43 protein-coding genes, 1 tRNA gene and 3 rRNA genes (2 of these 47 running past the window's edge) are annotated in these 57671 nt (G+C 48.4%); 25 read left to right on the forward strand and 22 right to left on the reverse strand.

The genetic code is table 11. The features are described from left to right. The 6 genes from GV64_RS05000 to GV64_RS05025 all read left to right on the forward strand — a co-directional run. Positions 1 to 1031, forward strand: a 23S ribosomal RNA gene (locus GV64_RS05000) (it extends 1859 nt beyond the left edge of the window). Between the two features lie 123 nt (positions 1032 to 1154). Then, positions 1155 to 1270: ribosomal RNA gene (rrf, locus tag GV64_RS05005) — 5S ribosomal RNA — on the forward strand. 48 nt (positions 1271 to 1318) lie between these two features. Next, a 5S ribosomal RNA gene (rrf, locus tag GV64_RS05010) occupies positions 1319 to 1434 on the forward strand. A 385-nt stretch (positions 1435 to 1819) separates the two neighbouring features. Further along, complete coding sequence (locus GV64_RS05015) at positions 1820 to 2980, forward strand: M20/M25/M40 family metallo-hydrolase (RefSeq protein WP_330218061.1); 1161 nt, start codon at positions 1820 to 1822, stop codon at positions 2978 to 2980. 502 nt (positions 2981 to 3482) lie between these two features. Further along, positions 3483 to 4886, forward strand: coding sequence for an SLC13 family permease (locus tag GV64_RS05020; protein WP_020581242.1), 1404 nt, complete (start codon positions 3483 to 3485; stop codon positions 4884 to 4886). A 15-nt stretch (positions 4887 to 4901) separates the two neighbouring features. After that, positions 4902 to 5210: an antibiotic biosynthesis monooxygenase family protein gene (locus GV64_RS05025; protein ID WP_020581241.1), complete on the forward strand. Its 309-nt coding sequence runs from the start codon at positions 4902 to 4904 to the stop codon at positions 5208 to 5210. Positions 5211 to 5241: 31 nt separating this feature from the next. On the opposite strand, the gene GV64_RS05030 is transcribed toward GV64_RS05025, so the two are convergent. The 3 genes from GV64_RS05030 to GV64_RS05040 form a co-directional block, all read right to left on the reverse strand. Next, the gene (locus GV64_RS05030; protein WP_034844049.1) at positions 5242 to 6648 is read right to left on the reverse strand and encodes an SLC13 family permease; all 1407 of its coding nucleotides are present in this window, start codon (positions 6646 to 6648) and stop codon (positions 5242 to 5244) included. A 160-nt stretch (positions 6649 to 6808) separates the two neighbouring features. Further along, positions 6809 to 8044 (reverse strand): GGDEF/EAL domain-containing response regulator, encoded by a 1236-nt coding sequence (locus GV64_RS05035; RefSeq protein ID WP_020581239.1) that lies wholly within the window; start codon positions 8042 to 8044, stop codon positions 6809 to 6811. Positions 8045 to 8193: 149 nt separating this feature from the next. Then, positions 8194 to 9300, reverse strand: a complete 1107-nt coding sequence (locus tag GV64_RS05040) for a polyamine ABC transporter substrate-binding protein (RefSeq protein ID WP_020581237.1) — start codon at positions 9298 to 9300, stop codon at positions 8194 to 8196. Between the two features lie 60 nt (positions 9301 to 9360). Here GV64_RS05040 and GV64_RS05045 point away from each other — a divergent pair, with 60 nt between their 5' ends. Further along, a complete protein-coding gene (locus tag GV64_RS05045) occupies positions 9361 to 10425 on the forward strand; it encodes a universal stress protein (protein WP_020581236.1) in 1065 nt (354 codons plus the stop codon). A gap of 29 nt (positions 10426 to 10454) precedes the next feature. On the opposite strand, the gene GV64_RS05050 is transcribed toward GV64_RS05045, so the two are convergent. Further along, positions 10455 to 10889, reverse strand: a complete 435-nt coding sequence (locus GV64_RS05050) for a c-type cytochrome (protein ID WP_020581235.1) — start codon at positions 10887 to 10889, stop codon at positions 10455 to 10457. A gap of 432 nt (positions 10890 to 11321) precedes the next feature. Here GV64_RS05050 and GV64_RS05055 point away from each other — a divergent pair. The 6 genes from GV64_RS05055 (at position 11322) to GV64_RS24145 (ending at position 20181) form a co-directional block, all read left to right on the forward strand. Next, a tRNA-Arg gene (locus GV64_RS05055) sits at positions 11322 to 11398 on the forward strand. Positions 11399 to 11760: 362 nt separating this feature from the next. Further along, positions 11761 to 14064 (forward strand): type I restriction-modification system subunit M, encoded by a 2304-nt coding sequence (locus tag GV64_RS05065; RefSeq protein WP_026258064.1) that lies wholly within the window; start codon positions 11761 to 11763, stop codon positions 14062 to 14064. After that, positions 14061 to 15119, forward strand: a complete 1059-nt coding sequence (locus GV64_RS05070; RefSeq protein ID WP_020581231.1) for a PDDEXK nuclease domain-containing protein — start codon at positions 14061 to 14063, stop codon at positions 15117 to 15119. Before GV64_RS05065 ends, GV64_RS05070 begins: the two co-directional genes overlap by 4 nt. A gap of 65 nt (positions 15120 to 15184) precedes the next feature. Next, complete coding sequence (locus GV64_RS05075; RefSeq protein WP_236632918.1) at positions 15185 to 16402, forward strand: restriction endonuclease subunit S; 1218 nt, start codon at positions 15185 to 15187, stop codon at positions 16400 to 16402. Further along, a complete protein-coding gene (locus GV64_RS05080) occupies positions 16402 to 19653 on the forward strand; it encodes a type I restriction endonuclease subunit R (RefSeq protein WP_020581229.1) in 3252 nt (1083 codons plus the stop codon). The genes GV64_RS05075 and GV64_RS05080 overlap by 1 nt, the downstream gene beginning before the upstream one ends. A gap of 51 nt (positions 19654 to 19704) precedes the next feature. Continuing rightward, positions 19705 to 20181 (forward strand): excalibur calcium-binding domain-containing protein, encoded by a 477-nt coding sequence (locus GV64_RS24145; protein ID WP_236632919.1) that lies wholly within the window; start codon positions 19705 to 19707, stop codon positions 20179 to 20181. A gap of 50 nt (positions 20182 to 20231) precedes the next feature. On the opposite strand, the gene GV64_RS05090 is transcribed toward GV64_RS24145, so the two are convergent. The 9 genes from GV64_RS05090 to GV64_RS05135 form a co-directional block, all read right to left on the reverse strand. Beyond that, entirely contained in the window at positions 20232 to 20948 is a 717-nt protein-coding gene (locus GV64_RS05090) for an HIRAN domain-containing protein (RefSeq protein WP_020581227.1), read from the reverse strand. After that, positions 20935 to 21942, reverse strand: a complete 1008-nt coding sequence (locus GV64_RS05095) for a HipA domain-containing protein (protein WP_020581226.1) — start codon at positions 21940 to 21942, stop codon at positions 20935 to 20937. Before GV64_RS05095 ends, GV64_RS05090 begins: the two co-directional genes overlap by 14 nt. Before the next feature lie 92 nt (positions 21943 to 22034). Then, positions 22035 to 22340, reverse strand: coding sequence for a hypothetical protein (locus GV64_RS05100; protein ID WP_020581225.1), 306 nt, complete (start codon positions 22338 to 22340; stop codon positions 22035 to 22037). A 108-nt stretch (positions 22341 to 22448) separates the two neighbouring features. Beyond that, positions 22449 to 22865, reverse strand: coding sequence for a hypothetical protein (locus GV64_RS05105; protein WP_020581224.1), 417 nt, complete (start codon positions 22863 to 22865; stop codon positions 22449 to 22451). A gap of 36 nt (positions 22866 to 22901) precedes the next feature. Continuing rightward, entirely contained in the window at positions 22902 to 23405 is a 504-nt protein-coding gene (locus GV64_RS05110; protein ID WP_020581223.1) for a hypothetical protein, read from the reverse strand. Beyond that, on the reverse strand, positions 23405 to 25156 hold the full coding sequence (locus GV64_RS05115) for a DUF927 domain-containing protein (RefSeq protein WP_020581222.1): 1752 nt from the start codon (positions 25154 to 25156) through the stop codon (positions 23405 to 23407). Before GV64_RS05115 ends, GV64_RS05110 begins: the two co-directional genes overlap by 1 nt. Beyond that, entirely contained in the window at positions 25147 to 26106 is a 960-nt protein-coding gene (locus GV64_RS23600) for a toprim domain-containing protein (RefSeq protein ID WP_020581221.1), read from the reverse strand. Before GV64_RS23600 ends, GV64_RS05115 begins: the two co-directional genes overlap by 10 nt. A 355-nt stretch (positions 26107 to 26461) precedes the next feature. Continuing rightward, complete coding sequence (locus GV64_RS26225; RefSeq protein WP_020581219.1) at positions 26462 to 26752, reverse strand: helix-turn-helix domain-containing protein; 291 nt, start codon at positions 26750 to 26752, stop codon at positions 26462 to 26464. Positions 26753 to 26874: 122 nt separating this feature from the next. After that, positions 26875 to 28179, reverse strand: a complete 1305-nt coding sequence (locus GV64_RS05135; protein WP_081622033.1) for a site-specific integrase — start codon at positions 28177 to 28179, stop codon at positions 26875 to 26877. Positions 28180 to 28545: 366 nt separating this feature from the next. Here GV64_RS05135 and GV64_RS05140 point away from each other — a divergent pair, with 366 nt between their 5' ends. Then, on the forward strand, positions 28546 to 29133 hold the full coding sequence (locus GV64_RS05140) for a class I SAM-dependent DNA methyltransferase (RefSeq protein WP_020581216.1): 588 nt from the start codon (positions 28546 to 28548) through the stop codon (positions 29131 to 29133). Here GV64_RS05140 and GV64_RS05145 read toward each other — a convergent pair. After that, on the reverse strand, positions 29130 to 29738 hold the full coding sequence (locus GV64_RS05145) for an HNH endonuclease domain-containing protein (protein WP_020581215.1): 609 nt from the start codon (positions 29736 to 29738) through the stop codon (positions 29130 to 29132). The two genes, GV64_RS05140 and GV64_RS05145, sit on opposite strands and share 4 nt — an antisense overlap. A 373-nt stretch (positions 29739 to 30111) precedes the next feature. Between GV64_RS05145 and GV64_RS25795 the strand changes: the two genes are divergently transcribed. Next, on the forward strand, positions 30112 to 31161 hold the full coding sequence (locus GV64_RS25795) for a DUF1186 domain-containing protein (RefSeq protein WP_020581214.1): 1050 nt from the start codon (positions 30112 to 30114) through the stop codon (positions 31159 to 31161). 229 nt (positions 31162 to 31390) lie between these two features. Further along, the gene (locus tag GV64_RS05155; RefSeq protein WP_020581213.1) at positions 31391 to 32041 is read left to right on the forward strand and encodes a 3'-5' exonuclease; all 651 of its coding nucleotides are present in this window, start codon (positions 31391 to 31393) and stop codon (positions 32039 to 32041) included. 208 nt (positions 32042 to 32249) lie between these two features. On the opposite strand, the gene hutI is transcribed toward GV64_RS05155, so the two are convergent. Beyond that, on the reverse strand, positions 32250 to 34496 hold the full coding sequence (gene hutI / locus GV64_RS25525) for an imidazolonepropionase (RefSeq protein WP_020581212.1): 2247 nt from the start codon (positions 34494 to 34496) through the stop codon (positions 32250 to 32252). 253 nt (positions 34497 to 34749) lie between these two features. On the opposite strand from hutI, the gene hutC reads away from it, so the two are divergent. Genes hutC through hutH form a run of 3 tightly spaced genes read left to right on the forward strand, consistent with a single transcriptional unit; the run spans position 34750 to position 38773 of the window. Then, positions 34750 to 35469 (forward strand): histidine utilization repressor, encoded by a 720-nt coding sequence (gene hutC, locus GV64_RS05165; protein ID WP_020581211.1) that lies wholly within the window; start codon positions 34750 to 34752, stop codon positions 35467 to 35469. Positions 35470 to 35507: 38 nt separating this feature from the next. Further along, positions 35508 to 37241 carry a urocanate hydratase gene (hutU, locus tag GV64_RS05170; RefSeq protein WP_020581210.1) on the forward strand — a complete coding sequence of 578 codons (1734 nt, stop codon included), beginning with the start codon at positions 35508 to 35510 and terminating at the stop codon, positions 37239 to 37241. Next, complete coding sequence (gene hutH, locus GV64_RS05175) at positions 37241 to 38773, forward strand: histidine ammonia-lyase (RefSeq protein ID WP_026258061.1); 1533 nt, start codon at positions 37241 to 37243, stop codon at positions 38771 to 38773. The genes hutU and hutH overlap by 1 nt, the downstream gene beginning before the upstream one ends. A 62-nt stretch (positions 38774 to 38835) precedes the next feature. On the opposite strand, the gene GV64_RS05180 is transcribed toward hutH, so the two are convergent. Continuing rightward, on the reverse strand, positions 38836 to 39876 hold the full coding sequence (locus GV64_RS05180) for an AraC family transcriptional regulator (protein WP_020581208.1): 1041 nt from the start codon (positions 39874 to 39876) through the stop codon (positions 38836 to 38838). A gap of 105 nt (positions 39877 to 39981) precedes the next feature. Here GV64_RS05180 and GV64_RS05185 point away from each other — a divergent pair, with 105 nt between their 5' ends. The 5 genes from GV64_RS05185 to GV64_RS05205 all read left to right on the forward strand — a co-directional run bounded on the left by GV64_RS05185 (position 39982) and on the right by GV64_RS05205 (position 48681). Next, positions 39982 to 41730 carry an alkyl sulfatase dimerization domain-containing protein gene (locus GV64_RS05185; protein WP_020581207.1) on the forward strand — a complete coding sequence of 583 codons (1749 nt, stop codon included), beginning with the start codon at positions 39982 to 39984 and terminating at the stop codon, positions 41728 to 41730. Between the two features lie 97 nt (positions 41731 to 41827). Further along, a complete protein-coding gene (locus GV64_RS05190) occupies positions 41828 to 43645 on the forward strand; it encodes a DUF1302 domain-containing protein (RefSeq protein WP_020581206.1) in 1818 nt (605 codons plus the stop codon). Positions 43646 to 43677: 32 nt separating this feature from the next. Beyond that, on the forward strand, positions 43678 to 45051 hold the full coding sequence (locus GV64_RS05195; protein ID WP_020581205.1) for a DUF1329 domain-containing protein: 1374 nt from the start codon (positions 43678 to 43680) through the stop codon (positions 45049 to 45051). 127 nt (positions 45052 to 45178) lie between these two features. After that, complete coding sequence (locus tag GV64_RS05200; protein WP_020581204.1) at positions 45179 to 47107, forward strand: hypothetical protein; 1929 nt, start codon at positions 45179 to 45181, stop codon at positions 47105 to 47107. Positions 47108 to 47250: 143 nt separating this feature from the next. Continuing rightward, positions 47251 to 48681 carry a carbon starvation CstA family protein gene (locus GV64_RS05205; protein ID WP_020581203.1) on the forward strand — a complete coding sequence of 477 codons (1431 nt, stop codon included), beginning with the start codon at positions 47251 to 47253 and terminating at the stop codon, positions 48679 to 48681. A 43-nt stretch (positions 48682 to 48724) separates the two neighbouring features. Here GV64_RS05205 and GV64_RS05210 read toward each other — a convergent pair whose 3' ends face one another. The 6 genes from GV64_RS05210 to GV64_RS05235 all read right to left on the reverse strand — a co-directional run bounded on the left by GV64_RS05210 (position 48725) and on the right by GV64_RS05235 (position 55654). Beyond that, entirely contained in the window at positions 48725 to 49819 is a 1095-nt protein-coding gene (locus tag GV64_RS05210) for a DUF1513 domain-containing protein (RefSeq protein ID WP_152553928.1), read from the reverse strand. Positions 49820 to 49980: 161 nt separating this feature from the next. Beyond that, entirely contained in the window at positions 49981 to 51018 is a 1038-nt protein-coding gene (locus tag GV64_RS05215) for an imelysin family protein (protein WP_020581201.1), read from the reverse strand. Beyond that, complete coding sequence (locus GV64_RS05220; protein WP_020581200.1) at positions 51015 to 52442, reverse strand: di-heme oxidoreductase family protein; 1428 nt, start codon at positions 52440 to 52442, stop codon at positions 51015 to 51017. The genes GV64_RS05215 and GV64_RS05220 overlap by 4 nt, the downstream gene beginning before the upstream one ends. Before the next feature lie 78 nt (positions 52443 to 52520). Next, positions 52521 to 53843, reverse strand: a complete 1323-nt coding sequence (locus GV64_RS05225; RefSeq protein WP_020581199.1) for an imelysin family protein — start codon at positions 53841 to 53843, stop codon at positions 52521 to 52523. 290 nt (positions 53844 to 54133) lie between these two features. Then, positions 54134 to 55171 (reverse strand): CNNM domain-containing protein, encoded by a 1038-nt coding sequence (locus GV64_RS05230; protein ID WP_020581198.1) that lies wholly within the window; start codon positions 55169 to 55171, stop codon positions 54134 to 54136. Positions 55172 to 55267: 96 nt separating this feature from the next. Continuing rightward, on the reverse strand, positions 55268 to 55654 hold the full coding sequence (locus GV64_RS05235; protein ID WP_034844054.1) for an SET domain-containing protein: 387 nt from the start codon (positions 55652 to 55654) through the stop codon (positions 55268 to 55270). A 78-nt stretch (positions 55655 to 55732) separates the two neighbouring features. On the opposite strand from GV64_RS05235, the gene GV64_RS05240 reads away from it, so the two are divergent. Further along, positions 55733 to 57671 carry the 5' portion of a multiheme c-type cytochrome gene (locus GV64_RS05240; protein ID WP_020581196.1) on the forward strand. Its footprint extends 218 nt past the window's final position, so only the first 1939 of its 2157 coding nucleotides appear in the window; it begins with the start codon at positions 55733 to 55735; the stop codon falls past the right edge of the window.

Below are 57671 nucleotides of genomic sequence, written 5' to 3' on the forward strand. Positions count from 1 at the left end.
AGAAGCTCTTGATCGAAGCCCCGGTAAACGGCGGCCGTAACTATAACGGTCCTAAGGTAGCGAAATTCCTTGTCGGGTAAGTTCCGACCTGCACGAATGGCGTAACGATGGCCACGCTGTCTCCACCCGAGACTCAGTGAAATTGAAATCGCTGTTAAGATGCAGCGTATCCGCGGCTAGACGGAAAGACCCCGTGAACCTTTACTACAGCTTCACAGTGGATCTTGATGTTGCTTGTGTAGGATAGGTGGGAGGCTTTGAAGCGTGAACGCCAGTTTGCGTGGAGCCATCCTTGAAATACCACCCTGGCAATATTGAGGTTCTAACCCAGGTCCTGAAACGGGATCGGGGACATTGTGTGGTGGGTAGTTTGACTGGGGCGGTCTCCTCCCAAAGAGTAACGGAGGAGCACGAAGGTTGGCTAAGTACGGTCGGACATCGTACGGTTAGTGTAATGGCACAAGCCAGCTTGACTGCGAGAGGTACATCTCGAGCAGGTACGAAAGTAGGTCATAGTGATCCGGTGGTTCTGAATGGAAGGGCCATCGCTCAACGGATAAAAGGTACTCCGGGGATAACAGGCTGATACCGCCCAAGAGTTCACATCGACGGCGGTGTTTGGCACCTCGATGTCGGCTCATCACATCCTGGGGCTGAAGCCGGTCCCAAGGGTATGGCTGTTCGCCATTTAAAGTGGTACGCGAGCTGGGTTTAGAACGTCGTGAGACAGTTCGGTCCCTATCTGCCGTGGACGTTGGAAGTTTGAGAAGAGCTGCTCCTAGTACGAGAGGACCGGAGTGGACGGACCACTGGTGTTCGGGTTGTGTCGCCAGACGCATTGCCCGGTAGCTATGTTCGGACGGGATAACCGCTGAAAGCATCTAAGCGGGAAGCCCCCTTCAAGATGAGACTTCCCTGGGCACCAGATGCCCCTGAAGAGCCGTTAAAGACTATGACGTTGATAGGTTGGGTGTGTAAGTGCTGTGAGGCATTGAGCTAACCAATACTAATGACTCGTGCGGCTTGACCATATAACGCCAAAGCGATTTAGAGTGTAGAGATACACAGCCATACGCAAGAGTGTGAAGCAAGAAGCAGCTTAAGACAGGATTCCGGAACTGAGAGCCGATAGGCTTTGAGTTCAACCAGTTAAGCCTGGCGACCATAGAAGGTTAGAACCACCTGATCCCATCCCGAACTCAGCAGTGAAATGACCGATCGCCGATGGTAGTGTGGGGCTTCCCCATGTGAGAGTAGGTCATCGCCAGGCACCAAATTCTATAATCTCTGAGCGTAAAGCTCGAAGATACCAGTTTAGTCTGAAGACCATAGAGCATTAGAACCACCTGATCCCATCCCGAACTCAGTAGTGAAATGATGCATCGCCGATGGTAGTGTGGGGCTTCCCCATGTGAGAGTAGGTCATCTTCAGGCACAAAATACGAACCCCCGATAGCAATGCTGTCGGGGGTTTTTTGTTTTTTAATCATTCTTTAATGGAGAGAAAGGCACTGCTCTGATCCCAATGCATTGAGCTCTGAATTCCACTGGCATATTATTCGTCGCACGATACTTAAATAAAAAAAGGAATGCTCGATGTATTGTCGTCGCATCTTATCCAGCCTGCTGCTCATTTCACTGCAGGCCAGCTGTAGATAATCTCTCCAAGGCCATTCGTTATCAGACCATCAGCCACCAGAACCTCAATGCCATTGATTATGGTGTCTTTCTCAACTTTCATCAGTTTCTGGAAACCACCTACCCACGAGTTCTCAGTCAGCTAAAGAAAAAAATAATAGCTGACTATAGTCTTGTATACATCAGGCAGGGCAATAATTCAGGTCTTTCACCGGTTCTGTTTGATTCCCATTACGATGTTGTACCAATTGAACCAGGAACTGAGGATGACTGGCAGTATGCACCGTTTGCTGGAAGTGTAGCCGATGGATATTTGTGGGGTCGTGGTGCACTAGATGATAAGGCTTCAGTGATCTCAACACTTGAGGCGGTAGAGCCTCTGTTAGCCGAAGGTTATGCTCCTGAGCGCACCATGGTATTTTCCTTTGGTCACGATGAAGAGATTGGCGGTCGTGACGGGGCGGCTAATATTGCTGCTTATCTCAAAGATCAGGGTTTCAATTTTGAATATGTTGTTGGTGAAGGCGGGCTGGTTGTAAATGGTCATCCAATGCTGCCAGACAGCTCTCTTGCCATGATTGCACTGGCTGAAAAAAATTATGTCATATTAACCTTTAAAGCGACTGGGAATGGTGGACACTCTTCCATGCCCGTAAATAACAATGCCATTGTCAATTTAAGCAAGGCCCTGACAACGCTTCATGAAAACCCATTCAAAGCAGAGCTGGTTAAGCCTGTGGCGGATATGTTGAAAGTAATGGGTGAGCATATTGGTGGTATTCAAGGTTTTATGATGAGAAACCAGTGGCTTAGTCAGGCCATTCTTTTGTCAGTGATGTCCGGAGATAAAACAAGCCAGTCGATGGTTCGAACTACGACAGCGGTTACCATGATTAATGCAGGCATCAAAGAGAATGTGATTTCGCAAAAAGCAGAGGCAAAGGTCAACTTTCGTCTATTACCTGGTACACCGGTTGAACAGCTGATCAACGATGTAGAAACTATGATTGATGATTCATCCATTGATATTTCTGCTGAGGACTGGAAAACCAGTCCTCCCATTGCGGATATGAATGCTCCTGGCTATAGGCAGGTCAAATCGGCCATCAATGCAGTTCTGCCGGAAACGGTCGTCGTACCTGGCATGCTCACAGCAACCACCGACAGCCCTCACTACGCACCTGTTTCAGAGAATATTTACCGGTTTCACCCATTCAGTGTGGACATGGAACTCACGGGCTCCATTCATGGCACAAACGAGCGTATTTCCATAGAGAGTATCAATACAGCATTAGAACTCTCCAAGTCTTTAATCAAGGCATCCGGCAGTCCTGAGAGTTGAGTATAATAGACTGTGCTTGTCATCAGCTTCTGCTGACTGAAGCTGATGACAAAAATTCTTCATTTAAGTAAACAACGTAATCATTGAATCATGGATGATTGGGTAAGTTTGTTTATAAATTTGTATTTGTAAAAATGGATACCGTATTTATTTAAAAGATAACACTGCTTTTCAAAATAACTAATTAACGGTCATGAAGATTGAGTTGATTAATGAATTCAATTGGGTTGTAAAGCGTTATTTTTAATGACTAAGAGAAAAGTAAACTGCTTTATGACTTGGCTCAGGGCAACGAGCAACGACATTGTGCAAGATTATTCAGTAACAAAGGTGTGTTCTGGCTACGGCGATGAAAAAACTGCATTTTGCACTGAATAAATCAACTGCCTTCTAAAGCCAATTATTAAAAGAACGACAAAATCAGTTTATATCTGATGTGTAACAGCGTTCCATATATTTGAACACGCCGCTCTATTTTCTTAGCTCATGACGGTATGTTTAAATGACTTCGCAAAAAAAGATTATCCCCATAGCGTTGGTATTTCTGGGGCTATTCTGCTTTCCTGAACTGGTCTTTCCTGAAGGTGTATTCTCAGTCCTTCAGCAACGGGTAATGGCCATTTTTATTTTGGCTACTTTGTTGTGGGTCAGTGATGCAGTACCAGCTTTTGCCACTTCCCTGCTTATCATCATGCTACTGGTGCTGACAGCGTCAAACAGTGCTCCTTTTCCTCTCAGGGATGGCCTGGGAGAGGATATGCTGGCCTATACGACCATATTTAATAGTTTAGCGTCACCGGTGATTGTGCTTTTCCTGGGGGGATTCTTTATTGCCCTGGCTTGTGCCAAGTACAAAGTGGACATTAACCTTGCCCGCGTTTTGTTAAAACCATTTGGTCAAAAGTATGAAATAGTGATGCTTGGTGTGATGATCATCACAGCCATCTTCTCCATGTTTATGAGCAATACTGCAACCAGTGTCATGATGTTAACCATTATGACGCCACTGGTTGCCAGAATGGATAGTCAGGATCCCGGCTGTCGCGCTATGGTTCTGAGTATTCCCATCGCAGCTAACCTTGGGGGGATGGGGACTCCTATTGGTACGCCGCCCAATGCTATCGCTTTCCGTTACTTTGTCGGTGAACATGCATTGTCGTTTGGTGGCTGGATGCTGTTTGCAGTACCGATTACCGTCATTATGATTGCATTCAGTTGGTGGTTACTGCAGAAAATGTATCCATCCAGCGGTGGTGATCTGGATGTTCAGATTGATGGTCGTTTTGAGAAGGGCTTAAAGCCTTATATTGTCTATATCACCATGGCGTTGACTATCCTGTTATGGATGTTCTCCAGTGTTCATGGCATTAACGCTTATGCAGTTGCCATTATTCCGGTAGCCGTATTCAGCCTCTGCGGTATTGTGGATAAGCACGATCTGAAACATATCAGCTGGGACGTTCTCTGGTTACTGGCCGGTGGTATCGCGATTGGTACTGCACTTGCTTCTTCCGGTTTGGCAGAGCTTATTGTCAGTATGGTGCCTTTTGAGGAGTTTGGAGCCGTCAGCATTATCCTGGGCATCAGTATACTGTGTATGGTCATGGCGACCTTTATGTCCCATACGGCAACAGCCAACCTGTTGATGCCTATTGCTATCTCCATGTCTACATCTGTGGCCAGTATTGAGGAAATGGGTGGACTTGTGGTTATTGGAACCGCAGTTGCCCTGGCATCTTCACTGGGTATGGGATTGCCAATCAGCACCCCTCCAAATGCTCTGGCCCATGCGACAGGTTTAGTTGATACCAAAGACTTTATCAAAACAGCTCAGATTCTGAGCCCATTGGGGGTTCTATTGATCTTTGCGGTACTGATGCTGATGACCTGGATGGGCTTCTTTTAAGGGGGAGTATCATTCATGTATGCGGTGATCTTTGAAGTGGAAATAAAACCCGGTTGCCAGGATAGTTACTTGGCGCTGGGTGCAAAGATGCGGGAAAAACTTGCCAACTATTCGGGTTTTATATCAGCAGAGCGTTTTGGCAGCCTGACTAATGAAGGAAAAGTTTGCAGTCTTTCCTTCTGGGAGAGTAAAGAAGCGATATATCAATGGAAACAGGATATGAGCCACATGCTTTGTCAGCAAGATGGCAGAGACCACTTATTCAGTGATTACCGGATTCGTATTGCTAAAGTGGAAAAGGACTATAGGATGACAGCCCCATGATAGGGGCTGTCAAAAATAGCCAGACTTTTGATTAGAAGTAACCCGCTACACCCAGTAGGGTAATGACTGAAAAGATCAGTACTACGCCAAGGGTACTGATGAACTTACCGGTTTTGATAAAGTCTCTGCTGGCAACCATCCCAGTAGCATGTGCCAAAGCATTGGGCGGTGTACTGATTGGTAGTGACATACCCATTGAAGCGGAAAGTGCGACACAGATCACCATGAGGCTGATACCTCCGTAGTTTTCCAACCCGCTCAGAACCGTCGCGACAGAAACCGCAATGGGCATCAGCAGGTTGGCTGTAGCGGTATTTGACATAAACGTCGCCATCACCATTGATACAACGGCCATGAGGAATAAAACAACAAAAGTGCCCATGGTATCAAAGGGAATGGTCTGAACAATGGCTCGAGCCAGGCCGCTTTTCTCAAGGGCATAACCTAGGGCAATACCACCGGCAATCAGCCAGAGCACATCCCAGTTGATCTTTTTGATGTCGTTTGTATCAATGATGCCAGACAGTGAGAAAACAATAACGGGGAGTAAGGCGACCGTATAAGAGTTTACGCCGTGAATGCTGGAGGTTGTCCAGAGAAGTACAGTCGCCGCTGTCGTTGCATAAACGAGCCAGGCTTTTGGCGACCTTTCAAAAGTACATTCGATTTTAACGGCAAGCTCTTTGATATTGCCTGGGTATAGTTTGCGGAGTAGCACCCAGGCAATCATGATCAAAGCAATCGCCATCGGAATGGCAAACAGCATCCATTCGCCAAAAGTAATGGCATGCTCTCCGGTTAAATAACGAAAAGCAATGGCGTTTGGTGGGGTGCCAATTGGCGTTCCAATACCGCCAATATTTGCCGCGATAGGCACGGCAAGAATGATGCCTTTCACACCATTATCTGTGGTGTCTACGTTGGCCAGCAGTGGGGTCAGCAATGTGAGCATCATGGCTGTAGTAGCTGTATTGCTCATAAACATGGAAAAGAAAGCGGTAATCCCCATAAGGCCAAGCATTACTTTCTTGTAATCACTGCCAATGGGCTTTAGCAGCACTCTGGCCAAGTTAATATCCAACTTGTACTTGGTTGCAGCAATCGCAATAAAGAATCCGCCAAGGAATAAGACAACCACTGGCGCCGCCAGACTGCTGAGAATCTCTTTGTAATTCAGCATATCCTCCGGGCTTAATGCTTCTCTGAGGAAGTAGGGGCTGGTATTGGAAACGGTAATGGAGAGTAACCCCAGAATAAGCAAAGATGTTGCGTACGCGGGGACAGCTTCAGACACCCATAACAGGGTAGCCATCAGGAAAATAGCTAAAACCCGCTGCTGCTCAATAGTGATATTGGCAATGGGGATAAAGTCAGCGGGAAGAAAGAACAGGCAGAAAAATGAGGCTGCAATCAGCAACAGCTTGATGGTGCGAGACATAGACGTCATTGACCTTTGATCAGTTTAAAATTCTTAGTGCTGCTTATGATGCATTAATGACGTACCGAACATACTGAAGCAGGTCAATGAAAAATGATTTTCAAAATGTGGCTGCTATTTGAGCAGGTGTCTGGGATGAATCATGGCAGGGATGCAGTGATCAAAGGTTGGGTTTAGGCGGGGAGATGGGTTGCCTCGTTAACCATTCCTGCTCCCACTGAGAGAGCGCTTCTGCAGGCATGGGTTTCGCTATGAAGTAACCCTGTGCAAGGTCACAGTTAAGTTCGTGAAGTAACTGCCAGTCTTCGACTGTTTCAACACCTTCTGCAACAGTTTGCATATTCAGATTGTGAGCAAGACTGATATTGGCTTCAACAATGGCCTTATGGGTTTTGTCATGGCAGGCATTGGAAACAAAAGAGCGATCAATTTTCAATTCACTGAAGGGGATTCGGTTTAACTGCTGCATACTGGAATAGCCGGTACCAAAATCATCAATGGAGAGTGAAAAGCCGTGTAGTTTGAACCGGGCCAGAGTTTCCAGAGAGAGCGCTGCATTTTGAATCAGGCTGCTTTCAGTAATTTCCAGGGTTAACAGTTCTGGGGGGATGTTCAGATCCCGTGTCTTTTGAATCAGCATATCTGGCAGATCGGTATTGCTCAGGATGGCTGCGGAGAGATTAACACCTACTGCAATATTTCTTCCCTGCTCACACCAGAGGCGAACCTGGTCAAGTGCCAGATCAATCATTTTTATGGTCATTGGTGCAATCAGGCCAGAACTTTCCATCATGGGGATAAAGTGCACCGGATTAACTACACCGATCTCTGGGTGGTGCCAGCGGGCCAGTGCTTCGACGGAGACCATCCGCCCACTTTTCAGTAGCACTTTTGGCTGATAGTAGAGGACAAACTGGTCGTCATTAATGGCTTTGTCCAGCTCATCTTCATCAAACGTTAGCTCTTTGGGTATTGCTGGTTGAGCGATGTTGGCGGTCTGTTCGACAAAGTAGAGCTCAAGCAGCTCTCTGAGGCGGTTGCGTGACATTGGTTTTGACATATGACCAAGCACCACAAGACCATGTGCCATTGCCATATCTTCGACGGTACGGATCAGTGCTGCATCCATGGCACTGAGCACTATGACCCCTTGAGCGAGGTTTTGCTCAGCCAGGTGACGGATGAACTGGATGCCATCCATGCCTGGCATATCAAGGTCGCAGATAACAATATCCACGGCGCCTCTATCTTTCAGGAACTTCAATGCCTGCTCACTGCCCTCTGCAGTAAGTAACCTTCCTACGTTAAGGCCAGACACTGTCTGCTCTGCCACCATACGCTGGAAAGGGTGATCTTCTAAAATGAGGATACTAAGGGAGCTTATTCTGCTGTCCATGTCCAAGCCGATATTGAAAGTAGTTCCTATCCTATTAAAGTATGGCGTATTGGACAGTATGAGGAAGGGTTTTTTAGTAATATTTGACCAACGGAACGTTGAGAGCAGTATCAGAAGGGAAGTCCCTTCTGATAACTCGTTGAAAAATATCAGGTTCCAGACTTGATTCTAGACCACTCACGGGTGATATAGCGCTTCAGTTTGCCTGGCAGCTCTTTGAAAACAAAAAGCTTTTCCATGGTTTCCTCTGATGGGAAAACGCCTGGGTCATTGGCAATACCGGGCTCTACGAATGCCTTTGATGCCGGGTTAGGATTACCATAAGTGACGTAGTTGGTTACATCTGCAATAACCTCAGGCTCCATCAGGTAGTTCAGCATCTTATGTGCGGCGTCTTTATGCTTTGAATCCTTGGGAATGGCCAGCATATCAAACCACATGGGAGCCCCTTCTTTGGGCACAACATAGCGGATGTCGAGACCATTATTCGCTTCTTTTGCCCGGTCACGAGCCATCATCATGTCGCCAGACCAGCCCAGGGCAACACAGATATCACCGTTGGCCAGATCTGAAAGAGAACGGACTGAATTGTAATAGGTAATGTAAGGCGCTACGGCTTTCATCCGCTCGACGGCTTTTTTATAATCCCCCATCTTCAGGCTGTCACCGGGAATACCCAGATAGGTCATGACAGAAGGAAGAACTTCGCTGGGGGCATCCAGAAATGCAACGCCACACTTTTGCAGCTTCTTCATATTTTCAGGTTCGAGAATCAGAGCCCAGCTGTCAACCGGCGCGTCTTTGCCAAGAACCTTTTCTACCGCTGCCTTATTGTAACCAATACCTGTGGTGCCCCAGAGATAAGGGATGCCGTAGGTATTGCCCTCATCAAAGTTATCCGAGATCGCCTTCATAATGACGGGATCCAGATTTTTCAGGTTGGGGAGCTTGGACTTATCCAGTGGTTCGTAAACGCCAGCCCGAATCTGCGTTTTATAAAAGTCATGGGAAGGAGAGACCAGATCGAAACCGCTTCGTCCTGAGAGTAATTTGCCTTCAAGAACTTCGTTGCTGTCATAAACGTCATAAACAACGTTGATGCCCGTTTTCTGTGAAAAATTCTTGATCGTGTCTTCAGCAATATAATCGCTCCAGTTATAGAAATAGAGCTTCTCAGCTTTTTTGTCTGAAGTGTTATCTGAGGCCTGGAGCTGGGCTGCACAGAGCAGTGCGGCGACGATGAACAACTTTTTCATAAGCGTGCCGTAAACCTTTGACAAGGGGATAATTGGGAGCGCGATTATATAGCAGCAACCATGTTCTACAAGAGTTCCACGGCCCTTATTCGCAGAATCTCGGGCAGAGAAACTAATTCCTGCGATACTGAACAAGGTTGTTATCGGTTTGAGACTAAGTTGATGCATGCTTTTCGTTCAATCCTTCTGGCAGTTACCCGGCAACACACCTCGGATATGGAGCTCCAACAGGCTTTCCGTCTGGCTTTGGATAATCGGGCCACATTGTTGATTGCCCTGTTTGACCATAGCCTGGAAACCCTGCATCACCTGCAATTCATCCCACTGGAAAAAAGGCTGGAAGATCATCTTCGTCAGCAGTTGGAAGATGAACTTGAGCGGCTAAAGGCCATGGCCTGGGAGCAGGGGATTGAAGCGGAGACTCTGATTGTTCCCGGTCGTCCAAGGCTGGCGATTCATAAAATGATCAAAGAGTATCATATTGATCTGGTGATCAAACTGGCGGATGCCAGCGGGGCCCTGACCCGTAAGCAGCTAACCGGCAATGACCTGGCCTTGCTCAGAAAATGCCCGGTTCCCATTTTGATGATGTCAGATCGGGATCAGCTGGCAGACTTCAATGGCAAAGTCATGGTTGCCATGGATGCAGGTGATCCGGACTCAGATGCCCACGACTTGAACAGAACGCTCCTGCAATACGGTGTATACCTGGCTAGCCAGGAGAACGCAGCATTGCACCTGGTCAGCGTCTGGAATGTGCCTTTAGGGAAACGCTCATTGAAAACACTTTCCGATGAAGAGCTTTACGAACTTCAGGAAATAACCCAGAGGCGTTACCACAACAAACTTCAGGAAATCATGCAGGAAGTGGGGGTTACTGAGAATGACGAACAGCAACCGGTATCGATCCACCTGTTAAGGGGAAATCCTGCAACTGAGATTCAACAGCTGGCCAATGAACTGAATGTGGATGTGATTGTAATGGGCACTCTAGGACGCCATAAGGAAGGCATTCTGGTCGGAAACACGGCTGAAAACATTATGAACAGTATTTACTGCTCGATTCTGGCGGTAAAACCAGAAGGGTTTATCAGCCCGCTGGCAGCAGAGGCCGCCAGCAGCTAACTATCTTGAAGAAGTCCGGCCCTGAGAGGTCAGGGCTTGAGGCCACTCATATACTCAATAGAGGCGCTGATCTCTTCGTCCGAACAATCCATGCAGGTACCTTTTGCAGGCATGCTGCGAATACCATTAATAGCATTGGACAGTAGGCTGCTGAAGCCTCCTGCTTTCTTCTCGGCAGCCTGCCAGGCAGCAGTGTCATCCTTCTTTGGCGCACCCAGCAGCCCTGAAGAGTGACAGGCCACACAGAACTTGCCATAAATGGCGTCACCACTTCTTGGACCACTGCTGGTGCTTGCTGCAATGCCGGCAGCACTGGCGCATTCTTCTCCAGCAAGGCACACGGAGCCTACCGGTGCAATACGCTCGCTTATCTCACCACGAGTAGTTGGATCAAGGTCTGCAGCCGGCTTGGCAAAGACCAGCGACGCGAATAGTCCCCCGACTAACAGAATCAAAGCACGCATATGAGTTCCCCGTGACACTCGCTTGTCCTCTTCTAAGGCTATCAATGGCTATCTTGTTTCAGGCGCTGCATGAGCTGATACTGCATGAGCTGAGAGAGTAGCTTAAGACTCGCTTATAAGCTTTCGCCTGTGTAGCCGAATTATTTTAGGCAATGGGATTATAGATCAATTGGTATTTCTAAAACAGGGTTTATACGGTGCTCGCTTCGGTAATTCTTTTGGCTTTGCTATTGCATTACTGTACAGACTATTTGATTTATCAGTGATCACCGCCATTTCATTTGCTGAAGCTGGGACAAACTTTCCTGTAGCAAATGTATAAAGTCAGTGTTTTGCAATTGAAGCACCAGTAAGGTAAAAAATCATGGACAGTATAAGGGCGGAACAGTATTATTACCCACCGCTGGAGTCGCTGTCTGCTGCTCTGGATGTGCACCCGTAGCTCAGCTGGATAGAGCGCTGCCCTCCGGAGGCAGAGGTCAGAGGTTCGAATCCTCTCGGGTGCGCCAGTAAAATCAACGAGTTACGTCATTTTCCTTCCTCTCAAAACCTTCTCTAAAATCTCGTTCTAACACGGTTCTAACACTTTTTCCCAATCATTCTGTTCTAACAAATTGATGTCTTCATTTTTGATAACGCTGATTCCGCTAAATGGATTAATGTCCGGCATTTGAGCTGTAGCCATCAAGGTGTGCTTTAGTCTCAGCTTATCCATCGACCCGACTACATCCAACTCCCGATTAGCGGTAAACTTCCCCGGTTTATAAATTCCGGTAGCCGGGTTAGAGGCTCTGCCAACCATTTATAATGGCACTAAGCCTGTCCTGTCGTTTTGTCCCGGCCTTACACGTTCTGATTCCAAGTGCTGACCATGCCCAATACCCAGTCTCATAACAACCTTGCTGCCTTCATCTGGTCCGTCGCCGACTTGCTGCGTGGAGACTTTAAACAGTCCCAGTACGGACGCATCATCTTGCCCTTTACTCTGCTCCGTCGTCTGGAATGTGTGCTGGAATCCAGTAAGAACGATGTGCTGGCGCAGTATGAAAAAGTGAAAGTGATGAACCTGCCGGAAGACGGTATGGAGAAAATGCTGTTGCGGGCAACCGGTGGGTTATCGTTCTACAACACCTCCCCCATGAACCTGTCGAAGCTGGGTCAGGGTGATATCAAGTCCAACCTGGAAACCTACATCCAGTGTTTCTCAAAAGATGCGCGGGAGATCTTTGAGCATTTCCGGTTTGATGAATTCATCGGCACCCTGAACGAAGCTAACCTGCTGTACAAAGTGGTGGGCAAGTTCGCCAATACCGATCTCAGCCCGGCCAAAATCTCCAACCACGATATGGGGCTGGTGTTTGAAGAACTGATCCGCCGGTTTGCGGAAGGCTCCAACGAGACCGCCGGTGAGCACTTTACCCCACGGGACATCGTGCGCCTCACCACCTCGCTGGTGTTTATGGAAGACGACGATGCCCTGACCAAAGAAGGCATTATCCGCACCATCTATGACCCGACAGCGGGTACCGGCGGCTTCCTGTCCTCCGGTATGGAGTATGTACACAGCCTGAACCCGAAAGCGGTGATGCGAGCCTTTGGCCAGGAGCTGAACCCAGAGTCCTACGCCATCTGTAAAGCGGATATGCTGATCAAGGGTCAGGATGTCAGCCGTATTAAACTGGGCAACACTCTGTCTAACGATCAACTGGTGGCCGACCAGTTCGACTACATGCTCTCCAATCCGCCATTCGGTGTGGACTGGAAGAAGATCGAAGGTGAGATCAAAGACGAACACACCTTCAAAGGCTTCGACGGTCGTTTCGGCCCTGGCCTGCCTCGGGTGTCTGACGGGTCCCTGCTGTTCTTGATGCACCTGATCAGCAAGCTCAGGGACAATACAGAGAACGGTGGAAGAATCGGCATCATCCTCAACGGCTCACCCCTGTTTACCGGCGGTGCAGGCAGCGGTGAAAGCGAAATTCGCCGTTACATCCTTGAGGCCGACCTGCTCGAAGCCATTGTCGCCCTGCCTACCGATATGTTCTACAACACCGGCATTGCCACCTATGTTTGGGTGCTGTCTAACAAGAAGGATTCAACCCGTAAAGGCAAGGTGCAACTCATCAACGGCGTGAACCTGTGCGGCAAAATGCGTAAGTCCCTGGGTTCCAAGCGCAACCTGATGAGCGACAACGACATTAAAACCATCACCCGCAGCTTTGGAGCCTTTGAGGTCATTGAACCGCAGGTACTGAGCAAACCGGCTGAACAGAAAAGTAACCGGGGCAGGCAGTCGGCCAACGCCAAGGTTGAAGCACCCAAAACCTTTGCCAGCAAAATCTTTGAGAGTCACGAATTCGGTTACCGGCGTATTACCATTGAGCGCCCGCTGCGACTGTCAGCCCAGATCACCGATGAAGCGATCGAAGGTCTCCGTTTTGCACCCAAGCCATTTAATGCCGTAATGCGCTGGATTCACGAAGAATTCGGTGACGATTGCCACCAGCACCTGTCAGAGAACGAAACGGTTATTCGCACCAAGATCAAAGCCGATTTCAAAGAGCTGAAAGAAAAGCAGATCAAAGAACTGCTCGATAGCAAGCTCTGGCAGTTCCAGATCACGTTGATGAACAAAGCCAAAACCTTGCAGGATGCAATCAGCAGCGAACAGAGCAATGACTTCAACACCTTTGAGGTAAGCCTGAAAGCAGCACTGAAGCAAACCGGTACGACACTGGATGCCAAAGAGAAAAAGCAGTTCCTCGATGCCATTACCCGCAAAAATCCAGAGGCCGAACCCGTTGTTAAAAAGGTACTAAAGGAAGAAGCACAACCACTGTACGGCGCATTCATGTACAAGGGCAAAGTGGTCGAATTCCAGTCCGATGGCGACCTGCGGGATAACGAAAACGTCCCTCTCAACCCATCGGTCAGCACCACCACACTGATCGAAACCTACTTCAACCGCGAAGTAGCGCCCCATGTATCCGATGCCTGGATCAACGCCGACAAGTGCGACGACAAAGACGGCGAGATCGGTATTGTCGGTTATGAAATCCCCTTTAACCGGCACTTCTACCAGTACCAGCCGCCACGCTCGCTGGAAGCCATTGATGCCGATCTGGATGCGGTCAGTAAGCGGATTATGGGCCTGCTGGCGGAGGTGCATTCATGAGCAAAGCGAATAACAGCACCAGCCTCGGCCTAAATCACAACAGTGACTACAAGCGGTGGTTAAAAGACCTCAAACAAAAGGTGCAGCAAACCCAAATCAAGGCCGCCGTTCAAGTAAACACCACCCTGTTGACGTTCTACTGGGAACTGGGGGCCGATATTGTTCAGCGGCAGTCTACGGCTAACTGGGGCGATGGTTTTTTAAAACAGCTCAGCAAAGACCTGATGAAAGCATTCCCCGACATCAAAGGCTTTTCTGAACGCAACCTTAAATACATTCGGCAGTGGTTCCTGTTTTACTCACGGGATCAGGCAATTGGGCAACAGGCTGTTGCCCAATTAGCTCAAGTGCCCTGGGGACACAATTTACAGATCATCAGCAAATGCCAATCGGTGGATGAGGCGCAGTATTACATTCGCAGCACCATCGAGCATGGCTGGAGCCGTAATGTACTGATTCACCAGATCGACAGTGGCCTGTGGCAGCGGGAAGGAACCGCGCTCAGTAATTTTAGTGCCACTCTGCCAGCGGTACAGTCCGACCTGGCGCAGCAAACCCTGAAAGACCCTTACGTGTTTGACTTCCTCACCCTCACCAAAAGCTACAACGAGAAAGAGCTGGAACAGGGGCTGATAAAGCATATTACCCAGTTTCTGCTGGAGCTGGGTGCCGGTTTTGCGTACATGGGCAAGCAGGTCAAACTGCAAGTGGGTACACGGGATTTTTACATTGATCTGCTGTTCTACCATGCCCGTCTGCACTGTTATGTGGTGATTGAACTGAAGGCGGGAGAGTTTGAACCCGAACATGCGGGCAAACTGAATTTTTATATCAAGGCGGTGGATGAGCAACTGCGTAAAGAAGGTGATGCGCCCACCATTGGTATTTTGCTGTGCAAAAACAAAGATAAGCTGGTGGCGGAGTACGCCCTTAGCGACATCCAGAAGCCGATTGGTGTGTCGGAATATCAACTGACGCAATCGTTGCCGGAAAACCTGCAATCGCAACTGCCCAGTGTGGAAGAAATTGAGCAGGAACTGGGAGGTGAGTTGTGAACCAGGTAGTTAGTGGTAGCAAGTACAGGGCGTATCCGGAGTATAAGGGTTCTGGGGTTGAGTGGTTGGGAGATATTCCAACACATTGGAAGGTTGCCAGGCTGAAGCACCTAGCTCAGATTAAAAATGGGCAAGATTATAAAACAGTAGAAGCTACTAGCGGATATCCTGTTATGGGTTCTGGTGGTAAGTTCACCTATGCCACGAAGTTTATGTATGACAAAGAGTCCGTACTGCTTGGTCGCAAAGGGACTATTGATAAGCCTCTATACATTAATGAGCCGTTTTGGACTGTTGATACGATGTACTACACCGAGATCAACAAGGATGTTCCTGCTAAATATCTTCATTATCTCGCACTGACAATCCAGTTTGACCGTTATTCAACGAATACAGCCTTGCCCAGCATGACTCAGGAGCATCTGGGGAACTATTCCTTTGGAGTGCCGGAACGAGAGATGGAGCGTAGACAAATCGCCAACTTCCTCGACCATGAAACCGCCAAAATCGACACCCTGATCGAAGAGCAGCAATCCCTTATCCGGCTGTTGAAAGAAAAACGACAGGCGGTGATCAGTCATGCCGTCACCAAAGGTTTGAACCCCGGTGCACCGATGAAGGATTCCGGTGTGGAGTGGCTGGGGGAAGTACCGGCGCATTGGGAAGTAATAAAAACAAAGCGATTCTTCAGCCTAGAGTGCCATCCTGCACCTGTTAATAATGATATGGAGTTACTATCCGTTTATACGGATATCGGCGTTCGTCCAAGAAAGTCACTAGAACAAAAAGGCAACAAAGCATCAACCACCGATGGTTATTGGATAGTGAAGCAAGGTGATTTGGTTGTGAACAAGCTGCTGGCTTGGATGGGCGCTGTGGGATATTCAGACTTTGATGGGGTAACAAGCCCCGCGTACGATATTTTACGTAAACGACGAGACTTAAACCCAAAGTTTTTCCATTATTTGTTCAGAACAAAACAAACGCAAAGCGAGTTCAAACGTTGGTCACGAGGCATTATGGAAATGAGGCTTAGGCTTTACTTTGAAGAGCTTGGACAGATCTTAATGCCTTTTCCTCCTCCGTCAGAGCAGAATGATATTGTTTCCAATATTGAGACGCTGGAGTTCCAATATGACGGGATTATCACAGAAGCGGAATTACAAATTGGATACCTCCAAGAACGCCGCACAGCCCTGATTTCTGCAGCCGTTACCGGCAAGATTGATGTCCGTAATTGGGTCGCACCAAAACAAAAAGAACAAGCAGTAGAGGTCATCTAATGAGCACGGATGCTAGCGTAGAATCCATCTTCCAGAACGATATCATCACCCAAATGCAGGCCAATGGCTGGCAACTAGGTTCGGGATATCAGTACGACCGGGAAACCGCCCTATACACCAGCGATGTGCTGGGCTTTGTGCAGGAGACCCAGCCGAAGGAATGGGCCAAGTTCTGCAAGGTGTTCCCCACCGATTCAGAGCAGCATTTTATCAGCCACTTGGTGACCCAGTTAAAAAAGGCTGATCCCAACGCCATTGATAAAGACCTTCGCAGTTACGGTACGCTGGGCGTGTTGCGACACGGGCTGAAGATTCGCAATGCCCGTTTCTCGCTGTGTCAGTTTATGCCGGAGCATTCGCTGAACCCGGAGACACTGGCTCGATATCAACAGAACCGTTGTCGACTTGTGCCGGAGCTGGTCTACAGCCCTTATGCCACGGCAGAGCATCTTGCTGCTACCGGTAAGAAGGCGAAAGCCTGGCGTATTGACCTGGTGCTGTTTGTGAATGGTCTGCCGGTGTCTACGCTGGAGCTGAAGTCTGAGTTTAAACAGTCCGTCGATAACGCCATTCGCCAGTACAAAACCACTCGACTGCCGAAAGACCCGGCAACCAAAAAGCCGGAACCGCTGCTTACTTTCAAGCGGGGTGCGCTGGTGCATTTTGCAGTCAGCCAGTATGAAGTCTATATGGCGACCAAGCTGGCGGGCAGTGATACCTACTTTCTGCCGTTTAACAAAGGAACGGCGGAAGGTGGTGCCGGTAACGATGTGCCGGAAGATGCCAACCGTTATGCTACAGACTACTTGTGGAACGAGGTGCTGACACCCGATAACCTGCTGAACATTATCGGGCGGTTTGTGCATTTACAGATTGAAGAAAAAGAAGACTGGGAAGGTCGTAAGTCGAAAAAGGAAACCCTGATCTTCCCCCGTTATCATCAGTGGGATGTGGTCAACCGGCTGGTGGATGCTGCCAAACGTGAAGGCACCAGCAACAAGTATCTGGTGCAGCACAGTGCCGGTTCCGGCAAGTCCAACTCCATCGCCTGGACCGCGCACCAGCTTTCCACCCTGTACGATAACGATGGCAACAAGACGTTCCATTCCATTATCGTGGTGACCGACCGCACGGTGCTGGACGACCAGTTGCAGGACACCATCTACCAGTTTGAGCACGCCGATGGTGTGGTGGGCCGGATCAATAATAAGGAAGGCGACGGTTCCAAATCTGAGAAGCTGGCAGCTGCACTGGAAAACGCCCAGCCGATTATCATTGTTACCATTCAGACCTTCCCCCATGTGCTGGCCGCCATTGAGAACAGCACCAGTCTGAAGGAACGCTGTTACGGCGTGATTGCCGATGAGGCGCATTCTTCTCAGACTGGTTCTACCGCACGACAGTTGAAAGAAGTGTTGATGCTGGATGCTTCAGAAGCGGCTGATGAAGATAAGCCAGTGTCCTCGGAAGATATCCTTGATGCCACGATAGCCGCTCGCAAAGGCAGCAGCAACCTGAATTACTACGCCTTCACCGCAACCCCCAAGGCGAAGACGCTGGAACTGTTTGGTCGACTACCTGACCCGAAACAACCAGCTTCAGAAAAGAATCTGCCCGAAGCCTTTCATGTGTACTCCATGCGCCAGGCCATTGAAGAAGGCTTTATTCTCGATGTGCTGAAGAACTACACCAACTACCAGGTGGCGTATCAGCTGGCCCAGAAGATTGAAGCCGTCGATGAAGAGGTGGACAGCAAAAAGGCCAAGGTGAAACTGGGCCAGTGGGTGCGGCTCCATGAGTACAACATTGCCCAGAAAGTGAAGGTGATTGTCGAACACTTCAAAGACAATGTGATGGGGCTGCTGGGTGGTCAGGCGAAGGCGATGGTGGTCACAAGCTCCCGTAAAGAAGCGGTGCGTTACAAGCTGGCGTTTGATAAATACCTGACGGAACAGAAGAGCAGCATAGCAGTAATGATTGCCTTCTCCGGTGAGGTGGAGTTCAACAAGAACGATCCGGACAGTCTTGCGCTGCTGGACCAGAAATTCACCGAAAAGAACATGAACCCGGCATTGAAAGGCCGGGATATGCGCAAAGCCTTCGACACCGATGATTACCAGATTATGCTAGTGGCCAATAAATTCCAGACCGGTTTCGACCAGCCCAAGCTCTGCGCCATGTATGTGGACAAACCGTTAGGCGGGGTGGAATGTGTACAAACCCTGTCGCGCCTGAACCGCACCTATCCCGGTAAGGAAGTGACCGGCACCTTTGTACTGGACTTTGTGAACGAGCCGGAAGCCATTCTTGAGGCATTCCAGCCTTACTACCAGACCGCTGAGCTGGCAGATGTCTCCAACCCTGAAAAGATCTTTGAGCTGTATGAGAAACTCCGTGCCAGTGGCATTTTTACCTGGAACGAAGTGGAACAGTTCTGCGATGCCTTTCTGATGAAAAGTAAAAGTAATGCGGCCATCAGTAACATTTGCAAGCCTGCGGTAGAGCGTTGGCAGAAGCGGTACAGTTCAGCCATTGACGCTTATCTTCTGGCAAAAGATATGTTCGAACGCACCAAAAAAACCAAAGATGCGGTGCTGATGGCAAACGCTGAGAACAGCTTCAAGGACTGCAAGAAAGAAAAGGATGCACTGGAAATCTTCAAGAAGGACCTGGGCAGCTTTACCCGCTTCTACGAGTTTATGTCCCAGATTGTGGACTACGACGACAAGGAGCTGGAAAAGCTCAGCCTCTACGCCCGTTACCTGCGACCACTGTTAAGAGAGAAGCGGGATGAAGAAGACGACATTGATCTGGATAACGTGGTAATGAGCCACTATCGTCTGTCCAAAATCCGCCAGCAGGACATCAAACTGCAGGAAGACAGTCCGGAGTATAAGTTGGAGCCGGGCAGCGATGTGGGCTCCGCCAAAGCGAAGGATAAAAAAGAAGAGTTCATGTCACAGATTGTGGCGCGGCTGAATGAGCTGTTTATTACCGACAACCTGACTGATGGGGACATGATTAATTTTCTTCACACAACGACAAGTAAGGTCGCTGAGAATACGGAGGTAATGACGCAGGTAAGAAATAATACGGCAGAGCAGGCGCTGTTGGGCGACTTTCCAAAGGCGTTTGATGATGCGGTTATGGATTGTGATGAGGCTCATCAGGAAATGATGATGCAGTACCTTTCAAATCCTGCACTGGCTGAAAGCCTGAAAAGGTTAGCCTTTGAGTTGCTGAAGAGGTGAGGCTACCTCTTCAATGTTTATCGAAAAATTGGGGGAAGTGGTTAGCAGGCCATGAAGAAACTTGTCGCTATGATCGTTCTTGCTGTCTTGGGATGGTCCGGGTATCAGCATTACCAGCAAGATGGTTTACCTTTTCTGGAAAGTGCATCAGTCAGTGGCTCTGCCAACAGCTCCACTGGTGGCATGACCAAATGTATTACCAAAGAAGGTGAGGTCATTTACGGTACGGTGCCCGCAGGCACTGTATGTGAAACGGTTGAGCCTGTTAAGGGCTCTCTGACCATTGTTTCCAGTGATTATTTTGGCTCGACATCCGAACCCGAACCTGACCAGGGTTTGAGCCTGACAGAGACCACCAGAAGTGCAATCAGCACCTTGTCATCCGGTTATAGCTGCAGTGGGAAGCAATACTGTTCTCAAATGCGGTCATGTGAAGAAGCCCTTTTTTACCTGAACAACTGCCCAAATACCAAAATGGACAGTGACGGCGATGGGGTTCCTTGTGAACGGCAGTTTTGTGGTGGGTAATCATTTAATAAGTGCCTGAGCATGTATTTTTCGTGCTCAGGCATGTGTATTTAATGAGTGGCAGGAGTAACCTTTGTATAAATATAAATTAGTGGTCGTTCTGGTGTGCCATTCTTACGCGCAATCTCTCCTTTGACGGAGTGACCAGCTTTCAAGTGGCGATGAAATAAATCAAGGCGACCACGATCAACATACCCAAGCTTTGTGCCATTTAATTCGATCCGAATAGCATTAGGATCAAAACTATTATCTGGCTCGGGGTTAAACTCAACGCTGGAATTTAGCGCTATATCCTCAACACTAACTTTCGACTCATGGCGAAAGCCTGCAATTTCAGTAATGAACTCAAATGGCCCCTTTGCAGTATCAAATGGGTGAACCAATTCAAAACCATCATCTGGCAAACGAGCACCAACATACCCTAATAGTGCAAAATCACTGATCTCGTGATCAGGATTTAGCCCTCTAAGCTCCATGTAACGGTAGAAGTCACTACGACTACGAGGAGGAATTCTTCTGGTAAATGCTTCCAACACTTGGTCATCATAAATATCAACATTTTCACGAATTTGAAATGCTGGATGACCAGAGAATCCATGCTGGCGAGCGTCTGCGAAATCCTTAGAATCCTTGAAGTAGTTGAGGGTAATATTGCCATTTTTACGCACCAGCTCGCCTACCACATAGCGAGAGCGGTTTTTACTTTCCTGTGCTTGCCAAGATAAAAGTAAGCGATCTGGCTCAATTAAGTGCTCAATATACCTCATTTGCGACTTTCTCCAATTTTTCGAGCAGAGCAAGCTTTCTATATGTTGTCAGCTTGTAAATAAAATCTGCTCTTTCTACAGTCAGCGGCGATTGTATCTCAAAGGCAGTCAATTCGCTAAGTATCTTATTTAGAGCTTCCTCTTCCCAGCTAAGCCTGTCAATCAGTAGTTGGGTAATTGCTGGGTATTTTACACAAAAGCTGCCGACTCCATCTATTAGGGGTAATCGGCCATCAGAGTCAATTCCCCATTTCATATGATGACACCCCTTCGCAATATAAGATCTCAAGCTATTATCATCTGACATATGCTGATTGATTCTTTTCGAAAATAGCTCATGTCCAAGGCTTGTCCCATTGTCAAAAAATGGAGTCAATCGAACCGAGTTATCTTTATCGTTCCAAATTACCCCCCAGTTTTCCTGGTGCCTGTCTGTATTTCCGATTAATGCATCGAAGCAAAGGCATAATCCCCAGTATTCCTGCCAGCTATGATTGAGTAGCTTTTTCTGAGAGAGAGCTCTTGAAAACTTAATGATCGTTTCTAGGTTATGTAGTCGGCCTTTTTCCCGGTCATAGCCTTCAATTAATGACTGCATATGGTCCCCTCCTGGAGTAAACCGCTCTTCTGGTTCGGCCTCATACCCCATAAACCACTCTATAATAGAACCCGGCTCTCCTGTCTCTGAGTTAATAGCAACAAAAGCGGGAGGGATAGGTAGTTTCATTAGCCGACCAATTTTAAAAGCGATAATTTCTGCCCAGTACTGATCGGGGTGTCGAGCCAACCTGGGGTCTTTGGCACTTTTGATAGCCTCTTTGAAAAGGTATCTGTGATTTGGTAAACAGAACCCATAGGGCGACTCAGGAGGACAAACTCTCAAGCTCTTATCTCTAGCGCCAACAGGAAATACTTCATAATCTTCATGGACTGGCCATTGTGCTATATCAACCACTTGGTCGGTAGGCTGGAAAATATTTTCTCTGTCTATCACTGCTGAATCCGCTGTCTGAGTAGGCTTCGTAAGTTTACTGACTAGCAGCCAAAAAATCTTGCTTGTCCTATAAGAGTCCTTTCAGTTAGCTGCTAGCGTTTGATGTATGATGCGGGGCTGTTCTCAGGACCAAATTCTCTAGCCGACACAAGGTCCATCATGTCACTTACATTTGGTCCCCAAAGTCTTGATGGCATGCGCAGGCCCACTTCTTGCCACTCCTCCCAGAACTCGTAGAAAGAGGCTTCAGCTTCTTTGAAACTCACAGACCTGAATTCTTCAATGTCCGGGTCTGCATTTTCAAGCCACTCCAGTGCCTGTCTATGTAGCTCAATCATCTCGTCAAGGCTGCCATGGTCTTTGGAAAGTTTTTGTAGTCGAGCATTCAGTGATTTCATTTAGCGTCCTCTGCTTAATGATCAAAGGGGGCGTATTTTTTTCTGAGCATTTTCTTTCGAAAATACAGGCTGTAATCAGCCCCTCTTCAAATTCTGTAATATGGTCATTTAGCTGGTCTTACTGGCAGTCATATTGGCCAATTTCTCCAGCTCTGTGAGCCGATTGTCCATCTCATCAAACTCAATAATTCTGGCAAGTGTGGTGATGCCTGATAGTAATTGATTGGCATCTGCGGTGGACAGGTCGCCAGCCATCGCCGTCACCAGAATTGCATTTGCTTTTTGAGTCAGGCTGTCGTTATCGTTTACAGCAACCTGAACAGGTGGGTCAACAGGCTTCATTGATGGCAGGATTTTATCAATGCACAGCTTTAATGCCTGCAGGTCGCCCTCTTTAGCCATCATGATGAGCTTTAACAGCATGGGCTCGGCATGAGATAACAGCAACTCTCTCAATTCAGTATGCTTATTATTAACACTGCCCTTTGGACGACCTGCTCCTGGTCTCGCTCCGCCTCTAGCCATGACGAATCCTCCGGCTTGAATAACTTTGATTGTTTATCAATCATCAGTTGTGAAAGGAAAACAGCCATCTGAGCGGATCAGCTCCGCCAGACTATCGAGCTGATTGTCGTACATCCCGTGACTGATATCGTTGATATCATCCTCTGTAAAGTACTTCTCAGTGAGTATGTCATTGGTTATATTCAGTTGCAGGCTGAGATATGCCAGAGCATTTTCCAGTCTTGCTAATGTATTATGGCCACCCCCTTTTAAACGGTGTTGTTGGTGTTCTGCGTGTTCACCTATGCCTGAAGCCTCAGGCACCAGCGTTTTAGAGGAATCACCGTTGACACCCTGGATACTTGAAAAAGTGTTCCGAGGTGTGTCTGTGGCCGTTTGGGGTGTTGTAGTTACACTGAAACACACTTCTGGCTGAGGGTCGGTGTTCGCTGATTTGGCTGTCGTTTCTGGATGATGGCACTCCGCAGGGCCAGTTTGAACACTAATTACACCTTGAACACTGTCGAGCAGAGTATGTCGATATTTTTTTAGATTAAACATTACTCGCTCCCCAGAACTGTCGAGGTGAATATATAAACACGGGTTCTTTTTTTAATACCGGGCAAGCTCATGGGGGTGCTGCTCTTACCATCGCTACTGGGTAGAAGGTAGTCGGCATTGATGCATGTTTTTGCGACGTTTTTTGGGGTGTATCCCTTAGCTATTTCAGACTTGAACACCTCAGAAAAAACAAGATAAACCGTTTCACCGTTTTGTTTTTTTCGAAACCCGGCCCGGTTGACAGGAATGGTGTATGCATCATCCCCGGAGCTACTGATTTCACTAAAACGACTATCGCCGTGAGACTGAAAGAAGTGGCGTACTTGCTCAAGGATTACACGCTCCTCTTGAGACCCGATCCCTCCACGCTGCTCAAGCCACGCTTTAAAACAGGCAGTGACACCATGCATGGCCTCACCTTCATTCCAGCCAGTGATACCAGCATTGCTTGCAAGTTCGCCTGCCGCTGCTATCAGCCCAAAGCGTGCAGCGACACGCCGGACTTGTCCGTCAGCATTTTTGGGAACTACCTGCTGAATAAAAGCACTGACAGTGTCTCTTATAGTATCCAGTAGTCCCATTTTGTCTTTAGCAATATGTTCAGTCAGGTGAGTCAGAAACTGTACAATAGCTGAACCGTAAGCGCCGGAGGTCTTGTCACGAATCATCTCTGCGAACTGTGCGGGAGTATCTACGCCATGAAGCTCCTCAAACATGCCCATACCAGAGCCGCTTTCTGCAGGAATATCGACCATTCTTACTTCTTGACCGGCTCTGGCCTTTTTGCCTCCTTCTTCCATGTGCTGTGCCAGAGATATCTCTCCGGCGCTTAGGAATATCAGGCTCCAGCGTGTAACTGGGCGGCTCCCGCCAGTTATGGATGCTCTGGCCTTGCCAGAACCATTGGCCAGCATGTAGGCAATTTCACCGGCTTCTCTTGGTGATACCTGGGCAAGCTCATCAAGGATCAAAAGGGCATTATTGTGAGCTGCAGCCATGGCCTCCAGTCCATTTCCTGTGGCCCTCCAGCGATTAACATAGGCAGGCTCACCACAAACACTGGCGGCAATGTATAGGCTGGTGGTTTTACCGGTACTGCTGCCACCAACGAAATTGAACCCCCCACTTTCTGCCCCAGTTAGTTCAACCAGAGGGGCTGCAAAGGCTGTAGAGGCTGCCATTAACAAACGGCTGTTTCCGGAGCATAAGGCAGATAATTGCTGCCACTCTTTAAGATTACCTTTTTCTTTAACAGAGCTACTGACACCGAGAATACTTGGCTGATATACGATACGTTCCTTGCCAGATGAACCAATGGTTTTCCCTGGCAGAATATAAGTACCGAAATTACTGTACCAACCCAGCTTATCTACACAGAGGGCCGTATTATCGGGGTTGCTCATGACAATGTACTGGTTAAGTTTGTCCCTGGCTGCTTTGTAAGGCATGATCTCCAGCCCTAGGTCAGCCAGATATTGCCGCACTTCTGCACCATCGGTTTGAAGCGATGCGCAGGCTACTGGTACAGTCTTTTCTACATGGTCAGCATCGTGAAATCTGAGTAGCCGACCATGCTGTCGGCCATCCAGATCTCGGGTACGTGCAATGACTTCTATCTCTGATGAAATTTTAATAGGGGCAGGCTCATCATCCGATTTGCCTTTCGGCTCAGGCTGGTAATACAAATAACCAGCCTCAATGTAGTAGCCATGGCCAAGGTGTTTGATTTTTGGGGAGTCTTTTAAGCCCATGCTTTCTCCCCTTGAAACCGGTTGTTAATCCAGTCGTTGTAATCAGTACCAGGTTCGCCTTCCTTGAATTTGGGGCATCTAACTTCGCCATCAACAGCATCAGCAGCTTCACGAGCTTTGGTAAGCCCGGGATTACCGGGAGTGAACCGGTCATTGTCAGCTAGAAAGATAAGGTTGGTGGTGGGATATTTTTTTCGCAGTTCAATAGCAACCGGTTTCAGGTTTCCAGCGGTAAAGGCTACAGCAACAGCTACAGTTTCTCGGTCAAACTGGTAGGCACTGACAGCGGTGGCGTAGCCTTCGACAATATAGATTGTATTGCCGACATCACCAATCAGGTGAAAGCAACCTTTTATGGTTCCGCCTTTATGGAAGTACTTTTTACCATTGGGGTAGATGTATTGAAGGCTCGTGATATTACCGCTGATATCCCTCAGGGGGACTAGAATGAAGTTGTTCTGCTGCCGGACTCCATACACCCCAACCTGCTTATTAACAAAGTATGGGAATGCAGGGTCGGCATCTGTTGCAGATAAAAAGATCTCCCGAGCTTCTTGAGCAGCCACTTTCGGGTCTTTTGGTGCAGGGACAACTCTCTCACCACCTGCTTGGGGCGCATTAATTTTTCCATTACAACCCTTCAAGTGTTGAGGGTTATAGTCCTCTTGCTCATGAATTCCAAGAAAATGAGCTATCAGGTTCAATGCCTCTGGGAAGCTACAACTATGAATCTTCCTGATCATGTTAATTCCATCACCAGCACCACAGCCGCGACACATGTGATAGCCGTCAGTAGCACTCTTAAACTCGTAGCGGTCATGGCCGCCACAGTTTGGACAGGGCATTCCAATCCTGGTTGGCGTAGTGTCTTGTTTTGAGAAACCGCAGACTTCCTGAAGGATTAGGTCCCACTTGCCATATGCGGCCTGCTTTACTCTGTTAACCTTCATTTGGCACCCCCTCTTCGGTTGAGGATGCGAAAGTTTAGGGACTGCTTTGGCCCAGGCAGAGGCGTGAGCCTCGGAAATTCCTGTTTCTGTGTAGTAATGTCAGTAGTTAGCAGCATTACAATCTCCAACAGTTCAGAAGCAAATAGTGCTTCTCGTCCATGTAATGTCCTGACGAGCCATAGACAGGCGTAACAGGACAAACCATCCTCTGGCATCATTTGCCGAGGTCGAGTTCCTTTACATTTTTATTTGTTGTTGAGTTGAGTTGTGTTGCTTGCTTTTGTTGTTTATTTTTTGGCGGGACGTTAAAGCGGTATTTAGTTAGGCTGGCTTTTAGACTTTATGCCCGTGTAAACTAGCTAACTTGAGTCAAAGTTCTCCTGTTCAGGAAATCAAGTAGATCACCATAACGATAGCGGACCCATCTGCCGACTTTGACGTATTTCAATTCATACCGGCCAGTTGATCTCCAAACGGCCAGGGTACCTTCTGTTACCATTAACATCTTGGAGGCTTGCTCTGGTGTGAGCAGATCATCCAAGTGGTGCGATCTGTTTGATGGACTGTCCATGTCAGCCATGCTTTCCTCTTGAGTGGATGGTTTGGTCAAAGTACTTATGCTGGAGCTAAAGGCTTCAGGCAGCATAGGGGGCGATGATAGGTTTTTCACATTGGCACTCCATGTCCAATTGTTTTTTGTGATACTTCTGCTTTTTAAAATAATGCGGATTGTTTGGTTTGTATAGGGCCATGTGAAAATATACGAAATTAATTTTCATCCAAAAGAGCCACAATGTTTGCTTTATGCTGTGGAGCAAGGTGTGCGTATACCTGAGTAGTATCTATAGTGTCGTGACCCAGTAGCTCTTTGATGTCGTACAAGGAAGCACCCCTCATGACCAGCTTAGAGGCAAAAGCATGGCGAAGATCGTGAAAGGTAAAGTACTCTGGATGTTCTTTTGGAAAGCATAAGTCAGCGACCTTAAGGACCTCTCTCCAGGCTGACTTGATGCTTCTTAGTCGGCTTCCGGTTTCAGAGTGAGGGAATACGAAAGACAGGCTGTTGGTTTGTCGCCTCCAAACAGAAAGGGTTTCATAAGCTGTTTGGTTTAGTGGAACATGCCTTGTGTGGCCGGTTTTGGAACCGGTTCCTTCAACAGAAAGGTATTTTTGGTCAAAATTGACATCATGCCATGTCAGATTGAAAATTTCGCCACGTCGCAGGCCGCTATTTATTGCCAGCAGGACAATCGGTTTGATGTAGTCGGTAAATTCGATGTTCAGCTCTGGTAGTGTAGGGTGGCGACGTTCTTTGAGCCACTGGTTGTATCTTGTTCTTTTGGCTTGCTGACATGCCTGTCGTTTATCCAGTGCAGCCAGTAACCTGCTTTCTTCATCTGTGGTCAGAAAACGTGGTTTGGGGTTGCGATCCACTTTGAGCTGTTTGACTTTATTGAGGGGGTGTGTGTCGATAATGCCGGTATCAAGGGCTCTGCTTAATAGTCCTCTTAATGCGGTGAGATCGCGGTTAATACCTGAAGGTTTGCGTCCCATATTGAGCTGCTCTTGCCGCCAGCCCTCAACTAAAGCAGAGGTTAACTCATGCAGAGGTTTATCGAACCACTTGCCAAAGTGGAACGTGATCCTTTTCAGGATGCCTTCACTGTCTTTATGGTTCACACTCGACCATTGTTCATAATGGTTTTTCATGAAGGCACTCAGAGTGGCGTCTTTTTTACTTTGTTCTTCTCTACGTTGCTGTTTCTTCTTTTCATTCACATTGTTGCCTGCTGCCAGCTCAGCGTAGAGCACCCTTGCTCGTTGTTGAGCCTGTTCAGGATGCATTAGCATGCTTCCCTCTTTGCCACAGAATTTGCCAACAGTAACGAATGATACTTTAGTGCCAATTCTTTTCATGACTTGGAAGCTTTTAACCCCAGTCGGGGCAATTCTTAGCCGGAGTCCATTTCCGTTCTCGTCATAAACAAAGTAAGGCTTTTCCCGCATAGGCAATGCCTGAAGATGGCTTTTTCGAAATTTACTGATGATCTTTTTCTTATTCGATGAACTCATCCCGTTCTAACACCGTTCTAACAGATTTGGTGAATTTTAGTGTACACGAAAAATAGATAGGTTAAAGGCGATTGGCCTGTATGCCTTGATAATGTTGGGTTTGAGAGAGGTTGGTATGATTTTGTTAAATTGGGTTAAACTATAAATTTATGCCCTCCGGAGGCAGAGGTCAGAGGTTCGAATCCTCTCGGGTGCGCCATAAGTCCTTACAAAAGATGTTCTCTCCTTCTTGAATTATCATTCACTGCTTTTCTGAAACCTCTTAATTGTACGTAATTGGCCTAATTGCCAAGGCTAACAGAATATATATTCTTTTGATAAGTTGGCATCATATGAAAGTTATTCCGCCTCAAATTTATTTAAATAATGACCAGCACCTCTGACTTCTATTTGCAGAATGCCCAGCAATTTTATGACTTAACCGTTAGTGTTGAGGCAAGTGAGCTTTATGAGCGCTTTTTGCCACTGATACCTGCTGGTGGTCGTATTCTGGATGCTGGTTGTGGCTCTGGGCGTGATGCCCGCGCTTTTTTCAACAGGGGCTACGAAGTAACTGGCTTTGACGCCTGCGCCCCTCTGGCCGAAATGGCCTCCAAGCTGCTTGAGCAGCCTGTTATGGCCTGTCAGTTTAACGAGTTCACATCTGAATTACCGTTTGATGGTATCTGGGCTTGTGCCTCTCTACTGCATATCACCTATGCTGAGCTGGCAGAAACCATGAATTATCTGGCAAGTTTCCTGCTTCCTTCAGGTTACTTCTATTGCTCGTTCAAGTATGGAGAAGGTGAAGGAAATGTTGGTGGGCGACACTTTACGTATTTGAATGAGAATGGAATACAAAGCCTTTCTGAGCTGGCTGGCCTATCTGTGTATCAAAGCTGGGTTACCCATGACTTAAGGCCGGAAAGAGCGAGTGAGAAGTGGCTGAATGTTATTCTGAAGCATGCATCCTAAAAGGTTGCAGTGCCTCGAGGTTCCGGTTTTTTCCAGATATGCAGAATTTTTGATCTGGCAAGGTTATAGCTGTCTTGTAGAAATGCCCTGCGTTTAGCTTCAGATGCACCGGTTTGATGGATGAGAGTTTCTCTGATTGGCAGATGGCTGTTAATAAAATATTCATTTCTGGCATGTAATCGGTACAGGAAATCCAGATGAGGCAGTTGGGCAGATTTCTGCCAGCGGTTACAGTCCTGACATGCCAGCACAAGATTCCAGATACCATTTATAGAGGGAACGGTATCTTTAACAGACCATGGAATAAAGTGGTCAACATCTGCAAGTTCAGCATCGCCTGGCTTGATGGATATACGATCAAAGCAGTAAAAACACCTTCCTTTCTGGTAGCCATTCAGGCTATCTCTTGAGCTGGTGATGTTCACCCGCCGGTCAGAAATACGAGTAAATAATCCTTTGGTTTCACTGTCATGTTCTACACGCAAGAGGTTTCTTGAAATACCCATCTGCCAGGCACTTTCTACCAGCTTCCAGCGTGCGTCGGTTTCCGGTTTAAAGCTGGAAAAGGAGTCGGACTCTGTAAGGTGCAAAAAGTCACTGGTCAATCGGATACCTTTATCGTGACATCCGTACCTGCAAATCGTCCATGAATGAATGCTTTATCTAATACTTTTAAGAATTTTATTTTAATCTGTAATTTTATTTAGATATATGCGATTTCACGAAGAGAGTTCTAACTGTCATCCACATGCTGTACAGCAGAAGCACCGCAAATGATTGTCCCTGCCAGTTCTGATATAGAGGATTCAGATTCGCTGAGTTGTGGCAGTACAATACGGGAAAATCTGGAGGGGGGAACTGTGGCTCTCCGATCTATCGGATTATAAGCTGGAGGCATTAGTATTTCTGTAGCTCATGATCACTGTTTAAGCGCTATGCTTATGAAAAAAATAGCGACAATAGACAGGATGAGTACCCGTGACCATTGACGATATTATTAATAGGCTTTCTAACCATGTAGCTGGTGAATTGCCTGCAGAAGAGCTGATAGCAGCCAGTGAGCAGAGGGCAGAGCTGACGCCGCGTTTGCTGGATTATCTGGACGATATTGCCGGTCAGGGGGATGAGATCCCTGAAGGGCAGCGCGTGGATCTGGTCTTCTTTGCTTTTTACCTGCTGGCTCAGTTCCGGGAACCACGAGCATATCCCCTGATGCTACGGATTGTTTCTGCCAACCCCCAGACGGTTAATCGCCTTCTTGGCTATGTGGTCAGTGAGAGTCTGGCGAGAATACTGGCGTCGGTCATGGTTGGCGAGTGTGATGAAAAGCAAAACAGTGGCTGTGATATCGAGCCGTTGAAGCAGCTGATTGAGAATGAAGGGATACACTCATATGCGCGCCATTCAGCACTGACCTGCCTGACGATTCTGGTCTTCCATGGTTTTTTGCCCCGTGAGCAATTGGTGAGCTATTTTCAGCAGTTGTTTGATGGCGTATTGGAACGCCAGCGCAGCCCAGTTTGGGATGGTCTGGTATCCAACTGCATAATCGCTGGGGTTACTGAGCTGGAAGCGCAGATGGTGCGCGCCTTTGATGATAAATTACTAACGGATTCCTTTATGGGTAAGGAGCGGCTCAGTAAGGTGTTGCAGGACCACTCTGGTGAAATTTGCGTCCCCCCCTATGAAAATTTTGCTCTGATTAATGATTGCGTTGCGGAACTGAAAGGGTGGGCCAGTTTTAACAGCAGTGAGCCTGAGAAAGCGCAGGTTGAGCCCGCGCCTATTGGGAACAGTGCTGTGCAGGATAATATTCAACGCGTGACGAGGCCTTGGCCGGCCAGAAAGCCGAAGCCCCAGACTCGAAAGTCTACTGCATCACCCAGACCATTAGGGCAGCAGATGTTGCGTGCGTCATCACCACCAGGAAAGTCTAAGCAGCCAGTGGTTCGGCAAAGCGCTAAAGTGGGACGTAATGATCCCTGCCCCTGTGGTAGCGGCCGGAAATTTAAGAAGTGCTGTGGTTAATAAGCCACAGCGTTACCAGCTTCTTTCTCTTCATCGAAGATTTTTAACCTGATGCTCTTTCATGGCCCTCTCTGCGGCTGTCTGTCATCCCCGTATTAGCGGTACACTACTCCCATTTATGAATACTTGTCGTCAGGCCGGAAGAAACACCGGAGAGCTGCTGCAAGTTGACTCCCGACTATGCGTTGATGGATAGCAAGACAAGGTGGGATATGTTGAAGGGGCGAGTATGGCTTCAAAAATGCTAGATAAGCGTAATGCCAATACCGTGGTCGTATTGGACTTTGAAACCACCGGACTGTCTCCGAATATGGGTGATCGCGCCATCGAAATTGGCGCAGTGCTGCTCGAGAATGGTCGGATAACGGATCGGTTTCAGCAGCTGATGAATCCTGGGTTTCGTATCAGCTCCTTTATTGAAAATTATACCGGTATCACCAATACGATGGTGAGGGGAGCCGACGCCTGTTCGTTGGTAATAAAGGAGTTCGCCAGTTTTATTAGCGGACATAATCTGGTTGCGCATAATGCCTCCTTTGACAAAAAGTTTCTGGATGCCGAAATGTCGGTAGCAACAACGGGCTATGATGGAACCTTTGCCTGCTCGATGCTAATCGCAAGGCGGCTCTATCAGAATGCGCCCAATCACCAACTCGGTACTTTGGTGAAATACAATAAACTGCCGACTGATGGCGTCTTTCACCGTGCGCTGGCGGATGCGGAGATGACCGCGCATCTCTGGTTAAGAATGCTGGAGGACCTTGAGCGCCGACATCAAGTGTCGAATGTGTCCTTTGCATTGATGAAGACATTATCAAAGACATCGAAAACGGGTGTGGCAGCTTTGTTAGAAAAACAGAGAACAAATGTTGTTGTTTAGGGACTGCTCTCAAGGTAGACATTAAGGACTTCCCTTAATCCCCCTGAGGGAAAATGCCAGTAAAGTGACTGTTTGTCTCTGACTTACTGGTTCTCCCTGGAAGCCTTAGTTTTCTGTGCGGGCTCTTTTTTGAACAACAGAGATCACAAAGAAAAGCACTTCTTCGTGCTCTTTGTGATCTCAGTGGTTCAATCTTTAAATTTTACGGCTATTGCCCTGCCAACTGATGAATCAATCGCGCCGCCAGTCGTGCAGTGTGAGCATCAATATCATACTTTGGACAGGTTTCTGCAATATCAAAGAGCCTGATTTTTCCGCTCTGTTTGATGCTGTCCAGCAGTGGTTCTACGACTTCCAGGGGAATGCCGCGCGGAGCAGGTGCGCTAACGCCTGGAGCCAGGGCGGCTGAAAAAGCATCAATATCGATGGTCAGGTAAATATGATCCACCTGATCGATAAACTGCTGGAGTTGCTGGTGGAGAGCAGGCAGGTTTAGTAATGTCATCTCTTTATCCAGTCGATAAGTTACGCCCAACTCATCAGCTCTATTAAACAGAGCCTGGGTGTTACTGCTTTGGCTGACCCCAAGGCAGAGGTAGTTAAAGGGAAGGTTCTGTTCACGGGCGTGTTCCGCTGCCTGCCAGAAGGGGGTTCCAGAACTGGGGCCAATTTCTGGCAGGCGAAGATCAAAGTGCGCATCGAAATTAATAATGCCTACTTTCAGAGGGGCCTTACTTTTACTGTGTCGTTTTCCGAGGTGTTTCATTAATCCCTGGTAAGAGCCCCAGGCTATTTCATGGCCACCGCCCAGTCCAACAACTATTTGTCCATCGTTTAATAGTTCACTCATGCGTTCAGCATAGTCGTTCTGTGCCTGTTCAAGGTTATTTCCAGTACAGGTGATATTTCCTGCATCCCATGCGGGAGCAGTGCGATTCCAGGGGAGATTGGTCATGGCTCGTCGAATATGGTCTGGTCCTTTGGCTGCTCCGGTGCGACCCTGATTTCTACGAACACCCTCATCAGACTCAAAGCCCAATAGGGCGATACCTGCTTCACAGCCTGCAGAGTAGGGTTCTACTTTCTGGTGCCAGCGTAGGGCCGCGTGGGTAGCGATTTCCTGGTCAACCCGACCAGACCAGGAAAATGAAGGCTCGGTTGGAAAGGTTGATTTCACAATATGACCTTTTTTTATGATCAGAGAAGGGGATATTCCGGTAAGTCCGGCAGCCAGGGCCGCAGGGTTATTGATCGGCCACAGTAACAGGTCAGCATCGAGGCCTGCCTTGATCATGCCGGTGCTGTTCTGAAACCCAAGTGCCTGCGCTGCGTTTCGAGTACAGCCGGCAAGCGCCTCGGAAGGTGTCATACGGAACAGAGTGCAGGCCATATTCATCATCAGTCGTATAGAGGCAAGAGGCGATGTTCCAGGGTTTAAATCGGTGGCAATGGCGATTGGAATGTCCGCTTCTCTCAATTCATCAATAGGCGGCAGTTTGGTTTCCCGCAGATAGTAAAAGGCGCCTGGCAGTAGTGTTGCTACTGTGTTGCTGCTCTTTAATGCATCAATGCCCGACTGGCTCAGATATTCCAGATGATCAACCGAAAGCGCCTGGTATTGTACGGCCAGCTGAGTGCCACCGCTGTCGGACAGTTGTTCGCCATGGAGTTTTACTGTTAAACCGTGGGCTTTTGCAGCCTGAAATACTTTCTCAGTCTGCTCAGGTGAAAAGGCAATATTTTCGCAGAAAACATCCACAGCATCGGCTAGTTGTTCTTTGGCAACCGTTGGAATCATGTCCTCGCAGACATGTTCTATGTAGGCATCCGGGTTGTTCTTATACTCTGGGGGGAGGGCGTGGGCGCCAAGGAACGTGCGAGCAATAGTGACTGGGTATTCTTCTGCCAGTTGACCTGCAGCCTTGAGCATTTTTATTTCGGTTTCTGTATCGAGACCATAGCCAGACTTGATTTCTACGGTCGTCACCCCTTCTGCCAGCAGTGCTTCCAGACGAGGCCGAGAGGATTCAACGAGTTCTTCAACGGTTGCTGCCCTTGTTGCTGTTACCGTTGAGAGAATACCTCCCCCCTGCTTGGCGATGGTTTCATAACTGACACCTTCCAGCCGCTGTTCAAACTCTCGGGAGCGATCGCCGGCATAGACCAGGTGGGTATGGCAGTCGATCAACCCGGGCGTCAGCCACTGCCCCTGCCCATCAATGGTTTCTTTTGCCTTAGTCCCTTCCGGTAATTCAGCCTCTGCTCCAACCCACACAATATAGCCATTGCGCACCAAAATGGCGCCATGGTTGATGCTGTTGTATGGACAGCCCGCACTCTCGTGGTGCGTTTTTGGCTTGGATAAGGTGAGCGCCGGATCCATGGTGGCCAGGTGGATGTTTCGAATCAGCAAATCACAGAGGATGGATGAGCTGCCAGCATTACTTTTTTTCATGGGATCCGGCCATCGGTTGTCTGATCTGAAGGTTTTTAAACGTGCAATGTATTTCTCAAAATCGTACAAATTGCATTATTATTTAATTGTATATACAACTATATACAATAAGATTGTTTGAGCAACCTGCAGTTTCAGCAGGCCTTTAATAAGAAGGTCTTATGCTGTCTGTGATGTAAAGGGTTTGCTCTCGGGAAAGCCGAATCATGGAAGTGGTAAAGACTTAATAACGGCATTTTTATAGTAAAAAAATATGAATCAGAATCAGAGCTTGTTGCCTCGCTATCAGCAGATAAAGCATTTTATCCTGGACAAAATCGAGCGAGGTGAGTGGTCAGAGGCCAGAAAGGTGCCCTCAGAAAATCAGCTTTGTGAGCAGTTCTCGGTCAGTAGGATGACGGCCAGAAAGGCTTTACAGGAGTTGACGGCGTCTGGTGTGCTAATGCGTCAGCAGGGGCTGGGCACTTTCGTTGCGCCACTGAAGCCGCAGTCTTCCATGTTGGCTGTGCGTAATATTGCGGATGAAATACGAGAGCGTGGCCATGGCTACAGCAACCGGGTTTTGCTTCTGGAAGCTGAAAAAGCTACAGAGGCCATCGCGGTATCTCTGGAGCTACCTGAGTCTGCCACCGTTTTTCATTCCATTATTGTTCATTATGAAAATGGCGAACCCCTGCAGTGGGAAGAGCGTCATATTAACCCCCGTTTTGCCTCCGACTATCTTAATCAGGATTTCTCTCAGGAAACCCCTAACGTATACCTCAACCGGGTAGCCGCCCTGACGGAAGCGACTCATGTGGTAGAGGCCGTGTTGCCGTCTGAATCCGTTGCCGGGTTACTGAGTATGGAGCCAGGTGCTCCTTGCCTGAGAATTTTACGAAGAAGCTGGTGTCGAAGAGGCGTTGTCAGTCTGGCTAAGTTGATGCACCCCGGTGACCGATACCGCTTGGGAGACCATTTACAGTTTACCTGATTGTTTATTCGAAAATGTAACGTAGAGGATGTGTGAATATGGCAAAGCAACAAGCTTCAATGTCTACATCTGATAAAGGATATCTTCGATTTGACCCTGATCGGTCCATTCGTGCCCCGAGAGGTTCTGAGCTGAATACCTGCAGCTGGCAGGTGGAAGCGCCTCTGCGTATGTTGATGAATAATCTGGATTCGGAGGTGGCAGAACATCCGGAAGCATTAGTGGTGTATGGTGGCATTGGCAGAGCAGCCAGAGACTGGGAATGCTACGACCAGATAGTTGCCACACTTAAGCGGCTGCAGATTGATGAGACTTTGCTCGTTCAGTCCGGTAAGCCGGTTGGTGTATTCAAGACTCATACCGGCGCACCTCGTGTACTGATTGCCAACTCAAATATTGTACCTTACTGGGCTGATTGGGAGCACTTCCATGAGTTGGATAAACAGGGGCTGATGATGTATGGCCAGATGACCGCAGGCTCCTGGATTTATATTGGTTCTCAGGGCATTGTCCAGGGAACCTATGAAACATTTGTGGCCATGGCCAAAACCCACTTCAATGGCGATGCTTCAGGTAAGTGGATTCTGACTGGAGGCCTTGGCGGTATGGGTGGTGCCCAGCCGCTGGCCGCAACCATGGCTGGTTTTTCCATGCTGGCCTGTGAGGTGGATGAGTCACGGATCGACTTTCGCCTGAAAACCCGCTATCTCGATAAAAAGGCAACCTCGTTGGATGAAGCCCTGACCATGATTGAGCAGGCCAAATCCGAAGGTAGAGCAGTCTCGGTTGGTCTGCTGGGTAATGCTGCAGAGATTTTTCCCGAGTTAGTTGAGCGCAATATTACACCCGATGTGGTGACTGATCAGACATCTGCTCATGACCCGCTGAATGGTTATCTGCCCAGAGGGTGGACGTTGGCGCAGGCCAGTGAGAAACGCAAAGAAGATGAAGCGGCGGTTACCAAAGCAGCAAGAGAGTCCATGGCGATTCAAGTGAAGGCCATGCTGGCACTGCAGCAACAGGGTGCCGCTACCGTTGATTACGGCAACAATATACGACAAATGGCGAAAGAGGTGGGGGTCGAAAACGCCTTTGATTTTCCGGGATTTGTTCCTGCCTATATTCGACCGCTGTTCTGCCAGGGTATTGGCCCCTTCCGCTGGGCTGCACTGTCGGGTGACCCTGAAGATATCTACAAAACCGACCAGAAGGTTAAAGAGCTGATTCCTGACGATGCACACCTTCATAACTGGCTGGATATGGCCAGAGAACGCATTGCCTTCCAGGGTTTACCTGCCCGCATCTGCTGGGTTGGTCTGAAAGACAGAGCCCGTCTTGGACAGGCCTTTAATGACATGGTAGCCAGTGGAGAGCTCAGTGCTCCTGTTGTGATTGGTCGGGATCATCTGGACTCTGGTTCGGTAGCCAGCCCCAATCGTGAGACTGAAGGTATGCGTGATGGCAGTGATGCGGTGTCCGACTGGCCCTTGTTGAATGCTCTGTTGAATACGGCTTCTGGAGCCACCTGGGTGAGTATTCATCATGGAGGTGGTGTTGGTATTGGTTATAGCCAGCACTCTGGTGTGGTTATTGTTGCAGACGGTACGGATGAAGCTCGGGAGAAACTTGGTCGTGTTCTGTGGAATGACCCGGGTACTGGTGTTATGCGTCATGCTGATGCCGGCTATGACATTGCCAGAGCGTGTGCGAAAGACAATGGTCTGGATCTGCCCATGCAGTCGGACAGCTCTGAACAGGTGGGAGAGCCATGATGACTAAGTTAATGATTACACCCGGACAATTATCTCTGTCTGACTTACGAAACGTAAGTCGTTACGACGTGTCGATTCAACTCGACCCGGCTTGTCATCCGGCTATTACTAAAAGTGTTGAGTGTGTGAATCAGGCGCTGGCTGAAAACCGGGTTGTATATGGCATCAATACCGGTTTCGGTTTGCTGGCCAGTACCCGGATTCCGGATAAGGAGCTGGAGGCACTTCAGAAGAGTATTGTGTTATCTCATGCGACAGGTGTCGGTCAGTTTATGGATGAAGGTACCGTAAAGTTAATGATGGTACTGAAAATTAACAGTCTGTCGCGGGGGTTGTCAGGAGTCCGGCTGGAACTGATTGAGGCTCTGGTTCAACTGGTTAATCTTGGGGTTTACCCCTGTGTACCAGAAAAAGGCTCGGTGGGGGCCAGTGGCGATCTTGCGCCACTGGCCCACATGAGCTGCTTATTGCTGGGTGAAGGTCATGCTATGGTGGGTAAGCAGCAGGTTACTGCCATAGAGGCTCTCACTTATGCCGGGATGGAGCCAATGAAGCTGGCACCGAAGGAAGGGCTTGCCTTACTAAACGGTACTCAGGCCAGTACTGCGTTTGCTCTTCAGGGGCTGTTTGGCGCCGAGGATTTGATGGCGTCGGCGGTCGTTACCGGAAGCTTGTCCATCGAAGCGGCAATGGCCAGTCGTCGGCCTTTTGATCCGCGTATTCACGAAGCCCGGGGCTTGAAAGGGCAGATCGATGCTGCCCATGCCTACCGCTCCATGTTGGATCACAGTGATATCGAACAGGCCCATGCTGACTGTGACAAGGTGCAGGATCCATACTCCCTGAGGTGCCAGCCGCAAGTGATGGGTGCCTGTCTGGAACAGTTACGCTATGCCGCCGGAATTCTGCAGACAGAGGCTAATGGTGTTACAGATAACCCACTGGTGTTTGCTGAAGATAATGAAATATTGTCTGGTGGAAATTTCCATGCTGAGCCAACGGGTATGGCAGCAGAAGCATTGGCGCTGGCGATTTCTGAAATTGGTGCCATCAGTGAGCGGCGAATTGCACTGCTTGTGGATCAGCATCTAAGCGGCTTGCCTGCATTTTTGGTGAAGAACAGTGGTGTCAACTCCGGGTTTATGATCGCTCACAATACAGCAGCTGCGTTGGCCAGTGAAAATCGCTGCCTTGCTCACCCGTCTGTTACTGATAGCCTCCCCACTTCTGCGAATCAGGAAGACCATGTCTCCATGGCAACATACGGAGCCCGTCGTCTGAGAGAAATGAACAGTAATACCGCGGCAATTGTCGGAATTGAACTGCTGGCTGCTGCTCAAGGGGTTGATATGCGCAAGCCCTATAAAACGTCTGAAGTGTTGCAGTCGGTGATGAAAATGGTGAGAAAAGATATCCCATTCTATGATCAGGATCGCTATTTCTTTCCAGATATACAAAAGGCATCTCAGCTGGTGGCCAGTGGGCAACTGAATGTTTATATGCCTACGGAACTGTTGGTGAGTCTTGGGTGAATTGTTTCTTCCAGTGACCTCAGGGACGAGGCATGACCTGCCAGTAACCGCCTCCAGTCGGATTATTCTTTCCGATATTGCGTCGGTGTCTCACCTGTCCAGCGCTTGAATGCTCTACAGAAACTGGTTGAATCTGAAAAGCCCAGATCATGAGCCACCTCTGTGATTGGCTTAAGCGAATGTTTTATTTCATGCAGAGCATGTTTCTGACGAAGTTCATCCAATAAGTTTCTGAAGGATGTATTTTCAGAGAGCAGTTTTCTTTGCAGGTTTCTTGGGCTCATATTGAGCTCAGCCGCCAGTGCCTCCTGCGTCGCTCTTCCCGAGATGAATAAATCCGCCAGATGTTGCTTTGCCCGCGTGACAAAACTTCGATTCAGGGAGTCAAGGTAACGGCGCAGCAGCTCACTATTGGTACTGGCAATTTCAGGGCTGGCGGTAGGAAGCGGGTTATCCATAACATGAGGCTGGAAGACAATTCTCAGACAGTCAGACTCAAAATGTACCGGACAAGGCAACCTGCTTCTCCATAACTCCGGCTGTTCTGGCAATGCGCGAGGCAGTCTGACGCAGACAATATCTTCTGGCAGTAACCCAAGGTGATTGATAGCTCGAATGATAGTTATGGCTGCAGAGGCATCCATCGCTTCTTCGCATGGAGCCGGGTAATTTTCACGTACAGCGTAGATCAGTTCTACGCTGTCTTTTTTTTCTTTTAATTCCAGCTCAAGCACTGTACTGATCACAGCAGAAAAACAAACCATGGTTTCCAAGGCGTCACGGACGTTATTGCAAGCCTGAATAACATAACTGAAGGCATAAAGATGATTGGTTTGCAGGTGTTGAGAAACAGAAAGACCAATGGCTGGGTTCCCTGTCTCACGAACCGCCGCTTTCCATAATATCGCCATTTTCTGAATGGGAATTCTCTGACCTGCCTGGGTTAATAATGACTGATCAATGTTGGCTTCTTGAAGTAATGGCTCTACCGGGCAATTGACACTTTTTATCGTATTAACCAACGCCAGTGCCCAGGAACTTAATGTCGTTGCGTCGTCGTTTACTGTAATCGCTTTTGTCTTATTTGCATTTGTTATTGTCATGTCAGGTCAAACTTCTGTCCGTTAAAGTCAGGTCAGCAATAATTATCCGGTTATATCATGAGGCACCGGCAAAAATAAAAAAACAATCGGTGTGCAGGATAACTGATGATCATAATAAAAAAAGCCATTCTCCTCCTTTCCTTATCCGTATTTCTGACTGCTTGTGGGCAGGACCAAAAGGAAAGTGCAGCGTCTGAAATCACTGCTGGAAAGGCTCACCCGGTGCTTAAAGCCCATACTGCCGAGTTTGAACGTAAAGTCTATAAGGTCACTGAAGGCGTTCATGTTGCGGTTGGGTTTGGTCTTGCCAACTCCATCATGATTGAAGGTGATGATGGCATTATCATTGTTGATGTGATGGAAAGCCGCGAAGCCGCGGAATCTGTACTGGAAGCATTCAGAAGGATTACCGATAAGCCCGTCAAAGCCCTGATATACACCCACAACCATGCTGACCATATTCTGGGTGGCAAAGGTTTTGTTCCCAGTGGCGATGTTGATGTTTATGCCCATGAATCCACCAATACCTACATCAATCGAGTGGTTCACCATCTGAGACCCGTGATCGGCGACCGAAGCAGCCGGATGTTTGGTAACCTTCTGGAAAAAAATGACACGGGTTTGATCAATGCCGGCATTGGCCCAGCACTGAATGCTGGTCATGGTGGTGGAACTCCAACACTGATACGCCCCACCAAAACATTTGCGGATGATCTGGAGGTGGAAATCTCAGGGGTTCGTATTCAGCTGGTGCATGCACCTGGCGAAACCAATGATCAGCTATTCGTTTACCTGCCTGACCATGACGTGCTGATGCCTGGCGATAATATTTATAAAGCATTCCCGAACCTATATACCATTCGAGGCACGCTTTATAGGGATGTGCTGAAGTGGACCCAGAGTCTGGACAAAATGCGGGAGCTGAAGCCTGAGTATCTGGTTCCCAGCCACACCCGCCCACTGATTGGCCGTCAGCAAGTCAATGAGACGTTGACCGCTTATCGGGATGCTATCCAGTTTGTACACGACCAAACCATCAGAGGGATGAACCAGGGGCTGACAGAAGATCAGCTGGTGGAGGCTGTGCAACTGCCAGAGCCATTGGCCAGTCACCCCTACTTGCAGGAGCTGTATGGCACTGTTGAGTGGTCGGTTCGCAGTATCTTCAATGGCTATCTTGGGTGGTTTGATGGTGATGCGGCAACTCTGTCAAAAGCGCCGGAAAAAGAACGCGGTGAAAATATGCTGGCTCTGCTGGGGGAGGAGAAAGTGATTTTTGAGGCCCGCAGTGCCCTGGAACAGGGTAAAAATCGCTGGGCCCTGGAGCTGGTGAACTATCTGTTATTTGCCAAGCCGGATCACCCTGAAGGCAAGGCTATTAAAGTGCAGGCAATGCGCAGCCTTGGGCTGGCATCCATGAACCCGAATGGACGGAACTATTACCTGACACAGGCTCTGGAGCTTGAAGGGCATACCATTGACCCAGAGGTGATGACGTCGGAAAAGCTGGCGCTGATTAAAACGTTCCCCATTGGTAACTTTATTCAGGCGATGACCGTAGCGTTGAACCCTGAAAAAAGCGCTGGCATCAACAAAACTCTGAGTTTTGATTTTACCGACGCCGATGAGCAATACAGCCTGCACGTACGCAGTGGTATTGCGGAGTTTATTCATGGCGAGGTTGCTGATGCTGATATCCGGGTGTCCGTCACTGCTGATGACTGGGTTGAGCTGGTGCTTGGGGAGAAAAGCTTCACAGTAGCACTGACCAGCGGCAGCCTTTCCGTCGAAGGCGGAATAACGGAACTGCCGAGTTTGGTAAGTTTTTTATCGTTGTTTGAATCTGCTCAGTAGGGGCAGTTCATTCCCGGACAGCTTAAAGGCAAACCATGGCAGAACTCTGGTTCTGTCTCTCAATCAACCCGAACAAAAACAATAAACGGGATTCGATGTGGTTACTAAAAATACATTATCGCCTCTCTGCGCTGCGATTTTCCTATCAGTTATTTCCCAGCAGACTACGGCAAAAAGTTTTCAGGCACTGGATGGTGAGTTAACCGGCTCACTGAATACGACCATCAGCGTTGGTATGAGCGTCAGTACTCAGGATCCGGACAGCAAACTATATACCTACGGGGAAAGTAAGAATCTCAGTATCTCGCCCGGCAGTGGTACCGGACCCAATGCGGACAATGGCCGATTGAATTTTGGCAAAGGCGATGTGATCTCAAACCAGTACAAAGGGCTCACTGATCTGACGCTGGAATACCACAATTATGGTTTCAAAGGCAGTGTTAAATACTGGTATGACCATTGGCTGGAAACGAAAAGTGGCCGTTATACCGACTTCGACGACAGTGGTTTTGATGATCTGGCCAGTTTCAGTGGGATAGAGCTTCTGGATGCCTATGGCTGGACTTACTTTGACCTGGGTGAGATGCCAGTGGATATCCGTCTGGGTAAACAGGTGTTGAGCTGGGGGGAGAGTACTTTTCTGCAGGGCGGGATTAACATCATTAATCCCCTGGATGCGGCCGCTTTTAACCGCCCCGGTGTCGAACTCAAAGAAGGGCTTCTGCCTGTTGAGATGCTGTATGGCAGTATTGGTCTGACGCCAGCGATGACTCTGGAAGGGTTCTACCAGTTTAACTGGCGTCCCACCGTTCTGGATGGCTGTAACACGTTCTTTGCCACCACCGATGTCATTCAACCGGGCTGTGGACCTATTTATACACAGGCAACACTATCTAATGCGGAAGAAGAAAATATTGGGGGCACGGGAGGTAATACCATTATTGACCGCACCGTTGATGATTTACCAGAAGACAGTGGTCAGTGGGGAGCTTCGGTTAAATATTATGCAGAATCACTTAATGGTAGTGAGTTCGGCCTCTATTTCATTAACTATCACAGTCGAAACCCTTATCTGGATGCCACTAATGCTGATCCTTCTCAATACCGCCCGTTAGCGGGAGGTCCGCTGGGAGATATCGACTTCTATGCACCTGGTCATCCTGCCGGTGCAGGTTTCATTCAAGGCGCTACCTACAACGCGGTATTTCCGGAAAATATTCGACTTTATGGTTTGAGCTTTAATACCAGCCTGCATAGTGGCTGGTCGTTGAGTGGTGAACTGGCTTATCGGCCAAACATGCCGCTGCAAATCAACATTAATGACCTGCTGGGTGATGCAGCTGCTGGTGGTGATGGGGCTGCAGACTATGGTCAGAATGTTGAAGGCTATGTCCGAAAGCCGGTTACTCAGGTTCAGGTAACGGCACTCAATACATTCCCACAGGTTCTGGGGGCTTCCGAACTGGCACTGATTGGCGAAGTAGGCTTTATGCACATTGGGGCCTTAGGGGATGAGAATCGTTATGGCCGCTCTGCGCTGTTTGGCCCTGGTGATGATGGCTCTGGTGCCTGCAATACCAGTGACAATATCACCGATGATTTCTGTACCAATGAGGGCTATACGACATCGGACAGTTGGGGATATCGCCTGAATGCGACTCTGGTTTATAGCAGTGTATTGCCTGGTGTGACCGTGAAGCCATCACTGTCTTTCCGCCATGATGTCAATGGCTATGCCTATCAGCCTGGCGGTGCTTTTGAGGAAGGCCAGATGGCAACAACGCTGAGTCTTGGTTCTATTTATCGTGATGATTATAAGGCGACACTGGCCTACACCAGCTTCTTTGGCAATAACCAGTACAGCACTCTGGATGATCGTGACTTCATGAGTTTCAGTATCAGCGCCAGCTTCTGAGCCCTGATTCTGACTGTGGGAGAATAATAATAATGAAACCTGTTAATACTCTACTTAGTAGCACTGCCAGACGACTGGCGCTGGCTGGCATGATTGCACTGGCACCGATGGTTCAAGCCAGCCCAACACTATCAACCATTGACCAGCTCGGTCAGTCACTAACCCCAATTGGGGCTGAAAGAGAGGGGAATAGTGCCGGTACGATTCCCGCCTGGACCGGTGGTTTGAAACCGGAGCAGGGAGCCATGCAGCCCGATGGTAATATGGCCAATCCATTTGCCAGTGATGAGGTGCTGTTTACCATTACGGCAGAAAACCTTGAGCAATACCGTCATCAGCTGACGCCCGGTCAGCTGGCCATGTTCAAGCGCTATCCCGATAGCTTCAAAATGAACGTTTTCCCAACCCGTCGCAGTGCCAGTTACCCTGATTCCGTGTATGAGGCAACTCGCCGTAATGCTGAAACCACAACGCTGCTGGACGGTGGTAATGGTATTGCCGGGTTGGTAAATGGAGTGGCTTTTCCTGAACCTGAAAATGGTCTGGAGGTCATCTGGAATCATATGCTGCGCTACCGTGGCGACAGTATGGACCTGACCCTCAGCCAGGTGATTGCAGAAGCCAATGGCGATTACCGGGAAATCATCAAGCAGACCATCTGGAACTTCTTCCCGAGCATTACCGATCTGGAAGAGGAGTCAAACCTGTTGTTTCTCTATAAGTCCAAGGTATTGGAGCCAGTCCGGATGGCAGGAGAAGTGACACTGGTGCATGAGCCTATTGACCAGGTTGCTGAGCCAAGACGAGCGTGGAAATATCTGCCAGGGCAGCGTCGTGTACGACGGGCGCCCAATGTTGCCTATGATAATCCTGCAACCAGCAGTGATAATCTGAAAACCTCAGATAACCTGGATATGTTCAATGGTGCGCCCGACAAGTATGAATGGACATTGAAGGGTAAACAGGAAATCTTTATTCCCTATAACAGTTATGCGCTCTATGACAAAAGCCGGAGTAATGCCGACATCATCCACCCGGGGCATATCAATCCGGAACTGGCCCGTTATGAGCTTCATCGCGTCTGGGTGGTTGAAGCCGCTCTTAAGGACGGCCAGCGCCATGTCTATGGCAAGCGCACTTTCTACATTGACGAAGACACCTGGCAGGCGTCAATCATCGATTTATATGACAGCCGGGATCAGATCTGGCGGGTGGGGATGGCACATGCCATCCAGTTGAACCCTCAGCAGGTGCCCTGGCTGGTAACGGAAGTGTTCTATGACCTTTATTCTGGCCGTTACATAACCAACGGCATTGCTAACAGCTATCAAAAACCCCTGATTTTTGGGCAGTTGGCCAGTAAATCCGATTATACCCCAGCGGCGATACGTCGCTGGGGGCGCTAGGAGCCAAGCGGACTTTTTCTCGCTACGGTCGGCTAAGTTCGACAGGCTCCTAGAGTCTGTACATCGGTGAGGCTTCCTGTACTGGCTAGTCTTGCTGAACAAAATAATAAAAATAGGCAGATAAAACATGGCCAGGAAACGAGTCATCTCAGGTATTGCTGTTGCCGGAATAGCGGTATGCAGTGCGTTATTGGGCAATTATCTGAAAACTCCAAAGGCATACGATAATACAGCTCTGAGTGAGTGGCGACCGGATGGGCCGCGTTATGTTGCGCCGGCAAATCCGGTACTTGGCATTAATGACACGTTCAGATCACTTCACGGATCAACCCGGAACTCTGATGAGGTTCTTACGGCAGTGGCACCAGAAGTTGAGCTGGACTGGGTCGTTGAAGAGGATATGTTCATTACGGAAGGGCCGTCCATTGACCGTGAAGGTAACCTTTATTTCAGCCCGGTGACACCAAAAGAAAATGTGGTTCTGGTCTCTCTTGATGGTGAAACAGGTGAACGACGGTGGTCTATAGAAGGCTACGGTCAGGGTGGGGGGGCTCCACTAATACTGGACGATCCGGACCGCCCGGGTGAGCAGATAGTCTACCTGACACTTTATGAACGGGCGCTGGCTGTCAGACCCAGTGGTGACATCATCTGGGATGTGAAAACCGGGCTTAAAAAGTATATAGACCCGATACAGGGGCTCGAAAACAGTCATAACTTTGGTGCGAACTATCTGCCTCAGGCTGATGCGATTGTCAGTGTGGTGATGGATGGCACCATGATCATGCTGGATCGTAAAACCGGCAGTTTATTGTTATCCGAGCCATTTATTGTGCCCGGAGCTCCTGCGAAACCATCAAATGCGGCCAAAATTCCACAATGGCTACTGGATAGAGCTGATGCCGTTGCCAGGGAGGCTGTTGGGGAGGATCCGACCCATGGCGGACGTTTCAGCCGGGTGATGGATATTCTGTTTGGTGGTGGCGTCAAAGTTGCCAACTACTTTTCCATAGACCCTGGCACCGGAAGAATTTTTGTCGCTGCTACTGCAGAAGATGGAGACGATGGTGTCAGGGATGGTCTTGCTGCCAATGGTGCAATTTATGGTATTGATGTCATCAGGAATCATGGAAAGTTGCAGCTTGAAGTTGCTGCAAAGGCAATGTTTGATGGAGGCACCGGGTCAACCCCTGCCCTGACAGCGGATGGTAAACGTATCTATACATCAGATGAACACGGTCATGTTATCGCCTATGACCGTGATTTGAATGAATTGTGGCGTTACAACGTTGGTGAGCAGGTGCTTGCTTCCATCACGGTCGCTTCGGAAGGGAGTGAGCTTTATGTCGCCACGTTAAAGACGCTGTATAAACTGTTTGATCGTGGAGGTAAGGCTGAAGCAGGCTGGTCTGCCCGTCTGGACATGTATCCCGAGCTGATGGGCGCGAAAAATATGAATTTACTCACCGCAACGGTAACGGCAAACGGGATTGCCATGATGGCAGGCAACGGAATTCTCAGCAAGAGTGGCAAGGCGGTTCCATTCACTGTGGGGGTTGGGCTTCTGGACCGGGAAACAGGAAAGGTACTGGGCTACACTCAAGGCCTCGAGGAGTCGGTTGCAACAACCATTACCGGGCCTGATGGCAGTTTCTACATAGGGCACTCGCCGGTACGAAGGGCGCTCAGCAAATCTTTGATGGGCCCTCTGGTTAATGATCTTACCGGTGGCGTCGCCAAGTATAAGCCGGTAAACCGGCAAGCCTTTGGTCATCATATAGTATGCAGTGCATCTGTCCGAGCAGAAAATGCCGCCATGTATTTCGACAGTCATCCAGACTCTGCTCTTGAGGACTTGAGCCATGTTCGTGTGCTGTTAAGACAGCTCGGCGACGTTCAACCCGAAGGACTATCATCAGACATTAGTGATTTCTATGATTCAATGGGTTCTATTGATGGTATTGCCGCCAAACAGCTAGCCATTGAGCTTGGAAGTGCCTGTAAATCTGCAAGGGCGGATTCAACAAATCGAATGATTACGGCTTCCTTGTTGTAAATCAAAATAATATGTCAGCAAATTGCTATATTTCGCCGGTAAACCAAAGTTGCCGATTTTCTGTTCAACAGAAACAAGGTATTGCATCTAATCTTTAATTAGATATCCACTGACGTTAGAAAAGTCAGAGTGGGGTGATACAAGTGTTTAGCTTTCTTGGCGCATTAGCAATTCTGATCATAGGCTACCTTGTTTATGGGAAGTGGGTCGACCGTCATTTTGGTGCTGACCCGAATCGAGAGACCCCTGCTCATACGCTGCAGGATGGTGTTGATTTTGTGCCCCTGCCCTGGCACAAGATTTTCCTTATCCAGTTTTTAAATATTGCCGGTCTTGGTCCTATTTTTGGTGCCATTATGGGCGCACTGTATGGCCCTGCCGCATTTTTGTGGATAGCTTTTGGCTGTGTGCTCGGTGGGGCGGTGCATGACTATTTTTCAGGCATGCTCTCTGTTCGTCACAATGGACAGTCGATTCCTGAAATTGTGGGCCATTACCTGGGAGAAGGTTCTCGCAAAGTGATGCGGGGGTTCTCAGTTGTTCTGCTATTACTGGTGGGTGTTGTCTTTATGATGGGACCGGCCGGGTTGTTGGCGAACCTGGGAATGGAAGGCATCTTTGCGAATACCAGCTTCTGGCTGGCGGTGATTTTAGCCTACTACTTCATGGCGACTGTTCTGCCTGTGGATAAAGTGATTGCAAAAATTTATCCACTGTTTGGTTTAACACTGCTGATTATGGCCGTGGGTGTTGGTGGCATGATGCTGGTGAAAGGTCTGCCGATTCCTGAAATAACCGATCCACTTTCACACCCCAAAGGCCTGCCAATCTGGCCAATGCTATTTGTCACCATTGCCTGTGGCGCAATCAGCGGATTCCACGCAACACAGTCTCCCATGATGGCCCGCTGCCTGCCTACAGAGAGTTACGGTCGTCGTGTATTCTTCGGAGCAATGATTGCTGAAGGGGTTGTGGCATTGATCTGGGCTGCTGCTGCCATGTCTTTCTTCCCGAATGGTCTGGATGGGTTGAATGAAGTGCTGACCAAAGGCGGTGCAGGTCTGGTCGTCAATGAGGTTTCTGTTGGTTTGATGGGAACCGTTGGTGGCATGATGGCCATCCTTGGGGTTATCGCCTGCCCGATCACTTCCGGTGATACGGCGTTCCGCAGCGTGCGATTGATCTTTGCCGATGCCATGAACATCAGTCAGACCAGTACTAAAAACCGTCTGATGCTGGCTGTGCCGGTATTTGCCGTTGGCTTTGCGCTGACCTTTATCGATTTCAATATCATCTGGCGTTATTTCGCTTTCTCTAACCAGGCACTGGCGACTATCGTACTCTGGGCATCGGCCATGTATATGGTTCACCAGGGTAAAAGCCACTGGTTGGCTTCTCTGCCAGCAACCTTTATGACTGCTGTCTGTACTACTTACATCCTGATGGCACCGGAAGGGCTTAGTCTTTCAGCTGCTATCTCTTACCCTGTCGGTGCGGCAGCGGGTATTGGAGCAATGGTCTGGTTTATGATGGCGGCAGCCAAGAGAACCGTATCTGTTCAACCTGCCGTGTAATACGGAACACGAAAGAAGCTTCCGATGTTATCGGAGGCTTCTTTTATATCGCTAACAAATGGTTGTCCCATCGACAGTTTGAGTGCTTTATATGCTGGCGTTTCTCTGCCTTCCCCTGAAAGCACTCCAGTATCTGAATTTCCCCAAGTCCATTACTGATCGCCAGCCGATTTAGATCAAGCTTTGCTAGGCCTGCACAATCTTTCTGATAGATAAAGGACTGAAGCTCTCCAGACGACTTTTGGGTCAGGGCTATTCGGTTTCCTCTGGGTGAGGTAACGGCAATGGTGTCTGCCTCTGAGAGTACTGCAACACTGGCGATGTAGCCGTTAAGTGCAAGCCATTGCTCTGGCAGTGCTTTAATGGACTGGATAGGGGCGCCTCGCTGGTGAACAGCAACCAGAGGCAAAGCTTCATCGTTGCTGCCCTGGTGCTGCATACCGATCGCAATCGTCCCATCACTGGCTATATCCAGATGACGTATGCTCAGATAAGGATTTATGAAAGATTGCTGGTCAATAATTTGACCAGAGTGACGGTTCAGATAAATAAGTGATGGTTGCAGTGAGTCAGGATTCAGGGTCTTCCTTCCCGAGTCCGGGTGAGTTTTGATTCCGCCAACCGCAATGACCAGTGTTTCTCCGTCCGGCATCATCTTAATTTCATGGGGGCCGGGGGAAGGGAGCGGCCATTCGCCTACTCTTGTGTAATCCCGCTCGGCATTGTAAATGCCAATAACGCCATGCAATGACCTGAGATTGTTTTCAGTGGTGTAAAGCCATTTTCCATTTTGGCTAAAAACGCCATGGCCGTATAAATGTCTTTGATTGGTTGCCGGGATGCTTTTATAAATCTGAGCTCTTTCAGCATCAATCACATAAAATCGATAACCTGGGCGCCGTTCAAACACGACAATTTCTGCTGTACCCGGGCGAAGGGTCGCATCGTGGAGTCGTTCGGCCACAGGAATATTGGTCGACTGATCTCTGTAAGGATCAATGAGGCGAATACTGTGATTGTCTGATGAGTCCCTTGCAGCACTGACCAGCATTTGATGGGAGCTGGGTGTACACCCGGTGCCAATCAGGCCAATAGCTGTCAGTGTTAGTGCGTTTTTTATAAATAGGCGTCTATGCATCTGGTTAGCAGAATCTAGCAGGCTTTTTTGAACCACAGAGGTCACAAAGAGCACAAAGGAAAAGAAAAGCTCTTCTTCGTGCTCTTTGTGACCTTTGTGGTTCAATCTTTAATTCATGAAAATAGGGTGTAAATGCTTAATGTCTACCCTAAGGGTGCCCCCTAGTCCCCATCACTCGAATTGAAACCGAGAGGAATTTCAAGTTTGCTGGCTGTTCTCACGATCTGAGTGCTGAGTGAGTTAATTTGCTCTTTCAGGCTCCTTAGCTCATCGGCTCTACCCTGTTTAATGGCTGTAGTGAAATCATAAGGGAGGTTCTGCATTGACAGTGAAAGATTATCCAGCTCCAGAACAATATTCTGCCATACTGCCGCCTGCTCCTGGCTGGCCGATTGCTCAATGGCCAGGGCAACCAAGGCATCAAAGGCTGCCAGTACCGTACGGATATTCTCCAGAGACTGTCGACTGCGCCATGACTCGGCCATGAAAAGGTTGGTACGGTTTTTCCCCAGGGGAAGGGCAAGTTCTTTTTTCAAGCGTGAGGTCTGGGCATCAAGGCTGTTCAGCACCCAACCATTCAGGCCAAGGGCATTTTTACCACGCTCCATCGCCATCAGTTTAATATAATAGCTGCCTGATTTTTCCCAGTTCTGCTGTAACTCCATACTGTTGGCAAACAGAGCTTCAGTATTTTCAATCAAAAACTGACAGTATTCGGTTTTCTTCAAGGCCAGGGCATTGTTAGCCTTAGTATCGAAGAGAAGGTATTCCGAAGCAGAGAGCCCTTGAAGAATAACGCTGTCTGACAGTAGTGGAATAGGAGCTTTACTTTTGAGTCGCTCTTCGACTTTTCGACCGGTTAAATTCTTTTTGTCTGGCCAGAACTGAAAGCGCCAGCCCTCCATATTTTCTTCCAGCATCAACTGACTGACAGCCTCTGCTGACTGCCAGCTCAACATGGTTGTACGCCATTGCTGCTGCAATAGCCCGAAATTTTTGTTATCGGGGTTCAGGCAGAATTCAGAGGCCAGATTTCTCAAGCTAGATGCTTCAGATACTAAGCTGGTATAACGAGGGTGAATCTGGTCTTCCAGTAAGACCGTCATGGGTGAACGGGATAAATCCAGCTGTTCAGGGAAAAATTGGTCACACCCGGTCAGGCTCAGAGAAAGAATTATCAGTTTCAGGTACATCTTCATAAGGATTCTACAAAGTGAATCAACGCATTACGCTCGCTGGCACTCATTGCCAATACTCGTTGTTTGGATTTGGCTGCTTCGCCATCATGCCAGAGAATAGCTTCTATTAGTGTTCTTGCCCGCCCATCGTGAAGAAAACCAGCCGTTTTATCAACAACCTGAGAATGACCAATACCCCAAAGTGGTGGTGTACGCCATTCATTACCATTTGCCAGAAACTCCGGACGATGGTCTGCAAGCCCTGCTCCCATGTCGTGTAAAAGCAAATCAGTATATGGCCAGATCTTCTGGTCTGCCTGTTCTTTTGCTGCTGCAGAGCCAATGGTAAATGACGGAGTATGGCAGGCAATACAGCCTGCGTCGTAAAACAGCTGCTTTCCGGCGAGGACTGTCTTATCTTTTGCGTTGGCTCTGACTGGAACCGCAAGATTCTGGCTATAGAAGGTGACTTTATCCAGAATGTTGTCAGAAACTTCCGGGTGTGCTCCCGCCATTTGTTCATGGCAGCGCTTTTGTGATGCAGTGCAGTTTTCGTCCATAAACAGGCTGGTAGTCAGTCCCATATCGCCGTTAAAAGCGGCAGCATTCTGCTGCTTGAGTGTTGGCTGACCCGCTTTCCAGCCAAAGCGGCCAATAACGGTCTTTTCTTGTTCTACATCCCAGACACGGTTAGCCCTGCCGGAAATACCATCATTATTTTTGTCATCAATATCTTCATTGGCGAGAAGGTCGCATTCAGAAATAGCTTCCAGCAGGCCAAGGCCAATCATGGGGGGGGCTATCCGTGCTGACATCATGATGTTGCCATTATTATCGGATGAAAGTGGACCATAACCTGGCTCTTCAATTGAAATAACCGGCGTCCTTAGCTCTACGGTTTCACCGTCCTGAAACTTAACGTCATGATACTTATAATTGACTCGAACACGGCCTTCAGCAACACCTCCGGGCAAGGTGAAGTCCTGAAGCTGCTCACCATAAACTGGGTGAGGAATGACACCCTGGTGGGGTAATAATTTCTGATCTGGAGAGGAGGGCGGGATACTGATTCGCACTAACATGGAAACACGATTCAGCTGACCATCTTCAGGGGCATGACCACGACCATCCTTGATATGACAGTTCTGACAGCCATTGGTATTAAAGAGCGGACCGAGTCCATCTCTCGCCTTGGTACTGGCAGGTGCAGCGACCCACGGGTTACGAAAAAAGCTGTTACCAACACTGAAGTCAAGACGACGGCTGACAGCCATATTGGCGGATGGGAGTGAAAAGGCATTACGTCCCGAAACGGTGGCTGAGGTTTGGCCACCGGGTCGTTCTTCACCACTTTTGTAGCGGACTTTTTCCGTTTTGTTACAGCCCAAAAGCCCTGATCCGGTGATCAGGGCAATAAAGGCGAACCCCAGGGTTCGTAATTGCATTGTTGTACTTCTTTTTCTTTAAAGCACCACTGAACTCCCTTGTAAGTGAGTTCAGCAGCACTTTGACTCAAGACATTTTTAGAATTGATGATCGGCAGTATCAGGGTTCAATTGCTGTATACCGATCAGACCGGCCGCTTCCTCAATTGCACTGGTTTGAGCAACAAGAGAACTAATGGCAGATTTCACCAGATTGTTACCTTTGTCATCACCCGAAGCGATTAGCTGATCGAAGAAAATACCGTCCTTTTCTGCCGAATCCACCAGTTTTTGTAGAGCTCTCTGACTCTGATCAAAATCTGTGAGAATTGCCAAAGCCTGTTCTTCGTCTTTCTCAGCAACCAGTCTGGCCAGACTTGGGCCGGTAATTACGTCTCCATTAACCCGTTGATACTGGCCGGTATAAACATTACGAATACCCAGATTGTTATAGAAGTGAGAGTTGTGAGTGTTATCACTGAAGCAGTCGTGCTCATCTTCTGTAGAGTTGGCTTCCAGTGCTACTTTCATCCTTTCTCCTGCCAGCTCACCCAGGGAAAGACTGCCCATGCCAAAAAGCATTTTTCTGAAACCCTGATCAACAGACTCGGAGAGCAGGTCTGAACGATAGTTGTCTTTTATCTCTGGCTGCCATTGCTGAGTCATGTACTCCAGATCAGAAATCAGCAGATCCAGAGCTGTCAGGAGGTATTGGCTGCGGCGCTCACAGTTTCCACCAGTACAGTCGGCCCCTTGTGAAAAATCGGTTGCTGGGCGGTTACCTGCACCGGGTGCTGTTCCATTAAGGTCCTGACCCCAGAGCAGAAACTCGACGGCATGATAGCCCGTAGCAACGTTGGCTTCACTGCCTCCCAGTTCGTTAAGGTCGGCCAGCAGCTGTGGTGTCAGATTATTAAGATCCAGCTTTTCACCACTGACGGTTAATTCAGGACTACTGATGATATTAGCCAGTGCGCCGTCATTACCCATTTCGTAGTCATAGTGTGTTGACTGAACATAATCGATCAGCCCCTCATCCAGAGGCCATGCATTCAATTGTCCTTCCCAGTCGTCTACGACAGGATTACCGAATCTGAAAACTTCGCTTTGCTGGTAAGGAACCCTTGCGGCTTTCCAGGCAGCTTTTGCCAGAGCAAGACTTTCTTCTGAAGGGCTGTTTACTAACTCTACGCTTGCTACTTTCAGTGCTTTAGCTGTGATCAGTGCGTCTTCATAGGTGGCCAGCGCAATATCTGCATAATGGGCAATGATGTCACTGCTATTTTCAGCAATATGAACGGAAGGGCTTTCGTCAGTATTAGAAGACGTATTCAGTGTTTCTTCAACACTGTCGCAACCAGCCAGCAACGCTGAGGTCAGTATCAGTGAGCCAGCAGTGGCCAGAGATGAGTTGGACATCATCCTTAATGGACTCCATGTATTCTTATTGATTATGTCAGGGTTGTTGATGCGGAATTATAATGAGAATCATTCTTATTTCAAGATTAGGTAAAGAATATCGTCGTTTATCTACTCAGGCTAAGTGCGTAAATAATTCCCAGTTTTCTGGTAAGTAGGAAAATTATTTCGGTAAGAACCTTTAAGAGAAAGCATTACTCAGGGTGATGGAGAAGAAGTTTCGGGAGGTTTTTCAGATGAGAAAATCAGGCAGCCCATACAGGATGAACTGCCGTTGCAGGTAACAAAAAATATCAGGAAGCAGTGGCTGTCAGGCGATGAGCCCACTTGGTTTTTGCTGCCTGCTGCATGTCGACGACTTCGTCACTTTCATCCACGATTTCGCGTCCAAGCAGGGTTTCGATCATATCTTCAAGGGTTACGATGCCCCGGATATCACCATACTCTGTGACCACCATGGCAATATGGCTGCGCTTTTCCAGGAAAGTCGCCATCAGCTTTGGCAGTGGCTCCTTTTCAAGTATTGCAATGATCGGGCGCTTAAGGCTTTCCAGTGTTGTATTGCCACCCTCCCGAAGATGGGATAGCAGAATATCATTTCTCATGACGAACCCATTGATGTCATCCGGATCTTCGCCGTACACAGGAATACGTGAGAAGCTGGAGCTCGTGAATTCATTCATGTAAGCATCAGTGGTCGTTGACTCTGGCAAAGAGAACAGTACTGAGCGAGGCGTCATGATTTCGACAATCTGGAGATCACGAAACTTAAGCATGTTTTTCATCAATTCGGACTCTACACCCTGAAGTGCGCCCAGTTGAAGGCCAAGGTCGGCCATCGCCTGAATCTCATCACGCAGGTAGGGGTTAGTTTTGTCCTTCGGACCCAGCTTGCTGGTCAGTAGTTCCGTGATCCAGATCAGAGGCAGAAGCAGTTTGACCATGAAGCGCACGCCAACAGCCATTACAGGCACCAGCGATTGCCACCAGGATGCACCAATGGTCTTTGGAATGATTTCAGACAGTACCAAAATCAGTAATGTCAGTACGGCTGAAAAAACACCAACCGATGCATCACCAAAGACTTTCGCGGCCTGGGCACCGGCACTTGCAGCACCAATGGTATGAGCAATGGTGTTCAAAGTGAGGATTGCAGCCAGGGGGCGGTCAATATGGTCGTGTAGTTCCCGGACAATTTTTGCCCACTTGCTGTTTTTTTGCTCAAGGCTGACAACATAGGCCGGGGATATACTGAGAAGAACGGCTTCAAATACCGAACAGATGAAAGACACCGCAATAGCGACGACAACATACGCAACAAGCGTAACCACGCATGACACCAAAAAGTAATAAAGGAACGTTATTTTAGCGCGAGAAACTCGCTTTTGGCGATAGATATTACCGATTATTACACAGTGTTTTCATCGCTATTTCAGCCAGGGTATTTCGTCTGTTCCCCAAAGTGGCGATTGATCATTGGGAGAACCGTTGTAGTTAATGGTAATTTCATCATTGGCCAGAATTTTTCGAATAGCGACAAACTCAATAAGCTGATCATCTTCTCTGGGAATGTAGATGGCATTGGGTGTATATGAGTGGTTATAAATAGAGCCTAGCCCAAGTGCCAGTGCTGCCCGTTTCTGCTCTTTACCCCAGGAAAAGTAATAATTGTTGAGCATCGTCAGCTCAAGAAGCTCCACTTCTTCATGAGGGAACTCTAATATTGGACACTGCTCAATAATGGTGTCTCTCTCGATTCGGCTATCAGTGTATACACCACGACCCTTGCCATGGCTGTTGGCGATATAGAGCATATTGTTTTTATTGTTATGGTTTTTAGGAAAATGTATTTGTAGTATTGCGTCACAAAAGCTTTAAGCAGAATAACAACAATGAGCCTTCCCTGCGTAGTTAAAAAAGGGGTTATCTCTCTTTTTTTATGGGTCGCTATTCAGTCTATGTCTGCCGCATCAGAGAACTATGCGGGCAGTCAGGTTTGTGCTTCCTGCCATATTGAAGCCTATACCGACTGGAAAAGCAGCCAGCACCATTCAGCACTTCAAAAGACCAGCCCTGATAATGTTCTGGGTGACTTTCAGAATACTTATTTTCGGTATGGCGGAGTCACCAGCCGCTTTTTCCGAAAGAACGACCAGTTCATGGTTGAGACAGATGGACCAGATGGAAAAATGGGGCAATATAATGTTGTCTATACCATTGGTGATTATCCGCTACAGCAGTATCTGATCGAATATCGTGGTGGACGATTACAGGCTCTGGGGATAGCCTGGGACACAAGACCTGACTCGGAAGGTGGTCAACGCTGGTTTCATCTTTATCCTGACGATCAAGTGGATTACAAAAGTCCATTACATTGGGCTCAACCTTCACAGAATAGCAACCGGATGTGTATTGAGTGCCATACCACGGCCTATCAGAAGGGGTATCAGGCAGAAAATAATGTCTATAACAGCCAGTGGCTTGAAGCTGGGGTCGGGTGTGAAAGTTGTCATGGCCCTGCTAAGGGTCACGTCGAGTGGTCACAGAAACCTGATGGGAGAAAAGGAAAAGGACTGGTTGTGGATATCTCTGATGCCAACCGCTGGCATTGGCCTGAGGATCAGTCAATTGCCAGTGCTGTTGATAAAAAGCCACAGAAGCAAATCGACGTCTGTGCACAATGCCATTCACGCCGTGAGGGCATCGCTGCAGAGCCACAGATCCGAAATCCCCTGACAGAAAACTATCAACCAGAACTACTGAGAAATGGTTTATATCATTCAGATGGTCAAATAAACGACGAAGTTTTTGTTTATGGTTCGTTCGCCCAGAGTAAAATGTTCCAGGCGGGTGTGACCTGCACCAATTGCCACAACCCTCATTCTAATAAGCTGAAGGCACCTCCTGACCAGCTGTGTGCTCAATGTCATAATCCACAGACGTTTGATACACCCAAGCATACCTTTCATAAGGCGGGTAGTGTGGGCTCAGCGTGTGTTAGCTGCCATATGCCTGAAAAGACATATATGGTGGTCGATCCCAGAAGGGATCACTCCTTTAAGATACCCAGACCAGATCTTTCTGAAAAACTGGATACTCCCAATGCCTGTAATCAATGCCATGATAACCAGAGTAGTCGCTGGGCCTCAGCAGCGCTTGATCAGTGGCTTGGTAAAAAATGGCGGGAACATCCGGAGTTTGCTTCGACCTTTCATCAGGCCCGTACTGGTAGCAGAGCCGCCAGTGAGCCGCTATTGGCCATTGCTGCCAATGATGACTATGCGCCCATTGTCAGGGCAACGGCATACAGTGAAATGGCAAACTATCTCAGTCGATCAGCACTGCCGGTTATTGGTAAGGGGCTGAATGATCATGACCCACTGATTCGGTCTTCAGCTGTTTCTACTTTGGCTTCGGCACCACCACAGTCACAGTTGCAGATATTGCTTCCTTTGATGGAAGACCCATCGAAAGTTGTTCGACTTGAAGTTATCCGGGTTATCGCAGCTATACCAGAAGATTGGTTCACTCCCGCACAAAGGGACAGGCGTCAGCAGCTGGTTGAAGAGTATATTGCCGTTCAACGGCTGCATGCTGACACTGCAGCAGGAAGAATCAATCTTGGTCAATTTTATCTGAAACTTGGCCGTATAACGGAAGCAACCCAACAATTTAATAAAGCCATTGTTATAGAGCCACTGTTTGAACAGGCGTATATCCAACTTGCATCTGCTTATCATCGGATGAACCGTCATAAGGAAGAGGAGGATACTCTGCAGAATGGGCTTGAGAAGAACCCTCTATCTGCCAGCCTGTATCATTCGATGGGGC

Origin of the sequence: Endozoicomonas elysicola, from assembly GCF_000710775.1 — a bacterium.
In the GTDB taxonomy this organism is placed as follows: Bacteria; Pseudomonadota; Gammaproteobacteria; order Pseudomonadales; family Endozoicomonadaceae; genus Endozoicomonas; species Endozoicomonas elysicola.

Excerpts from the sequence above, each read along its gene's own strand:
- GV64_RS05020 (WP_020581242.1), top strand. The coding sequence starts at position 3,483 with ATGACTTCGCAAAAAAAGATTATCCCCATAGCGTTGGTATTTCTGGGG.
- GV64_RS05025 (WP_020581241.1), top strand. The coding sequence starts at position 4,902 with ATGTATGCGGTGATCTTTGAAGTGGAAATAAAACCCGGTTGCCAGGAT.
- GV64_RS05030 (WP_034844049.1), bottom strand. The coding sequence starts at position 6,648 with ATGTCTCGCACCATCAAGCTGTTGCTGATTGCAGCCTCATTTTTCTGC.
- GV64_RS05035 (WP_020581239.1), bottom strand. The coding sequence starts at position 8,044 with ATGGACAGCAGAATAAGCTCCCTTAGTATCCTCATTTTAGAAGATCAC.
- GV64_RS05040 (WP_020581237.1), bottom strand. The coding sequence starts at position 9,300 with ATGAAAAAGTTGTTCATCGTCGCCGCACTGCTCTGTGCAGCCCAGCTC.
- GV64_RS05045 (WP_020581236.1), top strand. The coding sequence starts at position 9,361 with ATGTTCTACAAGAGTTCCACGGCCCTTATTCGCAGAATCTCGGGCAGA.
- GV64_RS05050 (WP_020581235.1), bottom strand. The coding sequence starts at position 10,889 with ATGCGTGCTTTGATTCTGTTAGTCGGGGGACTATTCGCGTCGCTGGTC.
- GV64_RS05065 (WP_026258064.1), top strand. The coding sequence starts at position 11,761 with ATGCCCAATACCCAGTCTCATAACAACCTTGCTGCCTTCATCTGGTCC.
- GV64_RS05070 (WP_020581231.1), top strand. The coding sequence starts at position 14,061 with ATGAGCAAAGCGAATAACAGCACCAGCCTCGGCCTAAATCACAACAGT.
- GV64_RS05080 (WP_020581229.1), top strand. The coding sequence starts at position 16,402 with ATGAGCACGGATGCTAGCGTAGAATCCATCTTCCAGAACGATATCATC.
- GV64_RS24145 (WP_236632919.1), top strand. The coding sequence starts at position 19,705 with ATGAAGAAACTTGTCGCTATGATCGTTCTTGCTGTCTTGGGATGGTCC.
- GV64_RS05090 (WP_020581227.1), bottom strand. The coding sequence starts at position 20,948 with ATGAGGTATATTGAGCACTTAATTGAGCCAGATCGCTTACTTTTATCT.
- GV64_RS05100 (WP_020581225.1), bottom strand. The coding sequence starts at position 22,340 with ATGAAATCACTGAATGCTCGACTACAAAAACTTTCCAAAGACCATGGC.
- GV64_RS05105 (WP_020581224.1), bottom strand. The coding sequence starts at position 22,865 with ATGGCTAGAGGCGGAGCGAGACCAGGAGCAGGTCGTCCAAAGGGCAGT.
- GV64_RS05110 (WP_020581223.1), bottom strand. The coding sequence starts at position 23,405 with ATGTTTAATCTAAAAAAATATCGACATACTCTGCTCGACAGTGTTCAA.
- GV64_RS05115 (WP_020581222.1), bottom strand. The coding sequence starts at position 25,156 with ATGGGCTTAAAAGACTCCCCAAAAATCAAACACCTTGGCCATGGCTAC.
- GV64_RS23600 (WP_020581221.1), bottom strand. The coding sequence starts at position 26,106 with ATGAAGGTTAACAGAGTAAAGCAGGCCGCATATGGCAAGTGGGACCTA.
- GV64_RS26225 (WP_020581219.1), bottom strand. The coding sequence starts at position 26,752 with ATGCTGCCTGAAGCCTTTAGCTCCAGCATAAGTACTTTGACCAAACCA.
- GV64_RS05135 (WP_081622033.1), bottom strand. The coding sequence starts at position 28,179 with ATGAGTTCATCGAATAAGAAAAAGATCATCAGTAAATTTCGAAAAAGC.
- GV64_RS05140 (WP_020581216.1), top strand. The coding sequence starts at position 28,546 with ATGACCAGCACCTCTGACTTCTATTTGCAGAATGCCCAGCAATTTTAT.
- GV64_RS05155 (WP_020581213.1), top strand. The coding sequence starts at position 31,391 with ATGGCTTCAAAAATGCTAGATAAGCGTAATGCCAATACCGTGGTCGTA.
- hutI (WP_020581212.1), bottom strand. The coding sequence starts at position 34,496 with ATGAAAAAAAGTAATGCTGGCAGCTCATCCATCCTCTGTGATTTGCTG.
- hutC (WP_020581211.1), top strand. The coding sequence starts at position 34,750 with ATGAATCAGAATCAGAGCTTGTTGCCTCGCTATCAGCAGATAAAGCAT.
- hutU (WP_020581210.1), top strand. The coding sequence starts at position 35,508 with ATGGCAAAGCAACAAGCTTCAATGTCTACATCTGATAAAGGATATCTT.
- hutH (WP_026258061.1), top strand. The coding sequence starts at position 37,241 with ATGACTAAGTTAATGATTACACCCGGACAATTATCTCTGTCTGACTTA.
- GV64_RS05180 (WP_020581208.1), bottom strand. The coding sequence starts at position 39,876 with ATGACAATAACAAATGCAAATAAGACAAAAGCGATTACAGTAAACGAC.
- GV64_RS05185 (WP_020581207.1), top strand. The coding sequence starts at position 39,982 with ATGATCATAATAAAAAAAGCCATTCTCCTCCTTTCCTTATCCGTATTT.
- GV64_RS05195 (WP_020581205.1), top strand. The coding sequence starts at position 43,678 with ATGAAACCTGTTAATACTCTACTTAGTAGCACTGCCAGACGACTGGCG.
- GV64_RS05200 (WP_020581204.1), top strand. The coding sequence starts at position 45,179 with ATGGCCAGGAAACGAGTCATCTCAGGTATTGCTGTTGCCGGAATAGCG.
- GV64_RS05210 (WP_152553928.1), bottom strand. The coding sequence starts at position 49,819 with ATGCATAGACGCCTATTTATAAAAAACGCACTAACACTGACAGCTATT.
- GV64_RS05215 (WP_020581201.1), bottom strand. The coding sequence starts at position 51,018 with ATGAAGATGTACCTGAAACTGATAATTCTTTCTCTGAGCCTGACCGGG.
- GV64_RS05220 (WP_020581200.1), bottom strand. The coding sequence starts at position 52,442 with ATGCAATTACGAACCCTGGGGTTCGCCTTTATTGCCCTGATCACCGGA.
- GV64_RS05225 (WP_020581199.1), bottom strand. The coding sequence starts at position 53,843 with ATGATGTCCAACTCATCTCTGGCCACTGCTGGCTCACTGATACTGACC.
- GV64_RS05235 (WP_034844054.1), bottom strand. The coding sequence starts at position 55,654 with ATGCTCTATATCGCCAACAGCCATGGCAAGGGTCGTGGTGTATACACT.